Genomic DNA, 55,416 nt, shown 5'->3' on the forward strand with positions numbered 1-55,416 from the left:
CTTGCTGTCAACCGCCTTGCTGAAGATTTTTACGAAGCTGCTTCTTTCAAAACACCTTCAACTTCAACAACTTACTGCTTTCCCGCTGCGTTCAACGCTGCGAGGAGGCGAATAATACGCGCTTTGAATTCAGAGTCAACACCTTGATCTTGAAAAACTTTTGGACAACGCCTGGCAACTATTGCCCGCCCCTTCCGCTCTGTAGATAAACACCCTGCGGAGCCTGGCAATCATGAGCGATGCACAAAGCGACAAGACCCCTGGCCTGTCGGCGGACGAAGAACAGGAAGCAAGCCACAACCAGCCACCCCGCGCGGCAGTGCTGCACGAGATCATCCGCTCGCAGGGTGACCAGGAACTCGAGCGCACCCTCGCCGCGCTGTGGTGGTCAGCATTGGCAGCCGGTTTGACCATGGGCCTGTCATTGATGGCGATGGGCTTGTTCTACGCCCGACTGCCCGAGGGCGACAGCGCCCAGGTGATCGCCAGCCTGGGTTACAGCGCAGGCTTCCTGGCCGTAATCCTCGCCCGCCAGCAGTTGTTCACCGAGAACACCCTGACTGCCGTGCTACCGGTGATGACCACCCCCACCCTGGCCAACCTCGGCCGCCTGTTGCGGCTGTGGACCATCGTCCTGCTCGGCAACCTGGCCGGCACCCTGCTGGTAGCCTGGGTGATGCTCGAACTGCCGATCTTCGACAGCAAGACCGATATCGCCTTCCTCGACGTTGGCCGCAAGGTCATGCAGAACGACCTCAGCCAGATGTTCGCCAAGGGCATCGTCTCGGGCTGGATGATCGCCACCATGGTATGGATGATCCCGTCCATGGAGCATGCCAAGATCTGGATCATCCTGATGATCACCTACCTGATGGCGCTGGGTGACTTCACCCATATAGTCGTGGGCTCGGTCGAGGTGTCCTACCTGGTCTGGGCCGGCGAACAAACCTGGCGCACCTTCTGGCTTGAATTCGCCCTGCCCACCCTGGCCGGCAACATCATTGGCGGCAGCTTCATCTTCGCCTTGATCAGCCATGCCCAGGTTCGCAGCGACAGCGGCAAGCCGCCCTCGCAGCTATTAAAGAAAGACAAACCACCGGCAAACGAACACTAGCTAGCGCGCAGCTACCGCACGCTGGGCAGACTTGCCCTGCCGCCGCAACGGCTGCGGTCGCCACCAGTTCTGCCCGGCGTGCGGCGAGTCGAGGCTGACCCGCTCGCCCATCTGCGGGGTGCTCAATTGCACCTGCGCGGCATTGGCCAACGCCAGAATGCGCTCGAAGGGCTCTTCCCAGGCATGGATGGAGAGGTCGAAAGTGCCATTGTGAATCGGCAACAACCAGCGGCCTCGCAGATCCAGGTGCGCCTGCAGACTCTGCTCGGGCTGCATGTGTACATTGGGCCAGGCCAGGTTGTAGGCCCCCGTCTCCATCAACGTCAGATCGAACGGCCCAAAGCGCTCACCGATTTCACGAAAACCTTCGAAATACCCAGTGTCGCCGCTGAAGAACAAACGCATCCCCTCGTCGATCATCACCCAGGACGCCCATAACCGACGGTTGCTGTCGAACAGGCCGCGCCCAGAAAAGTGCTGCGCAGGCGTAGCAATAAAACGCACCCCTTCGATTTCGGCCTGCTGCCACCAGTCCAGCTGCCGCACCTTGGCCGCCGGCACTCCCCATTCGATCAGCAGGTCGCCAACGCCCAACGGTGCGAGGAAGTGCTCGGTGCGTGGCGCCAGGCGGCGAATCGCGTCCTCATCAAGATGATCGAAATGATCGTGGGAAAGGATCACCGCCGTCAGCGCCGGCAAGTCATCGAGCGCCAGCGGTGGCGCGTGGAAACGCAAGGGCCCGGCCCACTGCACCGGCGAGGCGCGCTCGGCAAACACCGGGTCGGTAATAAAGAAGCGCCCGCGCAGCTTGAGCAACACCGTGGAGTGGCCCAGCCGCCACAGGCTGTGGTCCGGTGCATCGAGCACCTGCTGGCGGGTCATGGGCTGCAGGCCAGGGGCAGTGGCCGGGCGAGTCTCGGGCGGTTTGCGCAGCAACAGGTACTTGAACCCGATACGCAGTTTCTTCCACACACCGTCCTGGGGCAGTTCGGCCTGGTTATGAAAGCGCCCGTCCCGGTGCGGTGCCGGCTCGCCAGCCGATGAAGCCATGGGTGCCATGAGCAGGAACACTCCGAGCAGCAAGAAAGCCTTCATGTTACTCCACGGGGGTCGCATCAACCGTGAATTGGCTTGCAAGGCCATTCTTAGCCCATGAATGATTGTTCAACAATATTCATACAACTTATGCGATAAACGGCGCACCTCAGAAGAACGGCAACCATGATCGACAACCGTAGCGGTAAGGGACTTTCTTTCGTCAGGCGCATCTACCTGCCGCGCGTCATCGCTCTGGGCATCGGCCTGTTCAGCGTCATGGCCGCCGTTGCGCCGTTGCAGTTACCGCATTGGGTCTGGGCTTTGCTGCTGTTCAACGGCATCGCCTGGCCGCACTTGGCGTACCAGTGGGCACGTCGCTCGGCCACCCCCTACCAGGCCGAACAGCGCAACCTTGTGCTCGACTCGATGATGGGTGGTTTCTGGGCCGCAACCATGCAGTTCAACCCACTGCCCACCGTCACCATCCTGTCGATGATGACAATGAACAACGTCGCCGCCGGGGGCATGCGCATGCTGCTGCGCGGCCTGCTGGCCCAGGCCGGCGGCATGCTGCTGGCCAGCGCCCTGCTCGGCACCGGCCTGCAGACGCAGACCACACCCTTGCAGGTCCTGGCCTGCCTGCCGATGCTCACCCTCTATCCGCTGGCATTGGGCTGGGTCTGCTACCAACTGGCGATCAAGCTGGCCGAGCACAAGCGCCGGCTCAGCGCCCTGAGCCGCACCGACAGCCTTACCGGCCTGCTCAACCACGGCTCATGGAAAGACCTGCTGCTGCTCAGGTTCCAGGCCTGCCAGCAGCAACAGTTGCCTGCCGTGATTGCCCTGATCGACATCGACCACTTCAAGGCCATCAACGACACCTACGGTCACGTCGTCGGCGACTGCGTGCTGCGCCAGCTCAGCCAGGCGCTCAAGCGCAACCTGCGCGACGACGACCAGGCCGGCCGCTACGGTGGCGACGAGTTCTGCGTGATCCTCCCCGGTGCTCAGCAGGCCCAGGCCTGCCTGGCCATGGAACGCCTGCGCGAACAGGTCGCGGCCTACCGCAACCCGCAGCTTCCAGACCTACGCATCAGCCTGAGCATCGGCCTGTCCGCCTTCCAACCAGGCCTGCACACACCCGAACACTGGCTGCAGGAGGCCGACCAAGCGCTTTACGCCGCCAAGCATCAGGGCCGCAACCAGGTCAATTTCGCCCGCGGCGAGGTCACGCCACTCAGGCTGGCCTATCCTGACTGAACCTTCCTCCAGCCCTTGGGCGGAAGGCTGCAGTTCAAGGAGCCGCACCCGCATGGACAGGAATGTCGACCGCTCTGCCACCCGCCTCACCTCTCATCTGCAGGTTCGCCGCCTGGTCGGCGGTTTCTGCGCCCTGTTTGGCCTCGCCTGCCTGATAGCCCTTGGCGCCCTGTTCAACATTGCCGCCACCCTGGACCGCCAGGAGCAGGAGCGCAGCAGCTTCCACGCCACCCAGGCACTGGAGCAACGGCTACTGGCCTCACGCCAGTTCCTCTCCAGTTACGCGGTGTGGGATGCCGCCTACGAGCACCTGGCCGGCAAAGTCGACTGGCAATGGGCCTATGAAGAGAAGAACGTCGGTGAATCGCTATACAGCGCCAGCGGCTACGAAGGCGTGTTCGTGGTCGAGGATGGCGGCACCACCTACGCCCTGTTCAAGGGCAAGCCCACCGACTCACCCGCCACTGCTTACCTGGATGCGCCGCTCGCACCGATCCTCGCGCAAGCGCGCAATGCAGCGCCGGCCCGCGAACAAATCACCCAATTCGTGCGTTTCAACGGCTGGCCGGCGGTGCTCAGCGCCGCCGCAGTACGCCCAGACAAGGACGTACTCGAAGGCGAAGTCCGCCAGGCTCCGGTGATGCTGTTCATCGACCAGTTGACCGAAGCCAAGCTCACCCAGCTTGGCGAGGGCGCCGGCCTGGCCGGCATGCGCCTGGAGAAAAATGTCGCAGATGCCCGTCCGCAACCGCACATCGACCTGGGCGACACAGGCTATCACCTGGCCTGGAACAGCCCGCAACCCGGTCGCCAGTTGCTCTGGGCCGTCCTGCCACCGCTGCTGGGCGTGCTGCTGGTGATGGGCCTGGTGCTGCTGTACCTGTTCCGCCATGCCTTGCACAGCTCCCAAGCCATCGACCAGAGCCTGCTGCGCCTGCAACAGAGCAACCAGGCACTGGAAGCCAGCGAACAACGCTTTCGCGCCGTCGCCGAAGCGGCATCCGACTGGATCTGGGAAACCGACCGACATCACCGCCTGACTTATCTGTCACAACGCTTCGTCAATGTCACCGGCTACTGCATCGAAGACTGGCTCGGCCAGCCCCTCAACCAACTGCTGTCCTGCGATACCACCCCCCTGCTGCCCTGGCTCGACACCCAGACCGACAGCGACCCGCAGCAGATGGCCAGCCTGCGTTGCGTCTATCAGGACCACAACGGGCAAAGCCGCTATTGCCGGATCTCGGCACGGTCGATCCTGTTCGACGGCCGCCTCGCCGGTTTTCGCGGCACCGCCAGCGACATCACCGACGAAGTCGCCGCCCATGCACGCATCCAGCACCTGTCGATGCATGACGCCCTCACCGGCCTGGCCAACCGCAACAAACTCTCGCGTCACCTGGAGCAGGCCCTGCTGCATGGCAACGACAGCCCGCCGCTGACCCTGCTGTTGCTCGACCTGGACAGTTTCAAGCTGATCAACGACTCCCTCGGTCATACCGCCGGTGATGCGGTACTGCAGGAGGTCGCCGCGCGCTTGCGCGATGCCACCCGCGACGTCGACCTGGTGGCCCGCCTGGGCGGTGACGAGTTCGTCCTGGTGCTGCATGGCCTGGACAACCGCAACGAAATCGACCGTTTCTGCGCGCGCCTGATCGAGCGCCTGCAGCAGCCGATCCTGTTCGACGAGCAGCCCTTGCACATCGGCGCCAGCCTGGGCGTCGCCCAGACGCGCACCCAGGGCTTCGATGCCGGCGAGCTGATCCGTTGCGCCGACATCGCCCTGTACCAGGCCAAGGCCGACGGCAAGAACACCTGGCGCTACTTCTCGCCAGAAATGAACCAGCAGATCCAGTACCGGCGCCAGCTGGAGAACGACCTGCGCCGCGCCATCAAACAGCACGAATTCGTGCTGCACTACCAGCCACGCTATCGCCTGGATGACCTGCGCATCGTCTCGGTCGAGGCGCTGCTGCGCTGGCAGCATCCCCAGGAAGGCCTGCTCGGCCCCGACACCTTCATCCCCTTGGCCGAACAGAGCGACCTGATCGTCCCGCTTGGCCGCTGGGTGCTTGGCGAAGCCTGCAGAGCCGCCCGCGACTGGCCCGACGAACTGCTGGTGTCGGTCAACCTGTCCCCGGCACAGTTCTCCCGCAGTGACGTGGTGGCCGATGTGCGCGAAGCCCTGCTGGAAACCGGTTTCCCGGCCCAGCGCCTGGAGCTGGAGATCACCGAGAACGTCATGCTCAACGACATCGAAGGCGCCCTGGGCACCATGCTCGCCCTCAAGGAGCTGGGCGTACGCCTGAACATGGACGACTTCGGCACCGGCTACTCATCGCTGGGCTACCTGCGCACCTATCCCTTCGACAGCATCAAGATCGACAAACGCTTCATCGCCGGCCTGAACAACCACAGCGGCAATGACCGCGCCGTGGTCCAGGCGATCATCAACCTGGGCAAGGCCATGGGCCTGACCGTCACCGCCGAAGGCGTGGAAACCGAACAGCAGCTCAAGGCGCTGGGCAAGGAACACTGCCATGAGGTGCAAGGCTACTACCTGAGCCGCCCGGTGGACCGTGAAGGCTTCGAGGCGCTGCTGGCAGGGCATGAGCAGCGCCACGGTGCCGGCTGAGGCGGGCTCAGCGCAGACGGCGATCGGCAACGATTTCCGGCAGGTCGGTGCGCCGCAGGTACAGGCGCAGCGGCTCGCAGATATTCAGCCGGTCATCCACATGTTGCTCGAGCAGCAACGCCAGGCGCTCGCGGCACAAGGCCATGCGCTGCTCGGCTTCGGGCCGCCAGACGAACTCGCTGCAGGGTGTGATGCTGTCGTCGGCCACGTCCATGCCGAAGGCGTCTTCAGAGAAACGCACGATATGGGTGCCGCGCTTACCGTGGAAGCCGACGAAGCCCTTGAGCTGGTCGGCGGCGTTGCAGATGTCCTGGGAACTGATGGCCATGACGTAACCTCACAAAAAATTCGGAAGTGACGCACGCCGGGCGGGAGCGGCTGCCTCTGACGGGCAACGCGCGGATGCAAGCCTACCGCAATTGCCAGGGTTTTTCAGCCCGGCGGCGAGTCGACCTGCGACGCCAGCAACGCCGCCAGCCAGTTCATGAACGCCTGGACCCGCCGCGGCACATGGCGCTGCCGCGCATACAACAACGACACCGGCATGGCCGGGGCCTGCCACTGCTCGAGCAGCGCGACCAGCTCGCCACGCTGCAGGTGCTCGGCAACACCCACCGCCGGTACCTGGATCAGCCCGAGGCCCGCCAGGCAGGCGGCGGAATAGGCCTCGGCGTTGTTGACCGTCACCACCCCGGCCATGGCCTGGAAGCGCAACTCACCGCCGTGCAGGTACTCGAAGCCCTGGCTGCGCGCCCCCAGGTTGCGCACGTAGTGAACCAGCCGGTGCCCCGCCAGGTCTTCGAGCCTGCGCGGCACGCCGTGGCGTTCGAGGTAGGCGGGGCTGGCGCAGTTGCGCATGCTCAAGTGCCCCACCGGCCGGGCGACCACGTCCAGGTCGCTCAGGGCACCGATGCGCATCACGCAATCAAAGCCCTCGCGCAGCAGGTCCACCTGGCGGTCGGTACAACTGATCTCCACTTCAAGCCGTGGAAAGCGCTCGAGGAACTGTGGCAATGCCGGCACGATGACCCGCCGCGCCATCATGGTCGGCAAGTCGATGCGCAGGCAGCCGGCAAGCTCGGCGTCGTCGGCGCGGAACAGGCTCTCGATCTCGTCCATCCCCGACAGCAGGTCCTTACTGCGCTCGTACAGCAGCACCCCATCCTGGGTGGCCTGCACCCGGCGCGTGGTGCGATTGAACAAGCGCGTGCCAAGCAGTTGCTCCAACGCCCGCACCTGCTCGGAGACAGTCGAGCGCGGCAGCCCCAGGCTGTCGCCGGCCAGGGTGAAGCTGTTCAGCTCGCTGACCCGGACGAATGTGCGCAAGAGCTCCAGCTTGTTCATCCGCCACCTCATTTGTCCTGAAAAGACGAACAGTATTTCCGGTTTCGCTGGATTTAACAGCCATCGACCGATCAATAACCTGTCCGTAACAGCCATCGCCCATGAGGTAACCGACATGACTCGCAAGATTGCCCTTATCACTGGCGCCAGCCGCGGCCTGGGCCGCAACACTGCCCAACACCTGGCCGCCCGCGGCATCGACATCATCGGCACTTACCACAGCAAGGCAGATGAGGCCCAAGCCGTGGCCGCCACCCTGCAAGCGGCCGGAGTACGCGCCGCCATGCTGCAACTGGATGTGAGTGACAGTTCGAGCTTCGCCGCCTTCGTCGAGCGCCTGGGCGACACCCTGCAGCAGCAATTCGGCAGCCAGCAGCTGGACTTCCTGGTGAACAACGCCGGGATCGGCTTGAACGTCCCGTTCAGCGACACCAGCGAAGCACAGTTCGACCAGTTGCTGAATATCCAGCTCAAGGGCCCGTTCTTCCTGACCCAGCGCTTGCTGCCGCTGCTCGCCGATGGCGGGCGCATCGTCAACATCTCCACCGGCCTGACCCGCTTCGCCCTCCCCGGCTACGCCGCCTATGCGGCGATGAAAGGCGCAATGGAAGTGCTGACCCGCTACCAGGCCAAGGAACTGGGTGCCCGTGGCATTCGCGTCAACATTCTTGCCCCGGGCGCCATCGAGACCGATTTCGGCGGCGGCGTGGTGCGTGACAACCCGCAGGTCAACGACTTCATCGCCGGCAATACCGCCTTGGGGCGGGTCGGCGTGCCCGACGACATCGGCGCGGCCGTGGCTTTGCTGCTCGAAGACGGCAATGGCTGGATCACCGGGCAGCGCCTGGAAGTCTCCGGTGGCATGTTTCTCTAGGCTCTGTACGAAGAGCTTTGTGGGAGCGGGCTTGCCCCGCGATGGAGTGCGAAGCGCTCCTTTACCCGATATCAAATAATGTCAAAGCTGCCGCGTTGCGGCAGATCACGGGGCAAGTCGCATCGGCGCACCGCCGCTCCCACAACGTTGGATGACCATACTTTTCGTACAAAACCTAAGCACCACCCAGCGCCTGGTGCAAACTGGCCAATGCCGGCAGCGCCAGGGCCTCGCGGGTCAGGCACAGGCCGATCCGCCGGCGCAGCGCCAGCCCGGGGCCTGGCTGCCAGTACACCCCAGGGTGGCGCTCGGCCAACGACTGCGGCAGCCACGCCGTGCCCAGGCCTGCAGCCACCATGGCCAGTGCCTGTTGCAGCGAAGCGGCCTGCCCCACCTGCTCACCTTCGCCATAAGCGGCCATCAGGCGTTGGTGAGAGGGGTGCTGTGGGCAACTGATCCAACGCCCATCCGGTTGGCTGCCGGTGGCCGACACCAACACGAAAGCCTCCTCCCACAGCGGCAGGAACAACTCGTCCTCGCAGCGCTGCTGCTCGTCGGCCAGCCGCGCATCGCCGGCGCACCCTTCGAGCAAGGTCAGTTGCAGCCGCTCCACCGCCTGGTTGGCCAGGCGCACGCAAGCCTCGACCTGGGCCGGCGCGATATCCGCCTCGATCCCCAGCGTCAGCGGCACCTGTTCGCGCCCCTGACGAAAACGCAGGCGCAGGGCTTCGGCCTCGGCCACCATGCGACAGGCCTGGGCATACAGTGCTCGAGCCTGCTCGGTGACCTCGACGCCACGGGCCTGGCGTACGAACAGCTCGGCCCCCAGGTCATCCTCCAGTTGGCGAATGGTCACCGAAAGCGTTGGCTGGGCCACACACAGGCGCTGGGCGGCTATGGTGATGTTGCGCTCCTCGAACACCGCGATGAACGCCTTGAGATGACGGATATCCATAGTTGAAACCGATGCCAGCCAAAGAAAAAAGCCGTTTTTCAAGGTTCGCAGCGCTACCTAGAATTTCGACCATCGAAAACGATTATGCCTCGGAGGCCATCATGCACAAGCCCCTCATCATCATCACCGGCGCCAGTTCCGGCATCGGCGCCGCCACAGCCCGCCTGTTCGCCGCCGCCGGCCACCCGCTGCTGCTGATCGCCCGGCGCCTGGAGCGCCTGCAGGCGCTGGCGCTGCCCAACTGCTTGTGCCGCGCCGTGGATATCCGCGACCGCGCGGCGCTGGTTGCCGCCGTGCACGAGGCCGAAGCCTTGCATGGCCCGGCCGATGCGCTGGTGAACAATGCCGGGGTGATGCTGCTGGGGCAAATGCACGAACAGGATCCGGAGCAGTGGGAGCGCATGTTCGACATCAACGTCAAAGGCCTGCTCAACGGCGTGCACGCGCTGGTCGGCGGCATGCGTGAGCGTCGCCACGGCACCTTGATCAACGTCAGCTCCGTGGCCGGGCGCAAGACCTTCCCCAACCATGTGGCCTATGTCGGCAGCAAGTTTGCCGTGCACGGCCTGTCGGAGAACCTGCGCGAAGAACTGGCGCCGCACAACGTGCGGGTGGTGACCATTGCCCCGGGCGCGGTGGAAACCGAGCTGCTCGGGCATACCACTGATGAGGGCATCAAGCGCGATTATCAGGCATGGAAGGCCAACGACATGGGCGGCGTGGTGCTCGCAGCGGAGGATGTGGCGGGCGCGATCCTCTGGGCGTACCAGCAGCCGCAGCAGGTGTGCATTCGCGAGATCGTGCTGGCGGCGACTGCGCAGCAGCCTTGATGCAAGTGGCCCCATCGCGGGGCAAGCCCGCTCCCACGCACTAGATACCGCGTGGGAGCGGCGGTGCGCCGATGCGACTTGCCCCGCGATGGCTCCCGATTCTTTTACCGCTCGACCTGATCCTCATGCACCTGCACGCTCGCGGTCATCCCTGCGCTCAGGTTCACCCCCTCGGGGATCTGGTCCAGCTGGATCCGCACCGGGATACGCTGCGCCAGCCTCACCCAGTTGAAGGTCGGCTCCACCTCCGGCAGCAATTGCCCGTCAGGCGTCGAGTTGCGGTCGGTGATGCCCCGGCTGATGCTTTGCACATGCCCGTTCATCGCCTCACCCGCCCCCATCAGCCACACCTTGACCGGGTCACCGACGCGAATGCGCGGCAGCTTCGTCTCTTCGAAGTACGCCTGGATATAGAACGTGGCATCGTCCACCAGCGCCATCACCGACTGCCCGGTGGTGACGAAGTTGCCCTCCGCCAGGCGCAGGTTGGTGATGTGCCCGCTACGCGGCGCGCGCACTTCGCTGCGGGCCAGGTTGATCTTCGCCACCTTTAGCTGGGCCTCGGCCTCGTGCAGCTCGCCCCGGGCAACGGCCGCGTTGATCTGGGCGTTTTCGCGCAGCTCGGCGCTGATCGCCTCCGGCCCCAGCGCGGTGCGCCGCGCCGCTTCGCGCTCACGCAGGCGTACTTGCTGGGTGCGGGTCTCGACCACCGCAGAGGCCTGGTCGAAGGCGGCCTGGAAACGCTCGCGGTCGATGGTCATCAGCAGGTCGCCGGCCTTGACCTGCTGGTTGTCGTGCACCTTCAGCGCACTCACCCAACCGGACACATCAGGGGCGATCACCACCACATCGGCGCGCACCCGGGCATCCCGGGTCCAGGGGGTGAGCATGTAGTACTGCCAGAGCTTGAAGCCGGCGAAGACAGCGAGGATCACCACACACAAGGTGACCAGGATACGTACGGCTGTACGCATGGACTTACTCCTTACAGAGGACCTAGCGAACGCACCACCAGGTACAGGACACAAACGAACAATGCCGTATCGAACAGCGCTTCGTGCCAGATCCAGCGCCCCAGCGGCGTGGCCTGCACCACAAAGCGCAGCAGCCCGGTCAGCAACAGCGCCAGCACGACATAAATCAGAAACGGGCTGAGCAGCACGCCACCCAGCGCCCATTCACGCAACCCCATGGGCGTCCTCCTGCCAACGGCACCATTTGCCCCAGCTCTTGCGCAACTGCACTACCGCGCCCTCGGCCAGGCGCAGCGCATCGCTGGGCGGTTGGCCATGCAGGGCTTCGATGAACTGTGCGCTGGCGGCATCCAGGCGCGCGCCACGGCCCGGCGCCGGGCCGCTCGCCAGTACCGCCTCAAGCGCCTGCAGGTATTGGCGCTCGGCGTTGGCCAAAGGCGCCTGGGCCACGGCCAGGCACATGCGCAGGTGCACCAGTTCGTCACCGATATCCAGACTGTGCAGGCCTTCGTCCCAACGCTGGTGCTCGGTCTGGGGCAACTCACTGGCATGCCGGGCCAGTTGCATCAGGCGGTCGGCCATGCGTCCACCGAACCAGCTGTCGGCACCGCGCAGGTCGCGCCGGGTCAGGCGCACCAGGTCGCCCTGGGTCGCCGCCCGCAAGCGCCGGCCCAGCCAGGCCGGATGCCGCAGCACCACCAGGCGAAATGCCAATACCGCGGCGCTCACGCCAATCAGCATGGCCAAGGCACTGTTGAGCATGCTCGCCACATCGAAATGCATGGTATTGAGCGGTGCCACCAGCACGATGAAGTGCAGGCAATAGGAGGTGGCGGTAGCGCCGGTACGCGGATGAGCCATGCCCAGGGCGCCGAAGAACAGCGGTACGCCCATGCCCAGGCAGAGCATGGCGAAGCTGCTCCATTGCGGCAGCAGGATCTGCCCGACCAGGAACGCCACGGGTACCGCCAGCAGGATCCCGCGCAAGAAGCTCAGGCCGATCTGCGCGCCGTTCTCGCGGCTGGCGAACAGGCTGCAGACCACACAGGTCAGCACCAGGCCGCCCGGCGCCGAGGGCCAGGCGGTGGCCAGCCAGAAACTGCTCATCACCAGGAACGCCAGGGCACTGCGCGAGCCGAACAGCAGGGCCAGGGACAGGTCGCGGTGCGCCGCCAGGCTTTGCAGCTGCTCTTTGGGTGCCCGGCCCTGCTCCACATCGGCGAGCGCCTGGGTGGCCGCCATGGCGTAGTCCAACAGCAACGCCAGGCGCGCCAGGCAGTAATGCTCGGCGGAACTGATCCGCGAGTCCTGGGCGGCATCCCACACCCGTTGGCGCAACACCAGCAGGCTGGCCTGCTCGGGGCTGGCCAGCAGCGTGCGCACCTCATCCAGCCATGGCGCCAGGTGCCCGGCCTCGGTTTCATCGAGCTGGCGCCACTGCCGGCGCACCGAGCGCGAGATGCGCAGCAACACCATCAGCTTCTGGCTCAGCCCCTGGATCGCCTTGGCCCGCTGGCGGCCCAGGCTGCCCTCGAACCAGGCATGTTCGCGCTGGGCGTCGATCGCCACGATGCGCCCGAGGCTTTCCAGCAGCCCTTTGCGCGCCTCATCCTCACCGCCCAGCATGGCGCTGGCCGCCTGCAGGCCGTTTTGCCAGGCCTGCCGCGCCTGGCCTGCCAGTTGCTGCTCAACACGCATGGGCCAGATCAGCGCACTGGTAGCGGTGGCGCAACAGATACCCAGGCAGATCTCGGTACAACGCGCCACCGCCTGGTCGAACACCTGCAGCGGGTGGTCGATCGCCGGCAGCGCAATGATCGCCACGGTGTAGCCGGCCAACACGAAGGCATAGGCCCAGGCGCTGCGCAACTGGGTCGAAGCGGCGGTACACAGGGCCAGCCACAGCGCCAGCGTCAGCAGGAACAGCCAGGGCGTCTGGGCGAACGCACCGATGAACACCACCGACATGAAGGTACCGACCAGGGTGCCGGCCAACCGTGCCAGGCCCTTCTGGATCACCATCCCCGACAGCGGCTGGGCGACGATGAACGCGGTCATCAGCGCCCAGGCCGGCTGCTCCAGGCCCCAGCGCATCGCCAGCCACAACGCCAGGCCGCCGCCAAGCAGGGTCTTGATGGCGAACTTGAGCGCGAGGCTGCTGGGTGCGAACAGGGCCTGGAAGGTGATGGGCACGAATCGGACCTTGCGGGAGGAGACGGTATGAGAAGAACGATAGACAACTGGGGGAAGGATAAAGCGCGGACGATTAATTAGCTAGCTAATCATCTAGATAAGCTGCCCGCTCCCGCTGGGGAAAACCCGAGGCAAAAAAAATGGGCGACCGAAGTCGCCCTAAATGCCTTGCGTGCTCGTGAATCGGGAAGGATCAGCGCTGCTTGCGCTTGTTCGAATCCTTCCAGATGAAAATGCCCAGACCGGCAAAGAAGGCCAACATCAGCCCGACCGTCACCACACCGGCGATAACCACGTTGTCGAAGAACATGTCGGCCCCTCCCTTGGTGTGCCGTCATCCGATGAATGAACAGTAACCAAAGGCAGGCGGGGGGAAATTGACCAGAGTCAATGGTGCCCGGGGCCGGGCACGCGAGGCGGGTGCAGGGTTGACCTGCATCAAGTTTCAGCGTTTCTTGGGTTTGCCCTTGGGCTTTTTCTTTTTCCCGGAGGCCAGCGGCATGGCCTGCTCGAAGGCCTGGCGCATGTCGTTCAGGCGCTTGTCCTTGAGGTCATGGATGCGTTTGGCGCGTTCAGCGCCGAAGTCGATCAGATTGTCTTGGCTCATGGCGGGCTCGACGGACAGCAGAGGCACTCATGATGAAGGCAAGCATGAGCGCTGGCTAGGCTTTGCAGCAAAACACCCCGGTGCAACTTCAGACTTCGATGTCCACCAACAGCCCCTGGCGTGTGCGTTCGCCCAGCGGCGACACGGGCACGGTGTTGTCGGCGTTGAGCTCCTCGCCGGGCACGACTACAGCGTGCTCGGCGTCCCCCTGGTTGCGCTGCTGCTGGCGCCGTTGCTCTTCACGCAGCAGCAGGGCGCGCTCCGCGGGGTCACGATGATGCTTGAGGTCGATGGCCCCTTCGCCGGCGGCCGGTTGTGTCGGCACCACCGGCGGGATGGCTGGCGGCGGCTTGACCGGATCCTGTTGCGAGGTCACCGGGGCGGCGCTGAGCGGAATGATGGGCGGCAGCATGGAATGTTCTCCTGTAGCCACTGTGTCGGCCGGCGCTACGCCGCCTTGAACGCCTGTGGGCAAAGGTGAGCGGCGTATCACAACGCCGCACGGGGGCTGTTACTGGTCTTCGCCGTCAGGGTCGTCGTCCGGTGGCGCGCTGGTTTCGCTCCAGGGCCGCTTGTAGACCTGCTGCCAGACCGCGTCCATATGCTCGCGCAGCACCTGCGGGGCGTTATTCAGCGAGGCACTGTCTTCGCGCTCGCCGCCGAAAGGTTCTTCACCGGCCGGGGTAATCAGCGACTGGCCGGTAATGCTATACACCGCCTGGCCTTCGCGCATCTCGATGGCGATATCGTGCGGGTCGATGCCACCGCCACAGAACGCGTGGCTGGCCACGGTCACTTCGGCCACGCCGTCCTTGTTCAGGTCGCTGAGGTCACTCACATCGGTATAGAAGTCGACATCCAGGTCCAGGCCGGCGCAAGTGGTTTCCTGCTCGATCTGCCAGCGCGGCTTGAACACGTCGGCGCTGGCGGCACGGCCATACAACGTGGCCTTGAGCACCACCTTGTCGACCTCTTCCTCGGTATCCGGGTCGCTGGCCTGGCCGTCGACCCGGCTCAGCACCAGCAGGCCTTCGCCCTCGCGGTCATGGAAATGCACGCTCTTGATCGGGGTCTGCACGCCCAGCACTTCCAGCTGCTCGACCGGAATCGGCGGCAATACTTCGAAGGTTTTCTGTTCACAGGCGGCCAGCAGCGTGAAACTGCCGATGGCCAGGGAGAGGTTCAACCAGCGGTGCTTGGCAGCCATGTTGGCGCTTGGCCCTCGTGACGGGACGGTGTTCGTCGATGAAAGCGCTAGACTCTTCACATTCATTGGTCTGGCGCAGCCGATCCGTTAACATACTCGGCTTTTTCATCGCGGGAGTTCAGGCAGTATGGCGCAGCAGTATCAACCGGGGCAACGCTGGATCAGCGACAGCGAAGCAGAGCTCGGACTTGGGACCATCCTGGCCGAGGATGGTCGCTTGTTGACCGTGCTCTACCCGGCGACGGGGGAAACCCGCCAATACTCGCTACGCAATGCGCCGCTGACCCGCGTGCGCTTCTCGCCAGGCGACCAGATCATCCACTTCGAGGGCTGGAAGCTGACCGTGCGCGAAGTCGAGGTCATCGACGGCCTGCTGATCTATCACGGCATCGACGCCCAGAACCAGGCCCATGTGCTGCCCGAGACACAGCTGTCGAACTTCATCCAGTTCCGCCTGGCCAGTGACCGCCTGTTCGCCGGCCAGATCGACCCGCTGTCGTGGTTCTCCCTGCGCTACAACACCCTGCAGCACACCAGCAAACAGATGCTGTCGTCGCTGTGGGGCCTGGGCGGCGTGCGCGCCCAACCCATCGCCCACCAGCTGCACATCGCCCGCGAAGTGGCCGACCGTATCGCCCCGCGCGTTCTGCTGGCCGACGAAGTAGGCCTGGGCAAGACCATCGAAGCAGGCCTGGTGATCCACCGCCAGCTGTTGTCCGGCCGCGCCAACCGCGTGCTGATCCTGGTACCGGAGAACCTCCAGCACCAGTGGCTGGTGGAAATGCGCCGCCGTTTCAACCTGCAGGTCGCCCTGTTCGACGCCGAGCGCTTCATCGAAAGCGATGCCACCAACCCGTTCGAAGACGCCCAGCTGGCGCTGGTCGCCCTGGAATGGCTGGTCGACGATGAAAAGGCCCAGGACGCGCTGTTCGCCGCCGGTTGGGACCTGATGGTGGTCGACGAGGCTCACCACCTGGTCTGGCACGAAGAACAGGCCAGCGCCGAATACGCCCTGGTCGAGCAACTGGCCGAAGTGGTCCCGGCCGTGCTGCTGCTCACCGCCACCCCTGAACAACTCGGCCAGGACAGCCACTTCGCCCGCCTGCGCCTGCTCGACCCCAACCGTTTCCACGACCTGGCCGCGTTCCGCGCCGAGAGCGAGAACTATCGCCCGGTGGCCGAGGCGGTGCAGGAGCTGCTCGACGAAGGCCGCCTGTCGCCGAAAGCCCACGCCACCATCCAGGGCTTCCTGGGCGCCGAGGGTGAAGCCCTGCTGGCCGCCGTCACCGATGGCGACAGCCAGGCCAGCGCACGCCTGATCCGCGAACTGCTCGACCGTCACGGCACCGGCCGCGTCCTGTTCCGCAACACCCGCGCGGCGATCCAGGGCTTCCCCGAGCGCCAGCTGCACCCCTACCCGCTGGCCAACCCCGAGCCGTATGCCGCGCTGCCATCCGGCGAGCGTGCCGAGCTGTACCCGGAAGTGGCCTTCCAGGCCCAGGGCGAGCCCGGCGACGACGAACGCTGGTGGCGCTTCGACCCGCGCGTCGACTGGCTGATCGACACCCTGAAAATGCTCAAGCGCACCAAGGTCCTGGTGATCTGCGCCCACGCCGAAACCGCCATGGACCTGGAAGACGCCCTGCGCGTGCGCTCCGGCATCCCGGCCACGGTGTTCCACGAAGGCATGAGCATCCTCGAGCGCGACCGCGCCGCCGCCTACTTCGCCGACGAAGAGTTCGGCGCCCAGGTGCTGATCTGCTCCGAGATCGGCAGTGAAGGCCGCAACTTCCAGTTCGCCCACCACCTGGTGATGTTCGACCTGCCGGCGCACCCGGACCTGCTCGAACAGCGCATCGGCCGCCTCGATCGGATCGGCCAGAAGCACACCATCCAGTTGCACATCCCGTATTTGCAAGACAGCCCGCAAGAGCGCCTGTTCCAGTGGTACCACGAAGGCCTCAACGCCTTCCTCAATACCTGCCCGACCGGCAACGCCCTGCAGCACCAGTTCGGCCCGCGCCTGCTGGCGCAACTGGCCGGTGGCGACGACAAGGGCTGGACCAAGCTGGTCGGCGAAGCCCGCGCCGAGCGCGAGCGCCTGGAAGCCGAGCTGCACACCGGCCGCGACCGCCTGCTGGAACTCAACTCCGGCGGCGCCGGCGAAGGCCAGGCGCTGGTCGAGGCGATCCTCGAGCAGGACGACCAGTTCGCCCTGCCGATCTATATGGAAACCCTGTTCGACGCCTTCGGCATCGACAGCGAAGACCATTCCGAGAACGCCCTGGTGCTCAAGCCGAGCGAGAAAATGCTCGACGCCAGCTTCCCCCTGGGCGACGACGAAGGCGTGACCATCACCTACGATCGCGCCCAGGCGCTGTCGCGCGAGGACATGCAGTTCCTCACCTGGGAGCATCCGATGGTGCAGGGCGGCATGGACCTGGTGCTGTCCGGCTCGATGGGCAACACCGCCGTGGCGCTGATCAAGAACAAGGCGCTCAAGCCCGGCACCGTGCTGCTCGAGCTGCTCTACGTCAGTGAAGTGGTTGCCCCGCGCAATCTGCAGATGGGCCGCTACCTGCCACCGGCGGCGCTGCGCTGCCTGCTCGACGCCAATGGCAACGACCTGGCCCCGCGCGTGGCCTTCGAAACCCTCAACGACCAGCTTGAAAGCGTGCCCAAGGCCAGCGCCAACAAGTTCGTCCAGGCCCAGCGCGATGTCCTGGCCAAGCGCATCAGCGCCGGTGAAGCCAAGGTCATTCCGGTCCACGAGGAGCGGGTTGCCCAGGCACAGCAACGCCTGGCCGCCGAGGCTGACGAAGAGCTGGCGCGCCTGACAGCGCTGAAGGCCGTCAACCCGAGCGTGCGCGACAGCGAAATCGACGCCCTGCGCCAGCAGCGCGACGACGGCATGGCCGCGCTGAACAAGGCCGCCTTGCGTCTGGAGGCCATCCGGGTACTGGTCGCCGGTTAAACTCTGTAGAGGTCATCGCGGGGCAAGCCCGCTCCCACGTGGGAGCGGGCTTGCCCCGCGATCGTTTCAGCCTGTCGTTATCTGTTTAGATCCTCCAGCTATCACCTTCATATCCAAATGGTAGAGATCAAAGTGCCATTAATCAGGAAGGCTTAAACACCGCTTCCTATACTGCAGCAGGAACAGTCTCCAGCCGCGCGTCGTGGGGACCAGAGAGCACTCGACAAAGAGGCCTGCAATGGAGTGGCTGGGACTGCAATTGTTCTCGGGATTACCGACGACCGGGCAGATCATCCTCGACTGCCGACACAACCCCTACCTGGTGTTGCTGGCCTTTGCCGTGGCCAGTGCCGCCTGTTTCGCCACCCTGGACATGGCCGAGCGACAAAGCCATTGCGAGGACCGCCTGGCCCGCAGGCAATGGCGAATACTGGGCGCCTGCTGCCTGGCCGGTGGCATCTGGGCGATGCACTTCATCAGCATGCTGGCCTTCCAGGCACCGCTGGACATCCACTACGACGCGGCCCTGACCGGCCTGTCCCTGCTGATCGCACTGCTCGCCGCCTGGCTGGCGATGAACGGCCTCGACCGCGCGCAAATGCGCCCGTACCACTACCTGCAGACCGCGCTGTTCATCGGTATCGGCATCAGCACCATGCACTACGTCGGCATGGCCGCCCTGCAGACCAGCGCCCAGCAGCACTACCAGACGGCCCTGTTGCTGGCCTCGATCGCCATCGCTGTGGCCACCAGCCTGGTCGCCCTGCTGATGGCCCGGCACTTCCGCCAGGGCAGTGGCACCTTGCATCTACTGATGAAATACGGCGCCAGCCTGCTGATGGCCGGCGGCATTGTCGTGACCCACTTCACCGGCATGGCCGCCATGACCCTGGTGATCCCCAGCGAAACCGCCCTGCGCCTGAGCACCGGTGACAACAGCCTGCAACTGGCGCTGACCATCGCCTTCATCACCCTGCTGATCAGCGGCAGCAGCATCAGTGCAGCGCTGTCCGACAAGAAGCTGCAAAGCAAGGAGCACGACCTGCGCCGGGTGAACCTGCTGCTCAGCCAGCTCGACCAGGCCCGCGCGTCACTGCAGCAGGCCGCGCACTATGACGCGTTGACCAACCTGGTCAACCGCCGTGGTTTCAACCAGGTGTTCGCCGAACGCCTGGCCGAGCATGCCGCCAGTGAAAGCATGCTCGCGGTGATGTTCCTCGACATCGACCACTTCAAGCGCATCAACGACAGCCTCGGCCATGCCGCCGGCGACGAACTGCTCAAGGTGATCGCCGGCCATATCAAGGCCGCGACCCGTGGCCACGACCTGGTGGCGCGCTTCGGCGGCGACGAATTCTGCATCGTCACCGCACTCAAGAACCGCGACGAGGCCCGTCACCTGGCGCAGCGCATCATGTTGCGCATGAAGGAGCCGATCGACCTGGCGGGCCGGCGCATGGTCATGACCACCAGTATCGGCATCAGCATTTTCCCCGACGATGGCCAGAGCACCGAAGAACTGCTGAAAAACGCCGACCTTGCGCTTTACCAGTCCAAAGGCTGCGGGCGCAACAGCCTGAACTTCTTCAACAATGGTCTGAAAACCCGCGCCACCCTGGAGCTGCAACTGGAAGAAGAACTGCGCGTGGCATTGTTCGAAGAACGCGGGTTGTGCGTGCACTACCAGCCGATCTTCGACCTGCGCAGCGGCCGGGTGGCCAAGCTTGAAGCCCTGGTGCGCTGGCAACACCCGCAACATGGCCTGCTCAGCCCCGACCGTTTCATCGGTATTGCCGAGGCCAATGGGCTGATCGCCGAACTGGACCTGTGGGTGCTGCGCCGGGCCTGCGCCGACCTGGCCCTGCTCGGGCGCCAGGGCCATGACGAACTCAAGGTAACGGTGAACTGCTCGGCACTCACCCTAGGCCGCGAAGAGCTCGCCACCGAAGTCGAAGTGGCGTTGTTCCAGGCTGGCCTGGCCGCCCGCCAACTGGAGCTGGAGGTCACCGAAAATGCCCTGATGGGCGACATCCAGCACACCGTCAACCTGCTCAAACGCATCCGCGCCCAGGGCGTGGCCCTGTCGATCGACGATTTCGGCACGGGTTATTCATCGCTGGCCTACCTCAAGCGCCTGCCGCTGGACGTGCTGAAGATCGATCGCTCGTTCGTTCAGGAGGTACCGGGCAACCAGAAAGACCGCGAAATCGTCCAGGCCATCATCATGATGGCGCATACGCTGCACCTGGAGGTGGTGACTGAGGGCGTCGAGACGCCAGAGCAGCGCGAATTCCTCGCCGCCCATGGCTGCGACTACCTGCAGGGCTACCTGCTCAGCCGCCCTGTGCCCCTGGCCGAACTGCGCCCGGTGCTCGAACGGCTCGATCGCCAGGCCCGCGTGCTCACCCCTTGCTGCGATACAGCTCTACCAGGGTCGCCGGATCTTTTTGCAGATAGCCCTGGCTACCGTGCAGGCGCATCAATTGCGCGGCGAGGCCACTGATCGGCGTCGCCGAGCCCTGCTCGCGGGAAAACCCAACGGCGGTATCAAGGTCCTTGAGCAGGGTGCGCACATGCCACTTGATCGGTTCGAAGCGACTCTCGGCCATTTGCGGTGCAAGGATCTGCAAGGGTTTCGAATCGGCGAAACCACCGGCCAGGGCTTCGGCGATCAGCCGCGCATCCACCCCTGACTGTTCAGCCAGCGCCACCACCTCGGCGATCACCAGCGCATTGCAGGCGACGATCATCTGGTTGCACGCCTTGGTCACCTGCCCTGCCCCCACCGCGCCCATGTGCGTCACCCGCTGACCGAGGGTCAGCAGTACCGGGCGAACGCGTTCCAGATCATCCACCTCGCCACCGACCATGATCGCCAGGGTGCCGGCCTCGGCGCCAGGCGTGCCGCCGGACACCGGTGCATCCAGCCAGGCCATGCCGCACAGGGCCGCCAGTTCCGCGGCCATCTCCCGCGTGGCGGTGGGTTCAAGGCTGGAGAAGTCCACCAGCAACTGACCGCTGCGCCCGCCCTTGGCGACGCCCTGCTCGCCGAACACCACCTCGCGCACCACCGCAGTGTCGGCCAGGCACAGCAGCACCACGTCGGTGTTGTTGCACAGCTCGGCAGGGCTGGCGGCCAGGCGGGCCCCCGCGGCCACCAGTTCGGCGCATTTGTCCGGGCTGCGGTTCCACACCGTCAACGGATAACCGGCCGCCAACAGGCGACGACACATCGGCAGGCCCATCAGGCCGATCCCGGCAAAACCCAGCGAAGGCAACGCACTACTCATGAGCAACTCCAGACAGAAGATTAAAGAAGCGTGACGAACGGACGATGCAGTGCAGGTGCGATTCGCAAAAAACCATGTAGGGGCTAGGGAAATCCCCTATCGCACAAGAAAAAGACGCACTGATAAAGTCGCGATATTTCTCCGTGATAGCGTTATGACATGCTTCACCGGGAAGCCCACACCCCTAGGCAAATGGCGCACTATGACCTCTACGAACACTTCTGCCAATGCGGTTTCCGAGTCGACGCTCCTTCCCGCTTCGCTGACCGCAAGCGGTGCTCGAGATCTGCCGGCGGCGCGCAGCACGCCGGCGCAGCAGTACCTTTATTTCACCGAACAGGATATCCAGCGCATCCTCGACAACCTCGACGGCCTGCGCGACCTGGTGTTCCCGCGCAACCTGCACGTGGAAGACGAAGACCAACTGCGCCTGGAGCAGCAGTTCCCGTCGGTGTGCCTGATCGGCCTGGGCCGTTGCGGCTCGAACATTGCGCTGGACGTGGCGGAGCTGGTGTACAACGCCCGCACCTTCTTCCTCAATGAATTCAACAACGAGGATCGGCTCAAGGGCGAAGGCGGCTACAGCCCCGCGCGCTGGATTCGCCAGAACCTGCGCCTGGTACAGAACAAGGGCGTGAAGCCGGTATTTCTGGTCGAGCCGCTGGTGATGCTGGGCGACCTGGACAAGGACATCGCCGGGCGCATCCGCTTCTCGCGCAAGGGCGAGCGCGGCGGTTTCCTGCGCGACTACAGCAAGATGAAGATCATGGACCTGTCCGAGGTGCATGCCGGTGGCGCCGGTAACGCACCGATCCTCGGCCAGTACCTGGCCAAGATCATCCTCAACAAGGACACCCAGCGCTTCTCCAGCGCCGACTGGAAGCTGATCCACTCGTACCTGATCGACTCCTGTGGCATCAAGGCCAACCAGTCGCGCCTGTATTTCTACATCTTCAGCGCCGGCGGCGGTACCGGCTCGGGCATGGCCTCGGAGTTCGGCCTGGCCCAGCAGTACTCCTACATGAACAAGACCTTCGACACCAAGCCGGCCGAAGAGAACGACGGCAAGAGCGGGCATTCGTTCGTCTTCGAGCCGATCTTCACCAGTGGCATCTGCGTGCTGCCCAACGCCTCCGACCACCGCAGCGAAATGTCCGAGGCCCTGCACATCAACGCCGGCCGGCTGCTGTGCAAATACCTCTCGGAAGAATGGGACTTCTCGTACAACTTCGATAACGAAGACAGCAGCGAAGCCAGCGTCATGGGCCGCATCCGCCCGTGGAACGCGATGATGCTGATCTCCAACGACATCATGCGCTACGCCGAAGAAAGCGATGACGGCACGATCCAGAACATCGACGTCAACGCCATGGAGAAGCACGCCAACCAGTACATCTCCCAGCAGATCTTCAACATCCTCACGGCGCAGGCGGTGACCACCGACTACGACCAGAACTACTTCCGCCGCGCCGGCATCGACATCGGCGAAACCATCCGCCTGGATGCCAACGACCTGTTCATGAGCCTGGCCGGCCCCGTGGCCATCGCCTACGCAGAATCGGTGGTGCCGGAAATCCCCGCGCCCGGGTCGGAAAAGTTCAAGGTGTTCGAGCGCGAGCAGCCGCGCCTGGATATTGATGACCTGTTCTTCCGCTCCATCGACCTGCCTCACTTCAACAAGCAGACCCAGGCCATCGAAGGCATCAGCCTGCTGCCGATCGAGTCGAGCCGCTACCGCGCGGCGCTGGAGCAATACCAGGCCTCGGGCTATGACGCCGCGGCGCTGCACGACCTGCACTTCTTCAAGAACTGCTCGTCGGTGGTGTCGATCGTCTCGCTGCCCAAGGACTACAAGCTGTCGTACATGGACCTGAACCGGCTCAAGACCCACCTCAACAGCCTGTTCCCCAACACCACGCTCAAGCGCTACGCGCTGGTGATCGGTGCTTCGGCCAACCTGTCACTGACCACCTTGATCGCCAAGAGCCCGTGCCTGTCGGACGATTTCCTGACCCTGATCGTGGCGTTCATCAAACGGTGCTTCGCGCGCAATCCGTACCGTTTCGACGACACCATGGACAACGCCATCCTCGAGTTCATCACCAGCGAGCACTTCGACGAGGACCGCATCGACGACCTGCTCAACGAATTCGAGAACCCGGCGAAGATCCTCGACACCAACTGGTACGCGATCAAGCCGATGTACGAGAAGAAGTACCGCGAGCTGATCAACGACAAGAGCCGCTTCGTCTCGATCAACGACATCCGCCTGTCGCGCGAATGCGTGAAGAAGGCGGTGAAGTACCTGCGCGAGATCTACCGTCACCGCATCGGCAAGACCCGAGTGATTTCGTTGAACACCCATACCGGGCGCGTGGACTACTGAAAACCATCGCGGGGCAAGCCCGCTCCCACGAGGACTGCACGATCCTCGTGGGAGCGGGCTTGCCCCGCGATCAACTCGGCGGTGTATTACGCATGCCGTAAACTGTTACCGCCCCGCCGAATCATCCCGCCACTGTTACTTACTTCCACCTTACGTGAGCGTCAACGCGCACCATCGCGAGGCGTCTGTGCGATTTTGCGCACTAAAAAAGCGCGTGCTTATTCCGCTTTCTTTTCCTGAATCACGATGAACGGCGAAACGACCACTGCCCAGATCTCTGGATCGCGGGTTTGCAGGTCGAGTGCCTGCTCTGCCGAAACCGGTCCGACGGTGCCATCACTGCGCCACTTGGCAAAGATCTCGCTGCGATTCTCGGCCATTGCTTCGGCAACGACGATCAGGTCGATGCTCGGGTCGACCCAAATCAGGTCACCCTTGGCCCAAAAACGTTCCAGGGCTTTCCACTCGATGACAGCGGTCTCGCCGAGCAATTTGGCATAGAGGGTGCTTACTTGATCAGTCATGGGTTTACCTGCGCAAAAATCGGCCAAGAAAAAAGGCCGGCATTTTTGCAGAAAAACCCGGTTTCAAATACGTAATTTGGTCGATTCGGCGCGAACTTGTGGGGGCGAGTCGAGAGTGCAGGCAAAGTGATGGCGCTTTTCTGTATCTTTATGTCGATCAGGCGACACCCCAGGAAACAGACGCTTTTCGCCCGCTTTTCAAGCGCTCGGACGGCGCTCTACACTGTACCGGTACAGTTCCGGGACATGTTCCGGGGGAAGGTGGGGTTGCCGGTTAGGCGTAGCCAGCCGCAAATCCCGCCCGGTCTGTAGGCCTGGCCTCCAGGACTATAAGAATTACAACAGAATGAGTGGAGCACTATGATCAAGATTTCCAAGCTGTTCGCCGCAATGGTTCTGGCCGGGGTTGCCAGCCATTCGTTTGCCGCCGATACCATCAAGATCGGCATCGCCGGCCCGAAGACCGGTCCGGTCACCCAGTACGGCGACATGCAGTTCATCGGCGCCAAACAGGCCATCAAGGACATCAACGCCAAGGGCGGCGTCGATGGCAAGATGCTCGAAGCCAAGGAATACGACGACGCGTGCGACCCTAAACAGGCCGTTGCAGTCGCCAACAAAGTGGTCAACGACGGCGTCAAGTTCGTGATCGGCCACCTGTGCTCCAGCTCCACCCAGCCTGCGTCCGACATCTACGAAGACGAAGGCGTGATCATGATCACCCCGGCCGCCACCTCGCCGGAAATCACCGCCCGTGGCTACAAGCTGATCTTCCGCACCATCGGCCTGGACAGCGCCCAGGGCCCGGCCGCCGGCAACTACATCGCCGACCACGTCAAACCGAAAGTGGTCGCGGTACTGCACGACAAGCAGCAGTACGGTGAAGGCATCGCCACCGCGGTCAAGCAGACCCTCGAGAAGAAAGGCACCAAGGTTGCCGTCTTCGAAGGCCTGAACGCCGGTGACAAGGACTTCTCCTCGATCATCCAGAAGCTCAAGCAGAACAACGTCGACTTCGTCTACTACGGCGGCTACCACCCAGAGCTGGGCCTGATCCTGCGCCAGGCACAGGAAAAGGGCCTGAAAGCCAAGTTCATGGGCCCGGAAGGCGTGGGTAACGACTCCATCTCGCAGATCGCCCAGAACGCCTCCGAAGGCCTGCTGGTGACCCTGCCGAAGTCCTTCGACCAGGACCCGGCGAACAAGGCCATCGTCGACGCCATCAAGGCTGACGGCAAAGACCCGAGCGGTCCGTTCGTGTTCCCGGCCTACTCGGCTGTGGAGCTGATCGCCGAAGGCATCAAGGCCGCCAAGTCCGAAGACACCGACAAGGTGGCTGCAGCCATCCACGCCGGCAAGTTCAAGACCCCGACCGGCGAGCTGTCCTACGACGAGAAAGGCGACCTGAAAGACTTCAAGTTCGTGGTCTACGAATGGCACTTCGGCAAGCCGAAGACCGAAGTCTCTCCTCAGTAACTGCGTGACTAATAGCTGACCGAGAAGCCCACTGTGCGAGCAGTGGGCTTTGTTTTACGAGGTTCTATGGGCCTGATCCCCGCGATCCGGGGGCCGGTCCACCTGAAAATCTTAAAACCGTCACCCGCGGTTTCCTGGCAGTGCCCGCAAAAGATCACGTGGCGAAGACCACGAGAACATGGGCCGGGGTCATCCCCCACCAGTGAAATGCAAATCAGGTTTTTAGGAGCGCTGTAATGCCTGAGATCTACCATTTCCTACAACAACTGGTTAACGGACTGACCATCGGCAGTACCTATGCCCTGATCGCCATCGGTTACACGATGGTGTACGGCATCATCGGCATGATCAACTTCGCCCACGGCGAGGTGTACATGATCGGTTCCTACGTGGCCTTCATCGCCCTTGCCGGGCTGGCCATGATGGGTATCCATTCGCTGCCGATCCTGATGACCGTGGCCTTCGTCGCCACCATCTGCGTCACCAGTGCCTACGGCTACAGCATCGAACGGGTCGCCTACCGGCCGCTGCGCAACAGCAACCGGCTGATCCCGCTGATCTCCGCCATCGGCATGTCGATCTTCCTGCAGAACACCGTGTTGCTGTCCCAGGATTCCAAGGACAAATCCATCCCCAACCTGATCCCCGGGAGCCTTTCCTTCGGGCCGGGCGGCGCGGAAGAAGTCCTGATCAGCTACATGCAGATCCTGGTCTTCGTGGTGACATTGATCGCCATGACCTGCCTGACCCTGTTCATCTCCCGTTCCCGCCTGGGCCGCGCCTGCCGCGCCTGCGCCGAGGACATCAAGATGGCCAACCTGCTGGGTATCAACACCAACAACATCATCGCCCTGACCTTCGTCATCGGTGCCGCGCTGGCGGCGGTGGCGGCCGTGCTGCTGAGCATGCAGTACGGGGTGATCAACCCCAACGCCGGTTTCCTGGTGGGCCTGAAGGCCTTCACCGCGGCGGTACTGGGCGGCATCGGCAGCATTCCGGGCGCCATGCTCGGCGGGCTGGTGCTGGGCGTGGCCGAAGCGTTCGGCGCCGACATCTTCGGCGACCAGTACAAGGACGTGGTGGCATTCGGTCTTTTGGTTCTTGTCCTGCTGTTCCGGCCGACCGGCATCCTGGGCCGCCCGGAGGTTGAAAAAGTATGAACAGAAATCTCAAACAGGCGTTCTTCAGCGCCTTGCTGGTCTGGGCCGTGGCCTTCCCGGTGCTGGGCCTGAAACTGAGCATCGATGGCATCAGCCTGATCGTTCACAGCCAGGGCTCGTTCACCATCAGCATCATTGCCGTGTGCTCGCTGCTGATGTTCCTGCGCGTGCTGTTCGACAAGCAGTGGAGCGCGGTGATGGGCCGCCGCTCGGACCGCAAGCTGGTGCCGCCTTCGGTGAGCAACTTCCTCACCCTGCCGAAAACCCAGCGCTGGGTGATCATCGGCCTGATCGTCGCCGCCCTGATCTGGCCGTTCTTCGGCTCGCGCGGCGCGGTCGACATCGCCACCCTGATCCTGATCTACGTGTTGCTGGGCCTGGGCCTGAACATCGTGGTCGGCCTGGCGGGCCTGCTCGACCTGGGTTATGTCGGTTTCTACGCCGTCGGCGCCTACAGCTACGCGATGCTCTCGCACTACCTGGGCTGGAGCTTCTGGGTGTGCCTGCCGATCGCCGGCCTGATGGCAGCCACCTTCGGCTTCCTGCTCGGTTTCCCGGTGCTGCGCCTGCGCGGCGACTACCTGGCGATCGTTACGCTGGGCTTCGGCGAGATCATTCGCCTGTTCCTGCGTAACCTCACCGACTGGACCGGCGGCCCCAACGGCATCAGCAACATCCCCAAGCCGGAGTTCTTCGGCCTGACCTTCGAACGTAAAGCTGCCGAAGGCATGCAGACCTTCCACGAGTTCTTCGGGCTGGAATACAACTCGATCAACAAGGTCATCTTCCTCTACCTGGTCGCCCTGCTGCTGGCCCTGCTGGCGCTGTTCGTCATCAACCGCCTGCTGCGCATGCCGATCGGCCGTGCCTGGGAAGCGCTGCGTGAAGACGAGATCGCCTGCCGTGCGCTGGGCCTGAACCCCACCGTGATCAAGCTCTCGGCATTCACCCTGGGTGCCTGCTTCGCCGGTTTCGCCGGCAGCTTCTTCGCCGCCCGCCAAGGGCTGGTGACACCGGAGTCGTTCACCTTCATCGAGTCGGCGATCATCCTCGCCATCGTCGTGCTGGGTGGCATGGGTTCGCAGTTGGGCGTGATTCTCGCGGCCATCGTGATGATCCTGCTGCCGGAGATGATGCGTGAGTTCAGCGAATACCGGATGCTGATGTTCGGTGCGCTGATGGTGTTGATGATGATCTGGCGTCCGCAGGGCCTGCTGCCCATGCAACGTCCTCACCTGGAGCTGCCTCGATGAGCCGCGAAATTCTGCAAGTCAGCGGCCTGAGCATGCGCTTCGGCGGCTTGTTGGCGGTCAACGGCGTGGGCCTGACCGTCAAGGAGAAACAGGTGGTGGCATTGATCGGCCCGAACGGCGCCGGCAAGACCACCGTGTTCAACTGCCTGACCGGCTTCTACAAACCCAGCGGCGGCACCATCCTGCTCGACGGCCAGCCCATCCAGGGCCTGGCCGGCCATCAGATCGCCCGCAAGGGCGTGGTGCGGACCTTCCAGAACGTGCGCCTGTTCAAGGAAATGACCGCGCTGGAGAACCTGCTGATCGCTCAGCACCGCCACCTCAACACCAACTTCTTCGCCGGCCTGTTCAAGACCCCGAGCTTCCGCCGCAGCGAAAAAGAGGCCATGGAACGCGCGCAGTACTGGCTGGAGAAGGTCAACCTGACCGAGTTCGCCAACCGTACCGCCGGCACCCTCGCCTATGGCCAGCAACGGCGCCTGGAAATCGCCCGCTGCATGATGACCCAGCCACGGATCATCATGCTCGACGAACCGGCCGCCGGCCTGAACCCCAAGGAAACCGAAGACCTCAAGGCGCTCATCAGCTACCTGCGTGAAGCCCACAACGTGACCGTGCTGCTGATCGAGCACGACATGAAACTGGTGATGAGCATCTCCGACCACATCGTGGTCATCAACCAGGGCACGCCCCTGGCCGATGGCACGCCGGAAGAGATTCGCGGCAACCCTGATGTGATCAAGGCCTACCTGGGGGAGGCGTAAATGCTGAAGTTCGAGAACGTTTCCACCTTCTACGGCAAGATCCAGGCGCTGCACAGCGTCAACGTAGAGATCAACCAGGGCGAAATCGTCACCCTGATCGGTGCCAACGGCGCCGGCAAGTCGACGCTGCTGATGACTCTCTGCGGTTCGCCCCAGGCGAGCAGCGGCAGCATCAAGTACCTGGGTGAAGAGCTGGTCGGCCAAAGCTCCTCGCACATCATGCGCAAGAGCATCGCGGTGGTGCCGGAAGGCCGCCGCGTGTTCTCTCGCCTGACCGTCGAGGAAAACCTGGCCATGGGCGGTTTCTTCACCGACAAGGGCGACTACCAGGAGCAGCTGGACAAGGTCCTGCAGCTGTTCCCGCGCCTGAAGGAGCGCTATATCCAGCGCGGCGGCACCATGTCCGGTGGCGAACAGCAGATGCTGGCCATCGGCCGTGCGCTGATGAGCAAGCCCAAGCTGTTGCTGCTCGACGAGCCTTCGCTGGGCCTGGCGCCGATCATCATCCAGCAGATCTTCGACATCATCGAACAGCTGCGCCGCGATGGCGTGACGGTGTTCCTGGTGGAGCAGAACGCCAACCAGGCGCTGAAGATCGCCGACCGAGCCTATGTGCTGGAGAACGGCAAGGTGGTGATGCAGGGTACCGGTGAAGCGCTGCTGACCGATCCGAAGGTGCGTGACGCGTACCTGGGGGGTTGAAAGATCAAAGGGCCTTCGGGCCCTTTTTTCTTGTGCCTGTGCGGGCCTTATCGCGGGGCAAGCCCGCTCCCACGCTATTAATTAGGCAGCGTGGGAGCGGGCTTGCCCCGCGATGAGGCCCTTGTGATCCCCGCCCACCCTGAGTAACGTGGCCAGCTCTTTTGCACAGTTCCCCGGAGCCCGCCCGATGCGCCTCACCCCTCCCCTGTTGCTCGCCGCCCTGCTGCCCCTGTTCGCTGGCTGCCAGGTGCTGGCCGAAAAGCCGGTCGACCCGAACCTCGGCACCACGCGCATGCAGGGCGAACTCAGCGCCGGTGGCGGCCACCTGCTGTTCAAACCCTGCAACGAAGCCCGTCAGTTCATCATCAATGACGCCGGCAGCACCGCGATCCTGCAAGAAGCCGCCAACCTGGCCAAGGACTCCAAGGCCAAACTGTTCAGCGACCTGCGCGGCCGCCTGACCGGCAGCAAGCAGGCCGGCAGCGACGGCCAGATCGACGTCACCCGCCTGTACCGCCTGGAACCCACCGCCCACGGTTGCGAAGACCCCAACTTCAAGCAACTGACCCTGCGCGCCGGCGGCCACGAGCCGGACTGGGACATCAAGGCCAGCGGCAAAGGCATGGTGCTCAACCGCGTCGGCCAGGAACCGCTGCCGCTGCCGTTCCTCGAAGAAGAGCTGCCCGGCGGCGGCCTGAGCCTGTCCAGCGAAGCCAACGGCCAGCGTGTCGAGCTGTGGGTCGCGCCGCAGCGCTGCGTCGACGTTGCCACCGGCGCGATCCGCCACCTCAAGGCCGAGCTGCGCATCGACGGCCAGCCCCTCAAGGGCTGCGCTTACTACGGCGGTGCCCGCGACCTCTGATCGCCGGGTGCTTTTATCCTGCCAGTCGGGGCGGCGAACAGCTTATACTTGGCGGTTTGTGTAAAGCCGCCGGCCGCCCATGGCCGGGATACTGGACCCTGCCATGCTACGAATCACCGAACTCAAGCTGCCCCTGGACCACTCCGACGACGAGCTGCGCGCAGCCATCGTCCAGCGCCTGGGCATCGCGGATGAGCAACTGCTCGGTTTCACCCTGTTCAAGCGCAGCTACGATGCGCGCAAGAAGAACAGCGAGCTGCTGTTCATCTACACCATCGACCTCGAAACCAGCAACGAAGACGAACTGCTGCGGGTGTTCGCCGACGATCCGAAAATCAGCGTCGCCCCGGACGTCAGCTACAAGTTCGTCGGCCACGCCACAGCGGCAGTGCAGGAACGCCCGGTGGTGGTCGGCTTCGGCCCGTGCGGCATCTTCGCCGGCCTGTTGCTGGCACAAATGGGCTTCAAGCCGATCGTCCTCGAGCGCGGCAAGGAAGTGCGCCAGCGCACCAAGGACACCTGGGGCCTGTGGCGCAAGAGCGTGCTCAACCCCGAGTCCAACGTGCAGTTCGGCGAAGGCGGCGCCGGGACCTTCTCCGACGGCAAGCTGTACAGCCAGATCAAGGACCCGCAGCACCATGGCCGCAAGGTGCTGGAAGAGTTCGTCAAGGCCGGTGCGCCGGAAGAAATCCTCTACATCAACAAGCCGCACATCGGCACCTTCCGCCTGACCAGCATGGTCGAGAAGATGCGCGAAGAGATCATCAGCCTGGGCGGTGAAGTGCGCTTCGAACAGAAGGTCACCGACCTGCTGGTCGATGGCGAGCAACTGACCGGCGTGGTCCTGCAGAGCGGCGAGCAGTTGCTGTCGCGCCATGTGGTCCTGGCCCTGGGCCACAGCGCCCGTGACACGTTCCGCATGCTCCACGCCAAGGGCGTGTTCATGGAGGCCAAGCCGTTCTCGGTCGGTTTCCGCATCGAGCACCCACAGTCGCTGATCGACAAGGCGCGCCTGGGCAAGTACGCTGGCCATCCGAAGCTGGGTGCTGCTGACTACAAGCTGGTTTATCACGCCAAGAACGGCCGCTCGGTCTACAGCTTCTGCATGTGCCCGGGCGGCACCGTGGTCGCCGCCACCAGCGAACCGGGCCGTGTGGTCACCAACGGTATGAGCCAGTACTCGCGCAACGAGCGCAACGCCAACTCGGGGCTGGTCGTCGGCATCGACCCGGAGCGCGATTACCCAGGCAGCCCGCTGGCCGGCATCGAACTCCAGGAGCGCCTGGAATCCCACGCCTACGTGATGGGCGGCAGCAACTACCAGGCACCGGCGCAGTTGGTCGGAGACTTCGTGGCCGGCCGTGCGTCCACGGCGCTAGGCAGCGTCGAGCCTTCGTACAAGCCGGGCGTCACCCTCTGTGACCTGGCGGCAAGCCTGCCTGCCTTCGCCATCGAAGCCATCCGCGAGGCACTGCCGGCCTTCGACCGCCAGATCAAGGGCTACAGCCTGCATGACGCCGTGCTGACCGGGATCGAAACGCGCACCTCCTCGCCGCTGCGCATCACCCGTGACGACAGCTTCCAGAGCCTGAACCTCAAGGGCCTGTTCCCGGCGGGTGAAGGCGCGGGCTACGCTGGCGGCATCCTGTCCGCCGGTGTCGACGGCATCCGCATCGCCGAAGCCGTAGCGCGGGACATGCTGGGCCTGAGCGACTGACCGTTGGGCAGGCCTGTGTCGCCTTGGCGGCACAGGCCTGCAGTCGCTCTCGGATTTTTCCGACCCACTTCTGAGAATTACCTTCCTGCCCTTTTCCGCATTGCCGTCTAGGCTTGCCCAGTCAAACTTGCAACACCTTATAACAAAAACGAATATAGTTTTTGTTTTAAAGAATATCCCCACACGCTAGGGTGTACGCCCGTTTCAATCCAGCTATTTGGAGAGCCCTCACCCGTGCGTAGCCTCTTCGCTCGTTTCTTCCAATTGGAAGCCGCCAGCGGCCTGCTGCTGATCGCCGCCGCCGTGCTGGCCCTGATCATCAACAATTCGCCGCTTTCCTATCTGTACAACGGCCTGCTCGAAGTACCGGTCGCCGTCCAGGTCGGCGCCCTCGAGATCGCCAAGCCACTGCTGCTGTGGATCAACGATGGCCTGATGGCGCTGTTCTTCCTGCTCATCGGCCTGGAGGTCAAGCGCGAGGTGGTCGACGGCCACCTGTCCAAGCCTTCGCAGGTGATCCTGCCCGCCACTGCCGCCGTCGGCGGCATGGTGGTGCCGGCGCTGATCTATTGGTTCATCAACCGCGACAACCCGGCTGCCGTGGCCGGCTGGGCGATCCCTACCGCCACCGACATTGCCTTCGCACTGGGCGTGCTCGCATTGCTGGGCAAGCGTGTGCCGGTGTCGCTGAAGCTGTTCCTGATGACCCTGGCGATCATCGACGACCTGGGCGCGATCATCGTCATCGCCCTGTTCTATTCCGGCACCCTCTCCAGCCTGTCGCTGATGCTGGCCGGCGCCTGCCTGATCGCCTTGCTCGCCATGAACCGCCTGGGGGTGGTCAAGCTGGGCCCTTACCTGGTGATCGGCCTGATTCTCTGGGTCTGCGTGCTCAAGAGCGGTGTGCATGCCACCCTTGCCGGTGTGGCCCTGGCCCTGTGCATCCCGCTGCGTACCAAGCACGCCGAAACCTCGCCGTTGCTGAGCCTGGAACACGCGTTGCACCCCTGGGTCGCCTACGCCATCCTGCCGCTGTTCGCCTTTGCCAACGCCGGGGTTTCGCTGGCCGGTGTCACCCTGGAAAGCTTTACCCATCCGGTGCCCATGGGCATCACCCTCGGCCTGCTGGCCGGCAAGACGGTCGGGGTGTTCGGCCTGACCTGGCTTGCCGTCAAGCTGCGCCTGGCCGCGCTGCCGGCCGAAGCCAACTGGGGGCAGGTGCTCGGGGTGGCGATCCTCTGCGGCATCGGCTTCACCATGAGCCTGTTCGTCGGCTCCCTGGCCTTCGTACCGGGTAGCAGCGACTACGCGGGCATGGACCGCATGGGCATCCTCACCGGTTCCTTCTTCGCCGCCGTGGTCGGTTACCTGATCACTGCCATGGCGAGCCGCAAAACCGCTGTGCGCTGACTCCAGCAGGCAAAAAGAAACCCCGACCGGCAATGCCGTGTCGGGGTTTGTTTTGTCTGGCGATCAGTGCGTGACGCGGCTGGTGCCATCGACAGTCATGATGCGCACACGCTCGCCAACGCGGAAGATTTCGTTCTGCTGCACCTGCTGCACATAGGCGCGCATGCTGCCATCGTCTTCACGCACGGTGATCTCGACGCCCTGGGTGCGGGTCAGGCCTTCTTCGGCGGCGGAACCGGCCAGGCCACCAGCCACGGCACCGATCACAGCAGCAACGATGCTGCCACGGCCACCGCCAACCGCACTGCCGGCAACACCACCAACAATGGCGCCGGCACCACCACCGATTGGCGTCTTGGTGCCTTCGATCTTCACGGGACGCAGCGATTCGATGGTGCCCATGCGCACGGTCTGCACGCGGCGGGCCTCATCACGGGAGTAGCTGTCACCGGTCAGCGACGACTGGCAGCCGCCCAGCAACAACGCCATGGTGGTGAAGCTCGCCACCAGCAAAACGGATTTACGCATGAGGACAATCTCCAAAAGTTTCAGGTGCTCATTAGACGCCTCGCCTTGACGGGTGTCACGGCGCAAACGTTATAAATTTGTTCCCATTCAGCTCAGGTACAGCCACCATCGGCTGTGCACGGGACACTCAGGTTGGACCAAGAATAGCCATGGATTACTTCATCGTCGTGGTGACGACAGTCGCCGGCCTGTACTTCCACGGCTGGCTGTATGTGCGAATGAGGCGCTGGATGGACCGTGACCTGGCGCTCTCGCTGGCCGGGCAGGATCCGGCGAAGCAGGCATTCATGCTCCAGTTGCTGGAGCGGGCGCGGGCAGAAAAGATCAAACGCAAAACGCTGGCGGCCTGGCTGGAGCGCGAGGCCGCTGCGTTCAAGGGTTAAGGTGCCAGGCGCTCACGCTGCCACTGGCCATCCACCAGCCGATAGTTCAGGCGATCATGCAAGCGGCTGGCGCGGCCCTGCCAGAACTCGATGCGCTCTGGCAGCAAGCGATAGCCACCCCAGTGCTCGGGGCAATGGGGTTGCGTATCGGAGAAGCGCGCCTCGGTGGCCTTGACCAGCCCTTCCAGCTCCTCGCGATCAGCGATCACCCGGCTCTGCGGCGACGCCCAGGCCCCCAGGCGGCTGCCCAGCGGGCGCACCTGATAGTAATCGTCCGACTCCTTGGCCGTGACCTTTTCCACCCGCCCCTCGATCCGCACCTGACGCTCCAGCGCCGGCCAGAAGAAGGTCATGGCCGCAAATGGCCTGGCCGCGATGTGCTGGCCCTTGGCGCTTTCGTAGTTGGTGAAGAAGGTGAAACCCTGGGCATCGAGGGCCTTGAGCAACAGCACCCGGCAATGCGGGCGGCCGTCGGCATCGACAGTGGCCAGGGTCATGGCGTTGGCTTCCACCGGCAGCTGCTCGGTCTTCACCGCATCGGCGAACCATTGGTGGAACAGCGCGAACGGCTCACCCGGCGCCTGGGCTTCGGCCAGGCCATCACGGGTGTAGTCGCGGCGCATATCGGCCAGGGATTGGGTCATGGCTGCGTTTCCTTGACGATCAGTTGGTCTTCGCAGGGCTGTTGGCGGCGACTTTCTTGTCGGTGCTGGCCTTCTTCGCGGCAGGTTTGGCCGGTGCGGCTTTCTTTTTCGCAGCCGTAGTGGCCTTGGCCGGAGCCTTGGCTTTGGCGGCAGGTTTTTTCGCCGCAGGCTTGGCGGCCGGTTTGGCGGCTGCGGCCTTGGCGGCCGGGGCCTTGGTGTCCTGCACCGCAACCATCGGCGCGGCGGCCGGCGCAGGCGCGGCCTGCTGGTACTTGGCCAACAGGGCGACCATGGTGTCCTTGGGCGTCAGCAGCAATTCGACACGGCGGTTCAGGGCACGGCCCGGGGCGCTGTCGTTGGCGGCGCGCGGCATGACCGAGCCCATGCCCTTGAGCATCAGGCGATCACGTTGCAGGCCGCTGAGACGGAAAATCGCCGACACCGAAGCGGCACGCTCGAGGCTCAGCTTCTGGGTGGCGGCGGTGGCGCCACTGCTATCGCCATGGCCGAGGATGAGGATGGCGGTCTTGCTGTCGGTTTCAATGGCCTTGGCCACCTGGGTGATCGGGCTCAGGGTCACCGGCAGCAGCATGTTCGGGCGGTCCGGGTTATAGGAGCCGTCGACCGGGATGGTCACCGCCAGCACGTCTTCACGGCGCTCCAGCTCGAACTTGCTGCCCTTGATGGCTTCGCGCACCTTGGGTTCGTACTGGTCGAGCCAGGCCTGGGTGGCCTTCTGGTCGATCTTTGGCACGGCCGCCGCTTGCGAGGTTTTCTCGTCGCCACCGAATGGCCACCACCAGCGGCTGCCGCTCTCGGACTTGGCGTCGGCCTTGGCGACGTTTTCGGTCACGGCCGCTTTCACTTCCTTGTCGGCGACCTTATCCGAACCGAACGGCCACCAGCTCGAGCCGCCGTCTTTCGAACTGTCCTGGGAGTGGCTGGCGCAGCCAGTCATGGTCAGGCACAGGGCAAGTGCTAAGGTTTTATGTGAAGACATCAGTGATACACCATGAAATTGAAAGAAATTCTACCCACACCTTTCAGGCGTTGGCACTGAGGATAGTCAAAGGGTCGGGGCAATACCCGCGCCACCCGATCAAAGGCAGCCGGCAAGCACACGTACCAGTTTTTGCGCGCGCGGATCCATCAGCACGTAAGGACCCAGCGTATTGGTGACGAAGCCGAAGGCCACGTCGTGTTCGGGGTCGGCAAAGCCGACCGAGCCACCGGCCCCCGGATGCCCGAAAGCCCGGGCGCCAAGGCCGAAGGTGGCGTTGGCCACCTGGGGCTGGTCAAGCATGCAGCCCAGGCCAAAGCGGGTCTGGGTCAGCAGGGTGCGGTCCTGGCCGAGGCTGTGCTCGCGAGTCAGCTCGTCGAGCAGTTCGGATTCCAGCAGGCTGCCATCGAGCAGGCCGGCGTAGAACCCCGCCAGGCTGCGTGCGTTGCCGTGGCCATTGGCCGCCGGTTGCTGCATGCGCCGCCATTCCGGCTTGTTGGTGCTGGTGAGGATCGCCGGCGGGTTGGTAAAGGCGCGGGTCGACAGTGCTTCGGGCTCGCGCATGGTCACCTGCAGCAGGCGCTGGGCCGCCGCATCCCCTGGGTTGCCCTTGCCGCGGGCGATGTGCGCCACGCGGTGGAATTCTTCGTCCGCCAGGCCCACATGGAAATCCAGGCCCAGCGGTTTGGCGGTGCGCGCCACAATCGACTCGCCCGGCCCACGGCCATCGGCGCGGCGAATCAGCTCACCGATCAGCCAGCCATAGGTGATCGCGGCATAACCATGCTCGGTGCCTGGGGTCCACCAGGGGGCCTCGGCGGCCAGCGCGTCGACCATCGCCTGCCAGTCGTACAGCGCCTCGGCCGGCAACAGTTCACGGATGGCCGGCAGGCCGGCGCGGTGGCTGAGCAGCTGGCGCAGGGTGACCTGCTCCTTGCCGGCCTGGGCGAATTCCGGCCAGTAGCGCGCAACCGGCGCATCCAGTGCCAGCTTGCCCTCGCCCACCAGTTGCAGGGCGGTGACGGCGGTGAAGGTCTTGGTGCAGGAAAACAGGTTGGCGATGGTGTCGCTGTGCCAGGCCTCACGGCCATCCTTGTCGGCACTGCCGGCCCACAGATCGACCACGGTCTCGCCGCCGACCTGGATGCACAGTGCCGCACCACGCTCCTGGGGATCCTCGAACAACGCGGCGAAAGCTTCACGCACCGCCTCGAACTTCAGCTCATAGTGGCCCTGAATCTGCACCCGCCTGTTCTCCGTACGACCTTGCTGAAAAAGGCGTGCATTGTTTCAGTAGTTGGCCCTTTTGCCTACTGAATGTGGCCGGGTGGTCGTAAGGAAAAACTGTTATTCGAGGCGCGCAGGGCGGTCACTGCGCGGGTTTGTCGAGGGCCTTGCGTAACTGACCAACGGCTTGCAGGTTGCTGCGGCGCACCGCCTCGACAAAGCCCGGATAGGCCACATCGGTGATGGCCACCAGCCCCAGATGACCGTTTTCGCCATCCAGCAGACGCCCGCTGGCCGGCTGGTCGAGGTACTGGAACCAATGGGCGCCGACGATCATCGGCTGGGCCAGGGCCGCCTTGAGGAAGTTGCCGTAGGCCGGGCCACGGTCTTCCTCGCGGGCCACTTCCAGCGGGCCGGGCCAGAACGGGCCGCGGTCGCGGGAGCCGAACTGGAACTCCGAGACCAGCACCGGCTTGTCCAGCTCGGCCAGCCTGGCGAAGTCATAGCCGTCTTCGGGCTTGAGGGTATAGAAGTTGAAGCTGAGCACGTCGCAGAACTCGGCGCAGGCCTTGACCGCTTCCGGCGTGCTCACGGCGAAGCGGCCACCCAGCAGCAGGTGATTGGGGGCATGCCACTTCAGAGAGTCGGCAATGGTCTTGAAGTAGGTCTGGGCGAACACCTGCTGGAAGTACTGGTAGTCACGCTCGATTTCCGGGTGCGCAGGGTCTGGCAGCGGGGCCTCGAAGCCAGGGTCTTCCATCAGCTCCCAGGCCTTCAGCTCGATGCCCCAGGCTTTCGACAGCCCTTCCTGGTTGCGGTACTTGTCGCGCAGCTGCTTGAGGAACGCGCGCTTGGCCGGTACATCGGTGGTCAGGCGCAGAGTGCCGTAGGCCAACCCATAGCGGGCCTTCGGGTCGTCACCTGGTGCGGCCCAGGCCAGTTCGTTGTCGGCGAAGTAGCCGATCAGCCACGGGTCGTCGCGGTGATCACGGGCGGCGATGGCCACGGCGCGCTCGGTGGCCATGGCGAAACGCGGGTCGAACGGGTCAGGCATGCGCCCCCACCAATCCATGCCGGTGCTGATGCTGGCGTAGTCGCCGACGATCGACAGTGGCAGCGTGTACGGCATGCGCTTGGCCTGGGCAAAGCCAGGGTCGCTCCAGTTGCCCAGGGTATTGAAGCCCCAGGCTTGCAGGCGGTCGAGGCTGTGTGCCTGCCAGCGCGGCACGTCCAGGGCCAGTGGCGGGCAGGCCTGTTCGGGCGACGCCGCGCAGGGCTTGCCGTAGGTGCGCTGCAGGTTGGCCGCATAGAAATCGAACCAGCGCCCCTGCTTGAACTGGCGCCCCTGTGACGAGCTGTTGCCATCATCGTTGTTGCCTTCGCCATAGAACGCCGCCAGCGCCTCGCCATCAGCCGGCAGTGCCTTGAACATGCTTTCGCGGCCGGCGACGTAAGTACGCCCGCCATCGGCGGCGACGGCATTGACGCCCAGGGAATAGAACGGGTGCCCGTCGGGCGTCACCAGGTACCAGCGCCCGTCGCGTTTTTCCGTACGAAAGAAGCCCTTGGCCTCGAAGGCTGGCCCCGCCAGCAGGCCGCCATAGGCGTCCAGGCCGAGCTTGTCGCGCTCGCCCAGCCAGCTTTTCAGTTGCCCCTGCTCGCGGCTGTCGGCGGCCTTGAGCTGGTCGTCGCTGACGATCTTTTCCGGCCAGCGCCCACGGGTGGACTGGCCATAGCCGTCGATCAGCTCGCCGTAGGCGGCTTTGAACGCCTGGTCGTCGTCCTGCAGGCCGACTTTCTCGATCAACAGGCTTTGCGCGACTTTGGGGCTGGGGATGCTCAGGCTGACAGAGGTGACTTGCTTGAGGTCCACCTCCCCTGCACTGCTGCTCAGCAGCAGGCGCTGGCCTTCATGGACCCATGGCATCGGCGGGCCGGCACGCATGCCCTGGCTGAGCGGCGAGCTGGCCTTGAGGGGAATCATCACGGTCTGCGCCGGCCCTGCCGGCAAGTCGATACGGCTGGTGAGGGTGCGCCCATCGCTGCTCTGTACCGCCACGTCGACGGTCAGTGCCCAGTCCATGCCACTTTGCAGGCGCAGTGTCAGGGCCTGCCCGGCCGACCAGTCCCAGGCACCACTCGGCGGTGCCAGGCGCAAGGTCGGTTGCGCCACCGGATTGAATACCACCCGCCGCAACACCTCGCCTTCGGCGGTCTGCTCCGCGTTGTACTGCGGCATCGCAGCGTCCTGGGTGGTCACGCTGACCACTGCGGCGGGGCGCACGAAGCTGAACAGTGTCTGTTGCCCGGCCAGCAACGGCGCACTGAACAACAAGGAGAACATCACAGGCAGGGTACGGCGGATCATAGGGCGGTGGCTCTCCTTCCGAGCCCGTCATGGGCTCGCGATCGAGTATGGACAACAAGGAACGCGTCTTGCTCCGGCGGTCAACCGATCTCCCGTCGGAATGGCGGCAGCGCATTGAGAATAGCCTTGCCGTAACGCTGGGTGACCAGGCGCCGGTCGAGCAAGGTGATGACGCCGCGGTCCTGTTCGGTCCGCAGCAGGCGCCCGCAGGCCTGGATCAGCTTGAGCGAAGCGTCAGGCACGGCGATTTCCATGAACGGGTTGCCGCCGCGGGCCTCGATCCATTCGGACAACGCGGCCTCGACAGGGTCATCCGGCACCGAGAACGGGATCTTGGCGATGACCACGTGCTCGCAGTAAGCGCCCGGCAGGTCGACACCCTCGGCGAAACTGGCCAGGCCGAACAGCACACTGTGCTGGCCATCGTCGACCCGCGCCTTGTGCTTGTTCAGGGTTTCCTGCTTGGACAGATTGCCCTGGATCAGCACCAGTTTGCGCCAGTCGCGGTCCAGGCCATCGAACACGTCCTGCATCTGTTTGCGCGACGAGAACAGCACCAGCGCGCCCCGTGCACCTTCGACAATGTTCGGCAGCTCACGGATGATCGATGCGGTGTGCGCCGTGGCATCGCGCGGGTCAGCGCCCAGGTCGGGCACCCGCAACAGGCCGGCATCGCCATGCACGAACGGGCTGGGCACCACGCACTGCACCGCGTCGCGCGGCAGCCCCGAGCGCATGCGAAAGCGATCGAACTTGCCCAGCGCGGTCAAGGTCGCCGACGTCACCAGGGCGCCATGGGCGACGTTCCAGAGGCTTTTTCGCAACATCTCGGCGGCGAGAATCGGGCTGGCGTTGACCTCGATATCGAACAGCGCGCCACTTTCGGCCAGGGTCAACCAACGCGCCATGGGCGGGTTGTCTTCCGGGTCCTCGGCGGTGAACGCGGTCCACAGTTCCCAGTTACCCTGGGCACGGGTCACCAGGCTGCCGAACAGCGGGTACCATTCCTCGGCCTGGTGGCTGGCAATGCCGATATTGTTCTCGCCGTCCATGCCTTCCTTGAGCAGGTCGGCCAGGCGGGTGAACAGGTCATTCAGGCGAGCGAAGCCTTTTTTCAGTTCAATGCCGACTTCGCGGATCTGCTCGGGCACCACGCCACCTTCGAAGCGGTAGCGCGGGCGGTCGCGGCCTTCCATGTCTTCACCGGTGCGAAAGTCCGCAACCTGCTCGCACAGGGTGAACATGAACTGCTGCTGGGTGCGCACCTCGCGGGCCAGCTCGGGCACCTGCTCGATGTAGCGCCCCAGGTCGCCCGGCAGCGGGTGCTGGGCCAACAGTTTGGTGAGGTTCTTGGCCGTCTGCTCCAGCCAGTCGGCGGTGGAACGCAGGCGCGAATAGTGGGCAAAATGGCCGATGGCCTTGTCCGGCAGGTGATGGCCTTCGTCGAACACGTACATGGTGTCGCGCGGGTCGGGCAGTACGGCGCCGCCGCCCAGCGCAAGGTCGGCGAGGACCATGTCATGGTTGGTGACGATCACATCGACCTTGCCCATGCCTTCGCGCGCCTTGTAGAACACGCACTGCTGGAAGTTCGGGCAATGGCGGCCGGTGCACTGGCTGTGGTCGGTGGTCAGGCGTGCCCAGTCCTGGTCCTCGACGGCTTCCGACCAGCTGTCGCGATCACCGTCCCAACGGTTGCCGGCGAGCTTCTCGATCATGCTGTTGAACAGCTTCTGGCTGCGCTCGTCGACTTCGATGTGGAAACCTTCCTCTTCGAACAGCTGGGCGGTGGCCGACTGGGCGTGGCCCTCCTGCAGCAGGATGTCGAGCTTGGACAGGCACAGGTAGCGGCCACGGCCCTTGGCCAGGGCGAAGCTGAAGTTCAGCCCGCTGTTGCGCATCAGGTCGGGCAGGTCCTTGAGCACGATCTGTTCCTGCAGCGCCACGGTCGCGGTGGCGATCACCAGGCGCTTGCCGGCGGCCTTGGCGGCCGGGATCGCGGCAAGGGCGTAGGCGACGGTCTTGCCGGTACCGGTACCCGCCTCGACCGCCACCACGGCGGGCTCGCCGGCACGGCGCCCTTCGTCGTCGCAGGCGATGTCGCCGAGCACCTTGGCCACTTCGGCGATCATCAGGCGCTGGCCATAGCGTGGCTTGAGGCTTTTGGCTTCGAGGAAACGCGTGTAGGCGCCCTGGATGGTGGCTTTGAGTTCGTTGCTGATCATGGTCTGCAGGCGCCCGGAGGGCTGGATATATTTTCAGTGTTTCGCATGGGCCGGCTATCATACCCCGCTATTGCCCTTTGTGCCGCATGGAGATCCGGATGCTCGCCTTTGCCCTGCCCTACACCCTGCATGTCCTTGCTGCCCTGGTCTGGGTCGGCGGTATGTTCTTCGCCTGGCTGATCCTGCGCCCGGCCACGGTTGCAGCCCTGGAGGGGCCGGCGCGGCTGCGTTTGTGGGTGGAAGTTTTCCAGCGGTTCTTCAGATGGGTCTGGCTGGCGGTGGCGATCCTGGCGATCAGCGGGGTGGGCATGATTCACCTGCGCTTTGCCGGGTTCGAGACGGCACCGCGGTATGTTCAGGTGATGATTGGTGGCGGGATCGTGATGTTTGCGTTGTTCATGCGGATCCAGTCGTTGCTGCTGCCTGAATTGCGCACGGCGGTGCAGGCTGAGGATTGGGCGGCGGGGGCTGGGGTTCTGGGGCGGATTCGGCGGATGGTGGGGGTCAATCTGGCGATTGGGCTGGCGGTGGTGGCGGTGGCGAGTTCGCGGGTTTTGGTGTGATGGGGGCCGGGCCTTTGGGTTTTGCGTGAAGGCCACCAGGTGTTCGCCGATAGATCTTCTGCGCCTATGAGATCTATCGGCGAACACTCAATTCAAGCTTTCAAAGCCTTCTTCGGGTAAATGTCGTACCGACTCGACTTCCCCTCAAGGCTATGGCTCGGCTTCGGCCCATCGATAATCGGCGCCTTGCGCGGCCGCTTGACCACCACCCGGTGCGAAGCCAGCGCCAACGCCGCCTCGAGCAACGCCGGCGCATCCAGGTCATCACCGACCAACGGCCGGAACACGCGCATTTCCTTCTTCACCAACGCGCTCTTGTCCCGATGCGGGAACATCGGATCAAGGTAGATCACCTGGGGCGCCTCCCCTTCCCACCCGCGCATGCGCTCGATGGCATTGCCAGTCAAGAGCCGCATGCGCTCGACGATCGCCCCCACCTCAAGATCCCCCCGCGCCCGCGCCAGGCCATCTTCCAGCAACGCAGCGATCAACGGCTGACGCTCGATCAAGGTCATCTGGCAGCCCAGGCTGGCCAGCACGAACGCATCCTTGCCCAACCCCGCCGTGGCATCGAGCACCTGCGGCCGCACGCCCTGGGCGATACCCACCGCCTTGGCGATCATCTGCCCGTTGCCACCACCGAACAGCCGCCGATGCGCCGCCTGGCCCTCGACGAAATCCACCCGCACAGGGCCGGGTGCCTGTGGGCCCAGTTGCTGGATCTGCAGGCCATCGGCACCGACCTGCACGGCAAACCCGGCCGCTTCGTCGGCCAGCGGCAAGCCCAGGCGTTCGGCCCATGCCAGCGCCTGCGCCTGGAATTCGGGGGCCAGTGCCTCGATCCTGATACCTGTGCCCAGCTCTTGCTCTACCATCGGATCCCGCACTCGAAATTAATTAATGAAACCCCGGCCTCAGCCGATACACGCAGTATCCGCTATTCTGCCAGAGCACAACGCGCGCGACTGCCATGTCAGACACTCTCCCCATCGGCTTGACCTACCTGTCGCCTGTCGGCAACTACGGTCGACAGAACTCCCAGGCACTGGGCGGCGTCAGCCACCTGTGGCAGGACTTCTTCGCCCGGGCCATGGCCGAGCAGCCGCAAGGGGAAATCGACAGCGTCAGCCAGGCGCTGGTGCAGTACGACAAAGAAAGCGGCGAACCTGTCGGCGGCGCCAGGGCCTTGGCCTTGATCGATGCTCAGCGCGCCCTGCCGGTGCATGACACCGAAATCATCCCTCCCGAGCCGCTGTTCCTGCCCAAGGCGGAGCTCGAGGCCAACCTGCTGGAACCGGCGCCCGAACCCTTCAGCACCGCCGAGCTGATCACCCAGCAGCGCGACCTCGACATCAGCAACAGCTGGCTGCGTCCGGTGGTCATGAGCCAGGGCCATCCGATTGCCGAGCCAGGCCCCGCGCCATCGCCTCGCCCACTGTTCCTGCCGATCGCCGAACTCGAGAAGAACCTGCTCGATCCGGCGCCAGAGCCATTCGACGAACCGACCCTGGCCAAGCAGCAAAACGACCTGGAATTCGACATCCATTGGGCCCGCCCAGTGGTGTTGAACAACGTCCGCGCGTACGCCTGAGAACGCTGGCTAGCTGGCTGACACCGGGAGTGCCGGGCTACGTTGCAATCCCCTACTGCACGGGTTTTCAGCGGCGAAACAGATCATTGAGCTGAGCAAATGGCATCGCCTGATCGCCATAGCCGAACGTGCCCTGGTCGCGGATTTCCAACGCTGCGCGCTGGAAGGCACCCAGTGCGGCGCGAGCCAGCGACGAACCGACACTGATGCGCCTCACGCCCAGGTCCTGCAACTGGTTGACGCCAAGCGGCACCCCCGGCATGCCCATCAGCACGTTTACCGGCTTGGGCGCCACGGCCTGCACCACCGCGCGAATCTCATCGACGCTGCGCAGCCCAGGCGCATACAACACATCGGCACCGGCGTCGGCATAGGCCTGCAGGCGCCGAATGGTGTCGTCCAGGTCCAGCTTGCCGTGCAGCAGGTTCTCGGCACGGGCGCAAAGCGTGAACGGAAATGGCAGTTGACGAGTGGCTTCCACGGCTGCGCGCACGCGTGCCACGGACAGGTCGAAGTCGTAGATCGGCGCCTCGCTGCGGCCACTGGCATCTTCGATCGAACCGCCCACCAGGCCGGTTGCGGCAGCGCGCAGGATCGTCTGCGCACAGTCCTCGGGCAAATCGCCAAAGCCGTTTTCCAGGTCTGCCGCCACCGGCAGCGGCGTGGCATCCACGATGGCCTGGGCATTGGCCAGGGTTTCCTCGAGGCTCAGGGCGCCTTCGGCATCCGGGCGCCCCAGGCTGAACGCCAGTCCCGCACTGGTGGTGGCCAATGCCTCGAAGCCAAGGGCCGCCAGCATCCTGGCCGAGCCTGCATCCCATGGATTGGGAATGACGAATGCGCCATCGCGCTCATGCAGCGCCTTGAAGGCTTCGGCTCGCAGGGTTTGCACATCCATGGTTCAACCTCCGGCAGATGAAGAGAGTGTCGTCAGAGTAGCCCTAGCTGTTCGACCTCGGGCGCGCGTGGCAATTCCGGCAACGCGGCCAGCCCGGGCAGGCGTGCCATCAGGCGCTGGTGGAAATGCTGGGCAAGCGCTGCCGCCATGCGGTTGTCGGCGGTGTGCAGAAACACATAGGGGCTACGGCCCTCTTCGATCCACGCCGCCACTTTGTCGACCCAGGGGGTAAGGAATGTTTCGTTGGCCGCAAGCTCAGGGTGGCCGATAAAGCGCACCTGCGGATGCTGGCTGAACGCACACGGGCGCGGCGGCACCTTGGGCTTCTTGGACTGCGCATGCAGCACACCAGGCTCACGGGATGTGCAACTGAACAGAGCTCGCGGGTCCAGGCAGATGCGCTCGACACCCCGCTCATGCAACAGCCGATTGAGCAGGCGTTCTTCGTCTCCACGGGCGAAGAACGCATCGTTGCGCACCTCAACGGCAACCGGCACGCCAACTTCATCCAGAAAATAGGCCAGCTCACCCATGCGCGAGGGCCCGAACTGTGCCGGCAACTGCAGCCAGTATGGGGACACGCGCTCCCCCAACGGCGCCATCAAACGCGTGAAGTCGATCGCCGAATCAAGTTGTGCGCGCAGATCCCCGGCATGGCTGACATCGCCCGGAAACTTGGCCGTGAAGCGAAAGCCCGCCGGCATGATCTGCGCCCAGCGCTCTACCGTCGCAGGCGCTGGCCGGGCATAGAAGGTGGTGTTGCCTTCCACGGCATTGAATACCTGGCTGTACAAACCGAGGAACTCAGCGGTGCGGGCATCGGCGGGATAGAGATACTCACGCCAGGCGTTTTCGCTCCAGGAGGGACAACCGAGAAAGTAGGGCTGGGGGGACGGAATCATCCGTCAAATGTACAGGTCCAGCCCCAGCACTTCCATATCCCAGTCGGTGAAGCCAGCGGTGGTCAGGTAGCTGGCCAGTGCCGTGGAGGTACGCCGGTCACGGGCGCGGGGGAAGATCAGGTCCTGCTGGCGGGCCGGCAGGTTGCCGCTGCGACGGCTGGCGCGGCTGGCTTGTTGTTCGGGCTCTTCGATGATCTCGGCGTCGTCGATCGCTTCGTCACGCACCGGCGCTTTGCGCGGCGGGCGCTTGATGGGGTAACTCTGCGAGGAGAAGCCGTCGATACGCATGGCGTGGCACTCAGGATCAATGATGGCAATTTAGCAGCATCAGAGATCCATCGCTAATGCCCGAACGATAACTGGACCACAGTTCGCGCAAAAGGTTTTATCGTGAACGGCGATAGCCGACGAACGACCTCAGCGTGCCTTGGGCGTAGCGACATTATCGCGCAGATATACCGGTTGCGCCTGCTCGGCGGCGACCGCTTCGCCACGGGCCCAGGCATGGGTGGCCAGGGTGAGGATATCCAGGGCATTGGGCAGTGCAGCGGCATCGCTGGCAGTGGCCTGCACCGCCAAACGCTCGGCCAGGCTCCAGCCAGTACCGGCACCGAACCACTCGCCAGCCAGGCCTTCAGGCAAGCTGACGCGCTCGGGCGCCACCACCACTTCCTGGCCGACCAGGCGCATCTCGCCCTGCTCCGCCCGATAGCAACCCCAATACACCTCGTCCATGCGCGCATCGATGGAGGCGGCGACCTGCTGCACACCATGCTCGCGCAACGCGCCCTGGGCCAGCGCGGCCAGGTTGGAGATCGGCAACACCGGGCGCTGCAGGGCGAAGGCCAGGCCTTGGACCACACCGATGGCGATCCGCACGCCGGTAAAGGCGCCCGGGCCCCGGCCAAAGGCGATGGCATCCACGGCGCTCAGCGCCACGCCGGTATCGGCCAGCAACTGCTTGATCATCGGCAGCAGCTTCTGCGCGTGCAGGCGCGGGATCACCTCGTAATGGCTGGTCACCTTGCCGTCATGCAGCAGGGCGACGGAACAGGCTTCGGTGGCGGTATCCAGGGCCAGCAAGGTGGTCATCGAACGCGGTTTCCAAGGGACAGGGGAAAAAGAGCGGCAGTATAAACGACAACGGCCCGCAAGCGGGCCGTCGTGACGCACGGTGCTGAATCAGCTCAGGGCTGCCAGCACCTTGGCGGTGATCGACTCGACCGAGCCGACGCCTTCGATATGGCTGTACTTCGGCTTGCCGGCGTTGGCGGCCGACAACTTCTGGTAGAAGTCCACCAGCGGCTTGGTCTGGCTGTGGTAGACCGACAGGCGATGACGCACGGTTTCTTCCTTGTCGTCGTCGCGCTGGATCAGGTCTTCGCCGGTGACGTCGTCCTTGCCTTCCACTTTCGGCGGGTTGTACTGAATGTGGTAGGTGCGGCCCGAGGCCAGGTGTACGCGGCGGCCTGCCATGCGGCCGACGATCTCTTCGTCGTCCACGGCGATTTCGACCACGGCGTCGATGTCGACACCGGCGGCGACCATGGCTTCAGCTTGCGGGATGGTGCGCGGGAAACCGTCGAACAGGCAGCCGTTGGCGCAGTCCGGCTGGGCGATGCGCTCCTTGACCAAGCTGATGATCAGCTCGTCGGAGACCAGTTGGCCGGCATCCATGACTTTCTTCAGTTCCAGGCCCAGCGGGGTGCCGGCCTTGACGGCAGCACGCAGCATGTCGCCGGTGGAGATCTGGGGAATACCGAACTTCTCGGTGATGAACTTTGCCTGAGTACCTTTACCGGCCCCGGGAGCTCCCAGCAGAATTACACGCATCTTGTGCTCCTCATATTTTTCTATGCAAATCAACGGATTCGGCGCACAAGGCCAACTCCGGAAAATCGGTCGAGACCGCAAAATCGGTCCAAAGGCTGCTCAAGATACACAGCCCCCGCCCCCCCGACAAGCGTCCCAACCGGGCAGCAAAGTGTCCGTCGCAGCCCAGCAGGGCCCCGGTTGCGCCCAGCGCAACCAGCCCTCGTGTTCACGGTCGGCAGCCGCTGGCTTGCCGACCGCAGGCACGGGTTGAGCGCCTCAACCGGTATTGCGCAAACCGGCCGCGATGCCCGCCACGGTGACCAGCAGAGCCTGCTCCAACGGGCTGTCCAGAGCGGCTTCGCGGTTGCGCGAGCGGGCCAGCAGCTCGGCCTGAAGGCGATGCAAGGGGTCGAGGTAGGTGTTGCGCAGACGGATGAATTCCAGGGTTTCGGGGCTGTGCGCCAGTAGCACCGACTGCCCGGTCAGGCCCAGCACCACCTGGCACGACTGCGACAATAGGTCGCGCAGGTGCGCACCCAATGGCAGCAGCTGCGGTTGCACTAGACGTTGGTCGTAGGCCTCGGCGATCTGCGCATCGGCCTTGGCCAGCACCATTTCGAGCATGTCGATGCGGGTGCGGAAGAACGGCCATTGCTCGCGCATCTGCGCCAGCAGCTCGCCCTGGCCACGGGCCAGGGCATTGTTCAGCGCCGTTTCCCAGCCGAGCCAGGCCGGCAGCATGAGACGGGTCTGGGTCCAGCCGAAAATCCAGGGAATCGCCCGCAAGCTCTCGATACCCCCGGCACGCCGCTTGGCCGGGCGGCTGCCCAGCGGCAGGCGGCCAAGTTCCTGCTCCGGAGTGGACTGGCGGAAGTACTCGACAAAGTCGGGGTTCTCCCGCACGACGCCGCGGTAAGCCTTGACCCCGTCGGCGGCCAACTGGTCCATCAGCGCGCGCCAGGCCGGTTGCGGCGGTGGGGGCGGCAGCAGGGTCGCCTCCAGTACCGCGGCCAGGTAGAGGTTGAGGTTCTGCTCGGCGATCCCCGGCAGGCCGAACTTGAAGCGGATCATCTCGCCCTGCTCGGTGGTCCGGAAGCGCCCGCCCACCGACCCCGGCGGCTGCGACAGGATGGCAGCATGGGCCGGGCCGCCACCGCGCCCGACCGTACCGCCGCGGCCATGGAACAGCAGCAGTTCGACCTGGTGTTCGCGGCAGATGCGCACCAACTGTTCCTGGGCGCGGTACTGCGCCCAGGCCGCCGCCGTGGTGCCGGCGTCCTTGGCCGAGTCGGAGTAGCCGATCATCACTTCCTGCGGCCCATGCAAGCCGGCGCGGTAGCCCGGCAGTCCGAGCAGACGCTCCATCACCGGCCCGGCGTTGTCCAGGTCGGCGAGGGTCTCGAACAACGGCACCACACGCATCAGCCGGGTCAGCCCGGCTTCCTTGAGCAGCAGTTGCACCGCCAGCACATCGGAGGCCGCGCCGGCCATGGAGATCACATAGGAGCCCAGCGAGGCAGCAGGCGCAGCGGCGATCTCGCGGCAGGTGGCAAGCACTTCGGCGGTATCGGCCTGGGGCTTGAAGTGCCCGGGCAGCAACGGGCGGCGATTTTTCAGCTCAGCCTGGAGGAACTCGATGCGCCGCGCTTCGTCCCATTCGGCGTAGCGCCCGAGCCCCAGGTAATCGGTGATTTCGCTCAGCGCATCGCGGTGGCGGGCGGCATCCTGGCGCACGTCCAGGCGCACCAGGAACAGGCCGAACGTCACTGCCCGGCGCAGGCAGTCGAGCAACGGCCCGTCGGCAATCACGCCCATGCCGCACTCATGCAGCGACTGGAAGCACAGCTCCAGTGGCGCGATCAGGTCGCGGTTGTCGACCAGCACGGCAGCGCTGGCCGGTTGTGCAGCCGCCAAGGACGCCTGGGCCCAGGTACGGGTGGCGCGCAGGCGGTCACGCAGTTGCTTGAGCACCGCGCGGTAAGGCTCGGCGCTGTCACCGACCTGTTCGCGCAGGGCCGCGCTGGCCTGCTGCATCGACAACTCGGCGGCCAGGTTTTCGATATCGCGCAGGAACAGGTCGGCGGCCATCCAGCGTGCCAGCAGCAGCACTTCGCGGGTCACGCTGGCGGTGACATTGGGGTTGCCGTCACGGTCGCCCCCCATCCACGAGGCGAAGCGGATCGGTGCACTCTCCAGCGGCAGGCGCAGGCCGGTGGCCTGGAACAGCGCCGCATCGACCTTGCGCAGGTGGCCGGGGATGGCCTGCCACAGTGAATGCTCGATCACCGCGAAGCCCCATTTGGCTTCGTCCACCGGCGTGGGGCGGGTGCGGCGGATCTCCTCGGTGTGCCAGGCCTCGGCGATCAGCCGGCGCAGGCGCTCGCGTACCTGCCCGCGCTCGTCGGGGCTCAGGTCGCGGTGGTCCTGGGCTGCCAGTTGCGCGGCGATGGCGTCGTATTTCTGAATCAGGGTACGGCGGGCCACCTCGGTGGGGTGGGCGGTGAGCACCAGCTGGATATCGAGCTTGGCCAACTGCCGGGCCAGTGCATCGTCGCTATGCCCGGCCGACTTGAGCCGGGCCAGCAGTTCGGGCAGTACCTGCGCCTCGAAAGGCTGCGGCTGGTCGGCATCGCGACGGCGAATCAACTGGTACTGCTCGGCGATGTTGGCCAGGTTGAGGAACTGGTTGAAGGCCCGCGCCACGGGTAGCAGGTCCTCCTCGGCCAGGTCGCCCAGGGTCGAGCTGAGCTTTTCACCCTCCACGAGCCGGTCGGCCTTGGCGCTGTGGCGGATGTCCTCGATTTTCTGCAGGAACGCCTCGCCATGCTGCTGGCGGATGGTCTCGCCAAGCAGCTCCCCCAAAAGATGCACATCCTCGCGCAAACGCAGATCGATATCGCTCATCGGGCCTCTCCACTCCAGGAAACAGCAAGCCCCAAGAGTGCCGACTCCAGGCCGCGCCTGGCAAGCCGGGCGCGGGCAAAGCAACTAAAGTGAAGAGTGGTCATCCGAAGCAATGCCACTTTCGAGGCTTTGACAGAGGTCATCATGAAAATCCGCGAACTCGCCCAGCACTGGGAACAGAATGCCGCCGGACGCCTGAGCCCCACCGGGCATGTCCTGCACCTGGACATGGAAGCTGAAGCGCGCCTGGCCGCGCTGACCGAGATGTACCCCAAGCGCAGCCCTGAAGCGCTGCTTGGCGAACTGGTCGCCGCCGCGCTCGAGGAGCTCGAAGCCAGCTTCCCGTACATCAAGGGCCGGCAGGTGATCGCCACCGATGAGGAAGGGGATCCGCTGTACGAGGACATAGGCCCGACACCTCGATTCCTTGCGCTTTCGCGCCGTCATCTGGCTGCACTCGGCAGCCCAGGTAAAAACGAACGCCACTAGCCCTCCCCTACCTGCGGGCCTTGTTCCATAAGGCCCGCATACCTCCCCGGCAGCGCAAAGTTCCGCACTTTTCGCGCTGACCAATCAGTCAGAAAAAAACATCGTTAGCACAGCAATTTTTCTGAACTATCCAAAAAACGCCTCGGTCACAGCCAGTAGCCATCACGGCAAAACCCTGCAAACACGGGCGTTGCAGCGCACGCCTTGGCTGGGGAACAACGATGGACCGGTCGCGGACATCGTCGTTAACAGGAGTGACCCAATGGAGTTGACCACCATGAAGACCCGCATTGCAAAACCCTCCACCACTCACCTGCGCGGGCTGAAGCTGGCCGCACTGGCCCTGGGCGGCAGCCTGGTACTGGCCGGTTGCGCCGGCAAGCCGCCCACCGAGCAGTATGCCGTCAGCCAGTCGGCAGTGAATGCTGCGGTCAGTGCCGGCGGTACCGAGTTCGCGGCAGTGGAAATGAAAGCGGCCCAGGACAAGTTCAAGCAGGCCGAGATTGCCATGCACGACAAGCAGTACGACCAGGCCCGCATGCTCGCCGAACAGGCCGAATGGGATGCCCGTGTCGCTGAACGCAAGGCCCAGGCCGCCAAGGCCCAGAAGGCTGTGCAGGATGCCCGCCAGGGTGTCCAGGACGTACGTGAAGAAGGCCTGCGCAGCGCCGAATAGGCCTGCTGCGCCCCCGAGCCTTCGCTAACGATCAAAGGATGAACACTATGCGCAACTACGTCATGATTCCCGCCCTGCTGGCCCTGAGTGTCGGCCTTGCCGCCTGCTCCCACGACCCGAACGCCAACCTCGAATCGGCCCGCACCAACTTCTCGGTACTGCAGAGCGATCCACAGTCGAGCAAGGTGGCCGCCCTCGAAACCAAGGACGCCCAGGACTGGCTGAACAAGGCCGACAAGGCCTATATGGAGCGTGAGGACAGCAAGAAGGTCGACCAGCTCGCCTACCTCACCAACCAGCGCGTCGAAGTGGCCAAGCAGACCATCACCCTGCGCACGGCCGAGGCCGAGCTGAAGAACTCCGCCGCGCAACGCGCCCAGGCCAAGCTCGATGCCCGTGACGCGCAGATCAAGAAGCTGCAGGACAGCCTCAACGCCAAGCAGACCGACCGCGGCACGCTGGTGACCTTCGGCGACGTGCTGTTCGACTTCAACAAGGCCGAACTCAAGAGCAGCGCCTACCCCAACGTCACCAAACTGGCGCAGTTCCTCCAGGAGAACCCGGAGCGCAAGGTGATCGTCGAGGGCTATACCGACAGCGTCGGCTCGGCCAACTACAACCAGAGCCTGTCCGAGCGCCGCGCCGGTGCCGTGCGCATGGCGCTGGTACGTGCCGGGGTGGACCCAGCGCGCATCGTCGCCCAGGGCTACGGCAAGGAGTATCCGGTGGCCGATAACGGCAGCAACTCAGGCCGTGCGCAGAACCGTCGGGTTGAGGTGACCATCTCCAACGATAACCAGCCGGTAATGCCGCGTGCGGTGAGCCAAGTCCAGTGAGGACTGCTGGCTGAATGAAAAAACCCGCCTGATGGCGGGTTTTTTCATGCTTGGCCTTTGGTCAAAAGCACCTTTAAAGACACCTTCCAAAGCACTAGAATCACTCAACCATCCTTCAAGACAAATGGGTTGATACAACTATGACCTTCCACGTCCTCGCCGATCTGGCAGCATCCATCACCGACCTCAAGAAAGACCCAATGGGCACTATTCGCGAAGCGCACGGTGAAACCGTGGTGATCCTCAATCGGAACGAGCCTGCCTTCTACGCAGTACCGCCGGAGCGCTACGAGGCGATGATGGACCTGATTGATGACATGCAACTGGCAGAGCTTGTGCGCCAGCGAATGGGTGACCCCACTATCAGAGTGGACATCGATGAGCTCATCGCAGAAGTGGGAAAAGGAAAAGACCTACAAGCTTGATTTTACCGCCCGGGCATACAAGGAGCTGTTCAAGCTCCCCGAACAGTTCCAGTCTCAGTTGGTCAACAAACTCAAAGAGCGCCTGAAGAACCCCAGGGTCGAGAAGGATAAGCTCTCCGGGATGCCGGACTGCTACAAAATCAAACTGAAGTCAGCGGGTTACCGTCTCGTTTACAGAGTCATCGACGAGCAAGTGGTGGTGCTGGTTATTGCAATTGGCAAGCGGGAGCGAGGCGACATCTACAAGACCGCGCAATCGCGATTGCAGTAGTGCCTCAATAACGCGAGCATGCCCCCGCCCGATCTGACATGAATGATGGGCTCAACCACTCACTGCACTTTTTGCGGCGTTTCCTCGCCCATGCAGCGCACCGCGCGCTTGCGGTTGTCCACCAGCACACCGGTCAGGCCCTTCTGCTGGGTATCGAACAGCACCAGCACGCCATCCAGGCATTGCGCCACCTGCGGCGCCGGATCCAGCGAGACCTTGTAGTCCTCGCCTGGAATGGTCTTGAGCATGGTGAAGTCCTGCAGCAACAGGGCATCTTCAGGCTTGGCGAAATGCAGGTAGCCGTAATACCAGAGGGCCCCCACCGTCACGATGATGCTGCCGACGCCGGTCAGGATCAGCGGGATGGCGTTGCGTTCTTCACTCATTGCTTGTTCTTCTCGTCAGGGTAGTTGGGTACTTCGGCCAGGCGGCGCAGGCCGTTGAAATGCGCGGGGTCGTCCAGAAAACGCAGCATCACCTGGCGCCAGGTCGGGTCGGCGAAGGTCTGCACATGGCCGCCGCGGGTCAATTGCAGCACCCGCGGGGGCGGTGCGTGCTGGTACAGGCGAATGCCGTTGTCCAAGGGCACCAGCCTGTCATCGATGCTGTGGAAGAACAGCTTGGGCGGGCTGGCCAGCTGTTCGATGGAGCGGATCGCGCTGTCGCCGTCGGGTACCAGCCACGACAGCGGCACCTGCAGCGGCCAGGTCATCCACGAGGTACCGAGGGCATAGCGACCCACCGCCCGGTAACTGGCCGGCACACCGTCGAACACCAGCGCCTCGAAGCGCTCGCGCTGCTGCGGGTGCGCCGCCAGGTAATGGATGGCCATGGCGCCGCCGAGGCTCTGGCCCAGCAGCACCAATGGCTTGCCCTGCACCTCGGGCGCACGCTCCAGCCAGGCCATGGCCGCCGCGATGTCTTCATAGACCTCAGGCAAGCTGGCCTTGCCCTGGGACAGGCCATAGCCTCGGTAGTCGATCATCAGCACCTGGTAGCCCTGCTCCGGCAGCCAGTAGCTGCCACCCAGGTGGCCCGCCAGGTTGCCGCCGTTGCCATGCAGGTGCAGCACCGTGCCCTTGACCTCGACACCGGCCTTGGCCGGCAGCCACCAGCCGTGCAGGCGAACGCCGTCAGCGGTGGTCAGAGTGACATCGCGGTAGTCGAGCTTGGCCCGCTCGGGGGTGAACGGCTGACCGCGCTCGGGGTAGAACAGCAGGCTGCTGCAGCCACTCAACAGCAGCAGCCCGAGGCCGAAGGCGAGGTGACGGCAGGCGTCAGAGAATGTTCGCGTAGTCGGCTTCAATGCGGTCCAGGCTCAAGTGGTTGAGGAAGTTGGAGAAGCACATCCAGGCCGACAGCGCGTTGAGGTCGCGGAACTGCTCCGGGAGGTACTTGGGTGGCTCCACCAGCCCTTCTTCGACCAGCTGGCGCAAGGTGCGCATGTCTTCCAGGGTGGTCTTGCCGCAGAACAGCAACGGGATCTGCTCCAGCTTGCCCTTCTTCACGGCCAACTGAATGTAGTTGTAAACCATGATGAAGCCCTTGAGGTAGGACAAGTCCTTGGTGAATGGCAGGCCATTGGGTACCGAGCCGCGGAACACCCGGCTGGCGTTGCTGTAGCTCTGCCCCATCTCGAAGCCCTGGCCACGGAAGAACTCGTATACCTGCATGAAGTCCGCGCCCTCCTCGACCATGTGGATGGCCCGGGTGCGGTTGGTGAGCTTGCGCAGGCGGCTGGGGTAGGAGGCGAAGGCGATCACTTCCATCAGGATGGCCAGGCCCTCCTGGGTCACCGTGGACGAGGGTGGGCCCTTGGCCAGGAAGGTGCAGATCGGCTGGTTCAGGCCATTGAGGGTGGTGCCGACATGCACCAGGCCTTCGTGGACCTCCAGGGCGCGCACGTCGCGGTTGTTGAACATGGCGTCGGCGCGCACCTTGATATAGTCGGCGCCGGCCGCCGCGTCGGCGACGATGCCGTCCGACTCGAATACGCGAATGGTTTCCTCGGCCTCGCCGAACACCTTGTTCAGGCGGCGCTGGAGGATCTCCACCGCCTCCTTCGCCGTGAGGTTCTTCGGCTCGTCCTTGAGATCGCCACGGCCGTCAATGTTGTTCAGGT

The 55,416-nt window shown here is 64.2% G+C and carries 53 protein-coding genes (1 of these 53 only partly in view); 24 read left to right on the forward strand and 29 right to left on the reverse strand.

The window, feature by feature from the left end:
* The first annotated feature begins 232 nt into the window (after window positions 1-232).
* Window positions 233-1,114 carry a formate/nitrite transporter family protein gene (locus F6X61_RS08365; RefSeq protein WP_153786207.1) on the forward strand — a complete coding sequence of 294 codons (882 nt, stop codon included), beginning with the start codon at window positions 233-235 and terminating at the stop codon, window positions 1,112-1,114.
* On the opposite strand, the gene F6X61_RS08370 is transcribed toward F6X61_RS08365, so the two are convergent.
* Window positions 1,115-2,209 (reverse strand): MBL fold metallo-hydrolase, encoded by a 1,095-nt coding sequence (locus tag F6X61_RS08370; RefSeq protein ID WP_153786208.1) that lies wholly within the window; start codon window positions 2,207-2,209, stop codon window positions 1,115-1,117.
* Window positions 2,210-2,335: 126 nt separating this feature from the next.
* Between F6X61_RS08370 and F6X61_RS08375 the strand changes: the two genes are divergently transcribed.
* Window positions 2,336-3,412, forward strand: coding sequence for a diguanylate cyclase (locus F6X61_RS08375; RefSeq protein ID WP_153786209.1), 1,077 nt, complete (start codon window positions 2,336-2,338; stop codon window positions 3,410-3,412).
* Between the two features lie 52 nt (window positions 3,413-3,464).
* Window positions 3,465-6,047: an EAL domain-containing protein gene (locus F6X61_RS08380; RefSeq protein ID WP_153786210.1), complete on the forward strand. Its 2,583-nt coding sequence runs from the start codon at window positions 3,465-3,467 to the stop codon at window positions 6,045-6,047.
* Window positions 6,048-6,054: 7 nt separating this feature from the next.
* Here F6X61_RS08380 and F6X61_RS08385 read toward each other — a convergent pair whose 3' ends face one another.
* Together F6X61_RS08385 and F6X61_RS08390 are read right to left on the reverse strand one after the other, a co-directional pair.
* Window positions 6,055-6,375 (reverse strand): DUF2025 family protein, encoded by a 321-nt coding sequence (locus F6X61_RS08385; RefSeq protein ID WP_153786211.1) that lies wholly within the window; start codon window positions 6,373-6,375, stop codon window positions 6,055-6,057.
* Window positions 6,376-6,479: 104 nt separating this feature from the next.
* Window positions 6,480-7,391 carry a LysR family transcriptional regulator gene (locus F6X61_RS08390; RefSeq protein ID WP_153786212.1) on the reverse strand — a complete coding sequence of 304 codons (912 nt, stop codon included), beginning with the start codon at window positions 7,389-7,391 and terminating at the stop codon, window positions 6,480-6,482.
* A gap of 115 nt (window positions 7,392-7,506) precedes the next feature.
* Here F6X61_RS08390 and F6X61_RS08395 point away from each other — a divergent pair, with 115 nt between their 5' ends.
* Window positions 7,507-8,265 carry an SDR family NAD(P)-dependent oxidoreductase gene (locus F6X61_RS08395; protein ID WP_153786213.1) on the forward strand — a complete coding sequence of 253 codons (759 nt, stop codon included), beginning with the start codon at window positions 7,507-7,509 and terminating at the stop codon, window positions 8,263-8,265.
* A gap of 175 nt (window positions 8,266-8,440) precedes the next feature.
* Here F6X61_RS08395 and F6X61_RS08400 read toward each other — a convergent pair whose 3' ends face one another.
* Complete coding sequence (locus F6X61_RS08400) at window positions 8,441-9,220, reverse strand: LysR family transcriptional regulator (protein WP_153786214.1); 780 nt, start codon at window positions 9,218-9,220, stop codon at window positions 8,441-8,443.
* Window positions 9,221-9,321: 101 nt separating this feature from the next.
* On the opposite strand from F6X61_RS08400, the gene F6X61_RS08405 reads away from it, so the two are divergent.
* Entirely contained in the window at window positions 9,322-10,050 is a 729-nt protein-coding gene (locus F6X61_RS08405; protein ID WP_125857681.1) for an SDR family oxidoreductase, read from the forward strand.
* A gap of 104 nt (window positions 10,051-10,154) precedes the next feature.
* On the opposite strand, the gene F6X61_RS08410 is transcribed toward F6X61_RS08405, so the two are convergent.
* The 7 genes from F6X61_RS08410 to F6X61_RS08430 form a co-directional block, all read right to left on the reverse strand.
* Window positions 10,155-11,024, reverse strand: coding sequence for an HlyD family secretion protein (locus F6X61_RS08410; RefSeq protein WP_153786215.1), 870 nt, complete (start codon window positions 11,022-11,024; stop codon window positions 10,155-10,157).
* An 11-nt stretch (window positions 11,025-11,035) separates the two neighbouring features.
* Window positions 11,036-11,242 carry a DUF1656 domain-containing protein gene (locus tag F6X61_RS08415; RefSeq protein ID WP_110996401.1) on the reverse strand — a complete coding sequence of 69 codons (207 nt, stop codon included), beginning with the start codon at window positions 11,240-11,242 and terminating at the stop codon, window positions 11,036-11,038.
* Complete coding sequence (locus tag F6X61_RS08420) at window positions 11,229-13,217, reverse strand: FUSC family protein (RefSeq protein WP_153786216.1); 1,989 nt, start codon at window positions 13,215-13,217, stop codon at window positions 11,229-11,231. Before F6X61_RS08420 ends, F6X61_RS08415 begins: the two co-directional genes overlap by 14 nt.
* A 193-nt stretch (window positions 13,218-13,410) precedes the next feature.
* The gene (gene ccoM / locus F6X61_RS27400) at window positions 13,411-13,527 is read right to left on the reverse strand and encodes a cytochrome c oxidase subunit CcoM (RefSeq protein ID WP_011532604.1); all 117 of its coding nucleotides are present in this window, start codon (window positions 13,525-13,527) and stop codon (window positions 13,411-13,413) included.
* A 135-nt stretch (window positions 13,528-13,662) separates the two neighbouring features.
* Window positions 13,663-13,824 carry a hypothetical protein gene (locus F6X61_RS26955; RefSeq protein ID WP_167409876.1) on the reverse strand — a complete coding sequence of 54 codons (162 nt, stop codon included), beginning with the start codon at window positions 13,822-13,824 and terminating at the stop codon, window positions 13,663-13,665.
* Between the two features lie 88 nt (window positions 13,825-13,912).
* On the reverse strand, window positions 13,913-14,236 hold the full coding sequence (locus tag F6X61_RS08425) for an aspartate-semialdehyde dehydrogenase (protein ID WP_153786217.1): 324 nt from the start codon (window positions 14,234-14,236) through the stop codon (window positions 13,913-13,915).
* 99 nt (window positions 14,237-14,335) lie between these two features.
* Window positions 14,336-15,031 carry a M949_RS01915 family surface polysaccharide biosynthesis protein gene (locus F6X61_RS08430; RefSeq protein ID WP_153786218.1) on the reverse strand — a complete coding sequence of 232 codons (696 nt, stop codon included), beginning with the start codon at window positions 15,029-15,031 and terminating at the stop codon, window positions 14,336-14,338.
* 127 nt (window positions 15,032-15,158) lie between these two features.
* Between F6X61_RS08430 and rapA the strand changes: the two genes are divergently transcribed.
* Both rapA and F6X61_RS08440 read left to right on the forward strand, forming a co-directional pair.
* The gene (gene rapA / locus F6X61_RS08435) at window positions 15,159-18,005 is read left to right on the forward strand and encodes an RNA polymerase-associated protein RapA (RefSeq protein WP_153786219.1); all 2,847 of its coding nucleotides are present in this window, start codon (window positions 15,159-15,161) and stop codon (window positions 18,003-18,005) included.
* 238 nt (window positions 18,006-18,243) lie between these two features.
* Window positions 18,244-20,508 (forward strand): bifunctional diguanylate cyclase/phosphodiesterase, encoded by a 2,265-nt coding sequence (locus F6X61_RS08440; RefSeq protein ID WP_153786220.1) that lies wholly within the window; start codon window positions 18,244-18,246, stop codon window positions 20,506-20,508.
* On the opposite strand, the gene F6X61_RS08445 is transcribed toward F6X61_RS08440, so the two are convergent.
* Complete coding sequence (locus F6X61_RS08445) at window positions 20,408-21,295, reverse strand: NAD(P)-dependent oxidoreductase (RefSeq protein WP_153786221.1); 888 nt, start codon at window positions 21,293-21,295, stop codon at window positions 20,408-20,410. The two genes, F6X61_RS08440 and F6X61_RS08445, sit on opposite strands and share 101 nt — an antisense overlap.
* Before the next feature lie 202 nt (window positions 21,296-21,497).
* Here F6X61_RS08445 and F6X61_RS08450 point away from each other — a divergent pair, with 202 nt between their 5' ends.
* Complete coding sequence (locus F6X61_RS08450; RefSeq protein WP_153786222.1) at window positions 21,498-23,681, forward strand: hypothetical protein; 2,184 nt, start codon at window positions 21,498-21,500, stop codon at window positions 23,679-23,681.
* 218 nt (window positions 23,682-23,899) lie between these two features.
* Here F6X61_RS08450 and F6X61_RS08455 read toward each other — a convergent pair whose 3' ends face one another.
* Window positions 23,900-24,205 (reverse strand): DUF2288 domain-containing protein, encoded by a 306-nt coding sequence (locus F6X61_RS08455; RefSeq protein WP_153786223.1) that lies wholly within the window; start codon window positions 24,203-24,205, stop codon window positions 23,900-23,902.
* A gap of 360 nt (window positions 24,206-24,565) precedes the next feature.
* Between F6X61_RS08455 and F6X61_RS08460 the strand changes: the two genes are divergently transcribed.
* The 8 genes from F6X61_RS08460 (at window position 24,566) to nhaA (ending at window position 33,549) form a co-directional block, all read left to right on the forward strand.
* A complete protein-coding gene (locus tag F6X61_RS08460) occupies window positions 24,566-25,681 on the forward strand; it encodes a branched-chain amino acid ABC transporter substrate-binding protein (protein ID WP_125462913.1) in 1,116 nt (371 codons plus the stop codon).
* 236 nt (window positions 25,682-25,917) lie between these two features.
* Window positions 25,918-26,841 carry a high-affinity branched-chain amino acid ABC transporter permease LivH gene (livH, locus tag F6X61_RS08465; RefSeq protein WP_153786224.1) on the forward strand — a complete coding sequence of 308 codons (924 nt, stop codon included), beginning with the start codon at window positions 25,918-25,920 and terminating at the stop codon, window positions 26,839-26,841.
* Complete coding sequence (locus tag F6X61_RS08470) at window positions 26,838-28,094, forward strand: high-affinity branched-chain amino acid ABC transporter permease LivM (RefSeq protein WP_153786225.1); 1,257 nt, start codon at window positions 26,838-26,840, stop codon at window positions 28,092-28,094. Before livH ends, F6X61_RS08470 begins: the two co-directional genes overlap by 4 nt.
* Complete coding sequence (gene livG, locus F6X61_RS08475; protein ID WP_153786226.1) at window positions 28,091-28,858, forward strand: high-affinity branched-chain amino acid ABC transporter ATP-binding protein LivG; 768 nt, start codon at window positions 28,091-28,093, stop codon at window positions 28,856-28,858. The genes F6X61_RS08470 and livG overlap by 4 nt, the downstream gene beginning before the upstream one ends.
* Window positions 28,859-29,560, forward strand: coding sequence for an ABC transporter ATP-binding protein (locus F6X61_RS08480; RefSeq protein ID WP_011532591.1), 702 nt, complete (start codon window positions 28,859-28,861; stop codon window positions 29,558-29,560).
* A gap of 187 nt (window positions 29,561-29,747) precedes the next feature.
* Window positions 29,748-30,422: a COG3650 family protein gene (locus F6X61_RS08485; RefSeq protein WP_153786227.1), complete on the forward strand. Its 675-nt coding sequence runs from the start codon at window positions 29,748-29,750 to the stop codon at window positions 30,420-30,422.
* Window positions 30,423-30,525: 103 nt separating this feature from the next.
* The gene (locus F6X61_RS08490; protein WP_153786228.1) at window positions 30,526-32,139 is read left to right on the forward strand and encodes an NAD(P)/FAD-dependent oxidoreductase; all 1,614 of its coding nucleotides are present in this window, start codon (window positions 30,526-30,528) and stop codon (window positions 32,137-32,139) included.
* A gap of 234 nt (window positions 32,140-32,373) precedes the next feature.
* Window positions 32,374-33,549, forward strand: a complete 1,176-nt coding sequence (gene nhaA / locus F6X61_RS08495) for a Na+/H+ antiporter NhaA (protein ID WP_153786229.1) — start codon at window positions 32,374-32,376, stop codon at window positions 33,547-33,549.
* Between the two features lie 63 nt (window positions 33,550-33,612).
* Here nhaA and F6X61_RS08500 read toward each other — a convergent pair whose 3' ends face one another.
* The gene (locus F6X61_RS08500) at window positions 33,613-34,077 is read right to left on the reverse strand and encodes a glycine zipper 2TM domain-containing protein (protein WP_110996277.1); all 465 of its coding nucleotides are present in this window, start codon (window positions 34,075-34,077) and stop codon (window positions 33,613-33,615) included.
* A 149-nt stretch (window positions 34,078-34,226) separates the two neighbouring features.
* Here F6X61_RS08500 and F6X61_RS08505 point away from each other — a divergent pair, with 149 nt between their 5' ends.
* Window positions 34,227-34,460, forward strand: a complete 234-nt coding sequence (locus F6X61_RS08505) for a hypothetical protein (RefSeq protein ID WP_153786230.1) — start codon at window positions 34,227-34,229, stop codon at window positions 34,458-34,460.
* Here the strand turns inward: F6X61_RS08505 and pdxH are convergent.
* The 5 genes from pdxH to dinG all read right to left on the reverse strand — a co-directional run bounded on the left by pdxH (window position 34,457) and on the right by dinG (window position 41,924).
* Entirely contained in the window at window positions 34,457-35,104 is a 648-nt protein-coding gene (pdxH, locus tag F6X61_RS08510) for a pyridoxamine 5'-phosphate oxidase (protein WP_153786231.1), read from the reverse strand. The two genes, F6X61_RS08505 and pdxH, sit on opposite strands and share 4 nt — an antisense overlap.
* A gap of 19 nt (window positions 35,105-35,123) precedes the next feature.
* Entirely contained in the window at window positions 35,124-36,104 is a 981-nt protein-coding gene (locus F6X61_RS08515) for an OmpA family protein (protein WP_153786232.1), read from the reverse strand.
* Window positions 36,105-36,203: 99 nt separating this feature from the next.
* On the reverse strand, window positions 36,204-37,349 hold the full coding sequence (locus F6X61_RS08520; protein WP_153786233.1) for a serine hydrolase domain-containing protein: 1,146 nt from the start codon (window positions 37,347-37,349) through the stop codon (window positions 36,204-36,206).
* 124 nt (window positions 37,350-37,473) lie between these two features.
* Window positions 37,474-39,699: a beta-galactosidase gene (locus F6X61_RS08525; protein WP_153786234.1), complete on the reverse strand. Its 2,226-nt coding sequence runs from the start codon at window positions 39,697-39,699 to the stop codon at window positions 37,474-37,476.
* Between the two features lie 80 nt (window positions 39,700-39,779).
* Complete coding sequence (dinG, locus tag F6X61_RS08530) at window positions 39,780-41,924, reverse strand: ATP-dependent DNA helicase DinG (protein ID WP_153786235.1); 2,145 nt, start codon at window positions 41,922-41,924, stop codon at window positions 39,780-39,782.
* Window positions 41,925-42,022: 98 nt separating this feature from the next.
* Between dinG and F6X61_RS08535 the strand changes: the two genes are divergently transcribed.
* Window positions 42,023-42,487 carry a CopD family protein gene (locus F6X61_RS08535; protein ID WP_125462902.1) on the forward strand — a complete coding sequence of 155 codons (465 nt, stop codon included), beginning with the start codon at window positions 42,023-42,025 and terminating at the stop codon, window positions 42,485-42,487.
* Window positions 42,488-42,579: 92 nt separating this feature from the next.
* On the opposite strand, the gene F6X61_RS08540 is transcribed toward F6X61_RS08535, so the two are convergent.
* On the reverse strand, window positions 42,580-43,362 hold the full coding sequence (locus F6X61_RS08540) for a class I SAM-dependent methyltransferase (RefSeq protein ID WP_153786236.1): 783 nt from the start codon (window positions 43,360-43,362) through the stop codon (window positions 42,580-42,582).
* A gap of 95 nt (window positions 43,363-43,457) precedes the next feature.
* Here F6X61_RS08540 and F6X61_RS08545 point away from each other — a divergent pair, with 95 nt between their 5' ends.
* Entirely contained in the window at window positions 43,458-44,078 is a 621-nt protein-coding gene (locus F6X61_RS08545) for an energy transducer TonB (RefSeq protein WP_153786237.1), read from the forward strand.
* Between the two features lie 67 nt (window positions 44,079-44,145).
* On the opposite strand, the gene F6X61_RS08550 is transcribed toward F6X61_RS08545, so the two are convergent.
* From F6X61_RS08550 to ppc, 6 genes are all read right to left on the reverse strand, one after another.
* Complete coding sequence (locus F6X61_RS08550; RefSeq protein WP_153786238.1) at window positions 44,146-44,976, reverse strand: oxaloacetate decarboxylase; 831 nt, start codon at window positions 44,974-44,976, stop codon at window positions 44,146-44,148.
* 32 nt (window positions 44,977-45,008) lie between these two features.
* Window positions 45,009-45,878: a DUF72 domain-containing protein gene (locus tag F6X61_RS08555; RefSeq protein WP_153786239.1), complete on the reverse strand. Its 870-nt coding sequence runs from the start codon at window positions 45,876-45,878 to the stop codon at window positions 45,009-45,011.
* Between the two features lie 3 nt (window positions 45,879-45,881).
* Window positions 45,882-46,166 carry a hypothetical protein gene (locus F6X61_RS08560; RefSeq protein ID WP_153786240.1) on the reverse strand — a complete coding sequence of 95 codons (285 nt, stop codon included), beginning with the start codon at window positions 46,164-46,166 and terminating at the stop codon, window positions 45,882-45,884.
* Between the two features lie 129 nt (window positions 46,167-46,295).
* Window positions 46,296-46,970, reverse strand: a complete 675-nt coding sequence (gene tsaB, locus F6X61_RS08565) for a tRNA (adenosine(37)-N6)-threonylcarbamoyltransferase complex dimerization subunit type 1 TsaB (RefSeq protein ID WP_153786241.1) — start codon at window positions 46,968-46,970, stop codon at window positions 46,296-46,298.
* Window positions 46,971-47,060: 90 nt separating this feature from the next.
* Complete coding sequence (gene adk, locus F6X61_RS08570) at window positions 47,061-47,711, reverse strand: adenylate kinase (protein WP_028691565.1); 651 nt, start codon at window positions 47,709-47,711, stop codon at window positions 47,061-47,063.
* A 258-nt stretch (window positions 47,712-47,969) separates the two neighbouring features.
* Window positions 47,970-50,597 carry a phosphoenolpyruvate carboxylase gene (ppc, locus tag F6X61_RS08575; RefSeq protein WP_153786242.1) on the reverse strand — a complete coding sequence of 876 codons (2,628 nt, stop codon included), beginning with the start codon at window positions 50,595-50,597 and terminating at the stop codon, window positions 47,970-47,972.
* 144 nt (window positions 50,598-50,741) lie between these two features.
* Between ppc and F6X61_RS08580 the strand changes: the two genes are divergently transcribed.
* The 5 genes from F6X61_RS08580 to F6X61_RS08600 all read left to right on the forward strand — a co-directional run bounded on the left by F6X61_RS08580 (window position 50,742) and on the right by F6X61_RS08600 (window position 53,294).
* Window positions 50,742-51,086 carry a pilin assembly protein gene (locus tag F6X61_RS08580; RefSeq protein WP_153786243.1) on the forward strand — a complete coding sequence of 115 codons (345 nt, stop codon included), beginning with the start codon at window positions 50,742-50,744 and terminating at the stop codon, window positions 51,084-51,086.
* Window positions 51,087-51,348: 262 nt separating this feature from the next.
* On the forward strand, window positions 51,349-51,762 hold the full coding sequence (locus tag F6X61_RS08585) for a DUF4398 domain-containing protein (protein WP_153786244.1): 414 nt from the start codon (window positions 51,349-51,351) through the stop codon (window positions 51,760-51,762).
* Between the two features lie 47 nt (window positions 51,763-51,809).
* Window positions 51,810-52,598 (forward strand): OmpA family protein, encoded by a 789-nt coding sequence (locus F6X61_RS08590; protein WP_153786245.1) that lies wholly within the window; start codon window positions 51,810-51,812, stop codon window positions 52,596-52,598.
* A 140-nt stretch (window positions 52,599-52,738) separates the two neighbouring features.
* Window positions 52,739-53,023, forward strand: a complete 285-nt coding sequence (locus tag F6X61_RS08595) for a type II toxin-antitoxin system Phd/YefM family antitoxin (protein WP_153786246.1) — start codon at window positions 52,739-52,741, stop codon at window positions 53,021-53,023.
* Complete coding sequence (locus tag F6X61_RS08600) at window positions 52,977-53,294, forward strand: type II toxin-antitoxin system RelE/ParE family toxin (protein ID WP_153786247.1); 318 nt, start codon at window positions 52,977-52,979, stop codon at window positions 53,292-53,294. Before F6X61_RS08595 ends, F6X61_RS08600 begins: the two co-directional genes overlap by 47 nt.
* Before the next feature lie 59 nt (window positions 53,295-53,353).
* On the opposite strand, the gene F6X61_RS08605 is transcribed toward F6X61_RS08600, so the two are convergent.
* The 3 genes in view from F6X61_RS08605 to F6X61_RS08615 are tightly spaced (each overlapping or abutting the next) and all read right to left on the reverse strand, a layout consistent with a single transcriptional unit that may run on beyond the window.
* On the reverse strand, window positions 53,354-53,680 hold the full coding sequence (locus tag F6X61_RS08605; protein WP_153786248.1) for a hypothetical protein: 327 nt from the start codon (window positions 53,678-53,680) through the stop codon (window positions 53,354-53,356).
* Window positions 53,677-54,600: an alpha/beta hydrolase gene (locus F6X61_RS08610; RefSeq protein WP_153786249.1), complete on the reverse strand. Its 924-nt coding sequence runs from the start codon at window positions 54,598-54,600 to the stop codon at window positions 53,677-53,679. Before F6X61_RS08610 ends, F6X61_RS08605 begins: the two co-directional genes overlap by 4 nt.
* Window positions 54,572-55,416, reverse strand: the 3' portion of a protein-coding gene (locus F6X61_RS08615) for a flavohemoglobin expression-modulating QEGLA motif protein (RefSeq protein WP_125857653.1). It continues 433 nt past the right edge of the window; 845 of the gene's 1,278 nt are visible here — the last part of the coding sequence; its start codon lies beyond the right edge, outside the window; its stop codon occupies window positions 54,572-54,574. Before F6X61_RS08615 ends, F6X61_RS08610 begins: the two co-directional genes overlap by 29 nt.

The sequence above is a fragment of the Pseudomonas sp. EMN2 genome (assembly GCF_009650555.1).
In the GTDB taxonomy this organism is placed as follows: domain Bacteria; phylum Pseudomonadota; class Gammaproteobacteria; order Pseudomonadales; family Pseudomonadaceae; genus Aquipseudomonas; species Aquipseudomonas sichuanensis.

What these genes read in the sequence shown, in the direction of transcription:
- livG (WP_153786226.1), top strand. Translation starts at nt 28,091, where the DNA reads ATGAGCCGCGAAATTCTGCAAGTCAGCGGCCTGAGCATGCGCTTCGGC.
- F6X61_RS08600 (WP_153786247.1), top strand. Translation starts at nt 52,977, where the DNA reads ATGAGCTCATCGCAGAAGTGGGAAAAGGAAAAGACCTACAAGCTTGAT.
- F6X61_RS08535 (WP_125462902.1), top strand. Translation starts at nt 42,023, where the DNA reads ATGCTCGCCTTTGCCCTGCCCTACACCCTGCATGTCCTTGCTGCCCTG.
- F6X61_RS08580 (WP_153786243.1), top strand. Translation starts at nt 50,742, where the DNA reads ATGAAAATCCGCGAACTCGCCCAGCACTGGGAACAGAATGCCGCCGGA.
- F6X61_RS08480 (WP_011532591.1), top strand. Translation starts at nt 28,859, where the DNA reads ATGCTGAAGTTCGAGAACGTTTCCACCTTCTACGGCAAGATCCAGGCG.
- F6X61_RS08490 (WP_153786228.1), top strand. Translation starts at nt 30,526, where the DNA reads ATGCTACGAATCACCGAACTCAAGCTGCCCCTGGACCACTCCGACGAC.
- F6X61_RS08590 (WP_153786245.1), top strand. Translation starts at nt 51,810, where the DNA reads ATGCGCAACTACGTCATGATTCCCGCCCTGCTGGCCCTGAGTGTCGGC.
- livH (WP_153786224.1), top strand. Translation starts at nt 25,918, where the DNA reads ATGCCTGAGATCTACCATTTCCTACAACAACTGGTTAACGGACTGACC.
- F6X61_RS08455 (WP_153786223.1), bottom strand. Translation starts at nt 24,205, where the DNA reads ATGACTGATCAAGTAAGCACCCTCTATGCCAAATTGCTCGGCGAGACC.
- pdxH (WP_153786231.1), bottom strand. Translation starts at nt 35,104, where the DNA reads ATGACCCAATCCCTGGCCGATATGCGCCGCGACTACACCCGTGATGGC.
- F6X61_RS08460 (WP_125462913.1), top strand. Translation starts at nt 24,566, where the DNA reads ATGATCAAGATTTCCAAGCTGTTCGCCGCAATGGTTCTGGCCGGGGTT.
- F6X61_RS08390 (WP_153786212.1), bottom strand. Translation starts at nt 7,391, where the DNA reads ATGAACAAGCTGGAGCTCTTGCGCACATTCGTCCGGGTCAGCGAGCTG.
- F6X61_RS08550 (WP_153786238.1), bottom strand. Translation starts at nt 44,976, where the DNA reads ATGGATGTGCAAACCCTGCGAGCCGAAGCCTTCAAGGCGCTGCATGAG.
- F6X61_RS08585 (WP_153786244.1), top strand. Translation starts at nt 51,349, where the DNA reads ATGGAGTTGACCACCATGAAGACCCGCATTGCAAAACCCTCCACCACT.
- F6X61_RS08545 (WP_153786237.1), top strand. Translation starts at nt 43,458, where the DNA reads ATGTCAGACACTCTCCCCATCGGCTTGACCTACCTGTCGCCTGTCGGC.
- F6X61_RS08525 (WP_153786234.1), bottom strand. Translation starts at nt 39,699, where the DNA reads ATGATCCGCCGTACCCTGCCTGTGATGTTCTCCTTGTTGTTCAGTGCG.
- F6X61_RS08515 (WP_153786232.1), bottom strand. Translation starts at nt 36,104, where the DNA reads ATGTCTTCACATAAAACCTTAGCACTTGCCCTGTGCCTGACCATGACT.
- rapA (WP_153786219.1), top strand. Translation starts at nt 15,159, where the DNA reads ATGGCGCAGCAGTATCAACCGGGGCAACGCTGGATCAGCGACAGCGAA.
- F6X61_RS08450 (WP_153786222.1), top strand. Translation starts at nt 21,498, where the DNA reads ATGACCTCTACGAACACTTCTGCCAATGCGGTTTCCGAGTCGACGCTC.
- F6X61_RS08470 (WP_153786225.1), top strand. Translation starts at nt 26,838, where the DNA reads ATGAACAGAAATCTCAAACAGGCGTTCTTCAGCGCCTTGCTGGTCTGG.
- F6X61_RS08405 (WP_125857681.1), top strand. Translation starts at nt 9,322, where the DNA reads ATGCACAAGCCCCTCATCATCATCACCGGCGCCAGTTCCGGCATCGGC.
- F6X61_RS08375 (WP_153786209.1), top strand. Translation starts at nt 2,336, where the DNA reads ATGATCGACAACCGTAGCGGTAAGGGACTTTCTTTCGTCAGGCGCATC.
- F6X61_RS08425 (WP_153786217.1), bottom strand. Translation starts at nt 14,236, where the DNA reads ATGCTGCCGCCCATCATTCCGCTCAGCGCCGCCCCGGTGACCTCGCAA.
- adk (WP_028691565.1), bottom strand. Translation starts at nt 47,711, where the DNA reads ATGCGTGTAATTCTGCTGGGAGCTCCCGGGGCCGGTAAAGGTACTCAG.
- F6X61_RS08440 (WP_153786220.1), top strand. Translation starts at nt 18,244, where the DNA reads ATGGAGTGGCTGGGACTGCAATTGTTCTCGGGATTACCGACGACCGGG.
- F6X61_RS08370 (WP_153786208.1), bottom strand. Translation starts at nt 2,209, where the DNA reads ATGAAGGCTTTCTTGCTGCTCGGAGTGTTCCTGCTCATGGCACCCATG.
- F6X61_RS08500 (WP_110996277.1), bottom strand. Translation starts at nt 34,077, where the DNA reads ATGCGTAAATCCGTTTTGCTGGTGGCGAGCTTCACCACCATGGCGTTG.
- F6X61_RS08595 (WP_153786246.1), top strand. Translation starts at nt 52,739, where the DNA reads ATGACCTTCCACGTCCTCGCCGATCTGGCAGCATCCATCACCGACCTC.
- F6X61_RS08410 (WP_153786215.1), bottom strand. Translation starts at nt 11,024, where the DNA reads ATGCGTACAGCCGTACGTATCCTGGTCACCTTGTGTGTGGTGATCCTC.
- F6X61_RS08505 (WP_153786230.1), top strand. Translation starts at nt 34,227, where the DNA reads ATGGATTACTTCATCGTCGTGGTGACGACAGTCGCCGGCCTGTACTTC.
- F6X61_RS08560 (WP_153786240.1), bottom strand. Translation starts at nt 46,166, where the DNA reads ATGCGTATCGACGGCTTCTCCTCGCAGAGTTACCCCATCAAGCGCCCG.
- ccoM (WP_011532604.1), bottom strand. Translation starts at nt 13,527, where the DNA reads ATGTTCTTCGACAACGTGGTTATCGCCGGTGTGGTGACGGTCGGGCTG.
- F6X61_RS08365 (WP_153786207.1), top strand. Translation starts at nt 233, where the DNA reads ATGAGCGATGCACAAAGCGACAAGACCCCTGGCCTGTCGGCGGACGAA.
- F6X61_RS08430 (WP_153786218.1), bottom strand. Translation starts at nt 15,031, where the DNA reads ATGGCTGCCAAGCACCGCTGGTTGAACCTCTCCCTGGCCATCGGCAGT.
- dinG (WP_153786235.1), bottom strand. Translation starts at nt 41,924, where the DNA reads ATGATCAGCAACGAACTCAAAGCCACCATCCAGGGCGCCTACACGCGT.
- F6X61_RS08395 (WP_153786213.1), top strand. Translation starts at nt 7,507, where the DNA reads ATGACTCGCAAGATTGCCCTTATCACTGGCGCCAGCCGCGGCCTGGGC.
- F6X61_RS08400 (WP_153786214.1), bottom strand. Translation starts at nt 9,220, where the DNA reads ATGGATATCCGTCATCTCAAGGCGTTCATCGCGGTGTTCGAGGAGCGC.
- F6X61_RS08415 (WP_110996401.1), bottom strand. Translation starts at nt 11,242, where the DNA reads ATGGGGTTGCGTGAATGGGCGCTGGGTGGCGTGCTGCTCAGCCCGTTT.
- F6X61_RS08485 (WP_153786227.1), top strand. Translation starts at nt 29,748, where the DNA reads ATGCGCCTCACCCCTCCCCTGTTGCTCGCCGCCCTGCTGCCCCTGTTC.
- F6X61_RS26955 (WP_167409876.1), bottom strand. Translation starts at nt 13,824, where the DNA reads ATGAGCCAAGACAATCTGATCGACTTCGGCGCTGAACGCGCCAAACGC.
- ppc (WP_153786242.1), bottom strand. Translation starts at nt 50,597, where the DNA reads ATGAGCGATATCGATCTGCGTTTGCGCGAGGATGTGCATCTTTTGGGG.
- F6X61_RS08380 (WP_153786210.1), top strand. Translation starts at nt 3,465, where the DNA reads ATGGACAGGAATGTCGACCGCTCTGCCACCCGCCTCACCTCTCATCTG.
- F6X61_RS08555 (WP_153786239.1), bottom strand. Translation starts at nt 45,878, where the DNA reads ATGATTCCGTCCCCCCAGCCCTACTTTCTCGGTTGTCCCTCCTGGAGC.
- F6X61_RS08445 (WP_153786221.1), bottom strand. Translation starts at nt 21,295, where the DNA reads ATGAGTAGTGCGTTGCCTTCGCTGGGTTTTGCCGGGATCGGCCTGATG.
- F6X61_RS08385 (WP_153786211.1), bottom strand. Translation starts at nt 6,375, where the DNA reads ATGGCCATCAGTTCCCAGGACATCTGCAACGCCGCCGACCAGCTCAAG.
- F6X61_RS08540 (WP_153786236.1), bottom strand. Translation starts at nt 43,362, where the DNA reads ATGGTAGAGCAAGAGCTGGGCACAGGTATCAGGATCGAGGCACTGGCC.
- F6X61_RS08605 (WP_153786248.1), bottom strand. Translation starts at nt 53,680, where the DNA reads ATGAGTGAAGAACGCAACGCCATCCCGCTGATCCTGACCGGCGTCGGC.
- tsaB (WP_153786241.1), bottom strand. Translation starts at nt 46,970, where the DNA reads ATGACCACCTTGCTGGCCCTGGATACCGCCACCGAAGCCTGTTCCGTC.